We start from the raw sequence: 57,671 nt of genomic DNA, 5'->3' as shown, positions 1-57,671 counted from the left end.
AACGCTATCCGTCGCTCACGAGCCGGGCTTGCAGACCCAAATCGCCCAATTGGTTCGTTTTTGTTCTTAGGTCCAACAGGGGTCGGTAAAACGGAGCTGACCAAAGCGTTAGCCAACTTTATGTTTGATACAGAAGACGCTATGGTGCGCATTGATATGTCCGAGTTTATGGAAAAACACTCAGTTGCGCGCTTGGTTGGTGCACCTCCTGGCTATGTTGGCTACGAGGAAGGCGGTTATTTGACAGAAGCGGTAAGGCGTCGTCCTTATTCTGTGATTTTGCTTGATGAGGTCGAAAAAGCGCATCCAGATGTATTTAATATCTTATTGCAGGTCTTGGACGATGGTCGCTTGACCGATGGTCAAGGTCGCACGGTTGATTTTAAAAATGCGGTGATCATCATGACCTCGAACTTGGGGTCGGATGTCATTCAAGAGCAAGCAGGAAATAACGACTACGCGACACTCAAGGAGCGTGTTATGGGCGTGCTTGCTAGTCAGTTTAGGCCTGAATTTATTAATCGCATTGATGAAACTGTGGTGTTCCACCCGCTTATCAATGAGCATATTAAAGAAATTGCGAGTATCCAGTTAGACAGATTGAGTAAACGCTTAACTGAAAAAGGCTTTGCGCTTGAGCTCAGTGACGCCGCGCTTGATAAAATCGCTGCAAGCGGGTTTGATCCTGTATATGGTGCCCGTCCTCTAAAACGAGCAGTGCAACAATACATTGAAAACCCGTTGGCGCAGGACTTGTTACAAGGGAAGTTTGTGACTGGAGATACCATTAAAGTCGAGGTTGTCGACGACCAGATAGTGTTCAATCACTAATATGGCTAAACGCTCTTACAGCCATACTGTAAGAGCGTTTTTCTTTCCCATACTGTAAATTTCTTCAAACTCTTTACCCTTTCGCGTATTCTACAAAGATAACAAACTGTCTTCTAAGAAAGCCGCACATGATAAATAAGTCAACCACTTACGGTATCTACGAATTTGGTGATAGCAATCAGCTGTGTAGTACCACCATTTCTTTGCCAGCGCTTAGTTCAGGCCAAGTGCGCATAAAAGTAAACAGTACCAGCATAAATCCTATTGAAGTGAAAACCAGACAAGGCCTTGGTTATGTTGCAGCGCAAAAAAGCGCAGATGCCTTTTTGCCGCTCGGATATGATCTGCATGGTGAGGTGGTTGAGGTTTATGGCCCAGATAACCAATTTAAAGTCGGCGACCTTGTCATAGGTATGATTGGGTTTGCAAGTAACCCCGGAACCTATAGTGATTATGTAGTGGCGCTTGAGTCAGAGCTCATTAAGGTTTCTTTGCAAGAAAATCCAGATATTGCAGGTCTTTGTCTTGCGGGTCTTACGGCAAAACAAGCGCTAGATAAATTTTCGAATCATAATCGTCCACTATATGTATTGGCACCAACCGGTGGCGTGGGGCATTTTGCAGTTCAACTAGCACAGCTTGAAGGTCGAAAGGTAGTTGCTGTCTCGACCCGCCCTGAGCACGAATTGTTGTCAAAGCTCAAGGTAACGGCAATAAGTTATGACGAATTTTATCAGCACCAAGTTGAATGCGATTTACTGGACTTAATTGGTGGCGATATTGCATTACAGTGTGTCGACTCGATGAAGCCGGATTCGCACCTAGTGACTATTCCCAGCGTCACCAAAGAAATGGTCTGTGAGCGAGCTACGACAAGGGGTGTAAGGGCTGAGGGGATGTTGGTTGCGAGTAATTTAGACGATCTTAAATATTTGTATCAGGCGTACCAAGCTGGCAAAATCAGCATAAACGTAAGTCATTACTTTGCTATGGCGGATATTGCGCTGGCTCATCACTGTATGGAAAGTGGTAAGCATGTTGGCAAAGTTATTATTAAGGCCTAAGTGTACTAAAAGTAACCATATTTAAATTGATTGCTCGGTTTAAATCACTCATTTAATGAATACACTTGGTATAATTTGGTTTCGACCCCATAAACTTGAAATTGGCCTGTAGGTTCGAGGAAGAATTTTTGAAACAATTAGACTTAAACACTAAGCTGGACTTATTGTCTGACGGCGCGCATCGCGGCGTTTTCAAAGGTATCAAAAGAGGTATCGAACGTGAGGCATTGCGGATCCAAGGGTCGGGAAAAATAGCGAAAACACCGCATCCAGAAAAGACGGGCCATGCATTGACCAATGGTCATATCACCACTGATTTTTCTGAGTCGCTACTCGAATTTATCACTCCAGTGAGTGAGGACCCACAAGAGACATTAGCGCAACTTTCTGATCTACAGAAGTTTACTTTGGCTAACATGGGTGATGAGTTACTGTGGCCTTTGTCGATGCCGTGCTTTATTGAGGATGAAGAAGATATTGTCCTAGCACAGTTTGGTACTTCTAATATCGGCAAAATGAAAACGCTATATCGTGAAGGGCTGAAAAATCGCTATGGCAGTATGATGCAGGCCATTGCGGGTGTGCACTTCAATATTTCGTTTCCAGAGACCGTATGGCAAAGCCTGCAAGTGATGTCTGAAGATGATAACCCTCAACAATCATTTATCTCCCAGCAGTATTTAGGCCTCATTCGTAACTTCAAGCGTGAAATGTGGCTGATAAGCTACCTGTTTGGCGCATCTCCTGCGCTTTGTCCGTCATTTTTGCAAGGCAAAAAGAGCGACTTGCCATTTAGTAAGCTAGAAAATGGCTCCATATATCTTGAATATGGCACCGCACTTAGACTGGGTGATTTAGGTTATACCAATAGCGCACAAAGCTCGCTTAAGGTGATGTATAACGATCTGGATGAGTATATTGCAGGCTTGCGACAAGCCATTCGTTGCCGCTCCGACTTGTATCATGAAATTCCAGACTATCGAGCAGCAGAGCCAAAACAGCTGAATCGCAACATTTTACAAATTGAAAATGAGTTCTACTCACCAATTAGACCAAAGCGCAATGCCAAGTCTGGTGAAACGCCGACTCAGGCACTTGAACGTGGTGGTATCGAATATATCGAAATTCGTGCGCTGGATGTTAACCCATTCGAGCACACCGGTGTGAGTCTGGAGCAAATCCACTTCCTAGACGTGTTTTTAACCTATTGTTTGTTAAAGCCAAGCCCTGAACTTTCGTTTGAAGCGCAGAAGCTCGCTGGTAAGAATTTACATCAGGTGGTTAACCAAGGTCGCTGCACAGCACTCGAACTGAGTAAAGCGGGTGAGCCTGTGAGTGTGAAACAGTGGGGCACAGAGATTTTTACAGACTTACTCAAAGTCGCAAAAATGTTAGATGCGAGTACTGAACAATCAGTCTATGTGGCGACGGTGGAAAAATTAATGTTGTCAATTGAAACGCCTGCACTTACTTTTTCTGGGCAGTTGCTATCTCAACTGAAGAGTCGTACCTTAGAACAAGGCTCAATGGGCATTGAACTTGCGAAAAAATATAAGCAACTTCATCAAGATATCAAATATGGTTATTACGATGAAGATACGCTGAAGTCATTTGCACGTCAGTCTTTCGAAGATGAGGCTGCGGTTAGAGCTGCGGATACGGTAGACTTCACGGCTTTCCTTGACGATTATTTTTCAAGGGCATAATGCACAAGACAAAAAAAAGCGCAGCCATAAGGCTGCGCAAATAAATTTCAGGGATGAAACAATGCTAAACTGCTGCATTCATAAGTTCAGACCAATGCAAATTGTAAAAGTTCATTAGGTTTCGAAAAAATGCAAAAAAAATTAATTTTAATTAGCCTCGTCGCCGTTTTATCCGGATGTGCTACTGCACCACCTAAACAACCTCATGATATTTGTAAAATTTTTGAGGAAAAAGAAGATTGGTATTATGATGCTCGTGATGCTCAAGAAAAATGGGGCTCACCAAAGCATGTACTGATGAGCATGATGTACCAAGAAAGCTCTTTTCGTCACGATGCGGCTCCTCCTATGGAATATTTCCTGTGGTTTATTCCTGTTGGCAGAGTGAGCTCTGCTTATGGCTACTCTCAAGCCAAAACACCGACCTGGTCTGATTATATTCGTGAAACTGGAAACTCAGGTGCAGATCGCGATGACTTTGAAGACGCCATCGATTTTATGGCTTGGTTCGTATACAAAACTCACAAAGTAAACGGCGTGTCAAAATGGGACGCTTATGCACAATACCTCAATTATCATGAAGGCTGGGGCGGTTATCGTCGTGGCACTTATAAAAATAAGAAATGGTTAATGCAAGTCGCAAATAAGGTAAAGCATCGAGCTGCGCGCTATGCCGTTCAACTTAAACGCTGTGAAGATGATTTAGATAAGAACTGGTTCGAGCGAATTTTTTCTTGAGGAAATTGCGGTGTTATTTTCAACACCGCAATTGAGTTTACTTGCTTAAGAGTTATACCAATTAGTCTTAATACTTGCTCAATTTGAAGGATAAAATCTGACGCTAACTGCGTTAAAAATTTCTCATTTAGAACAACTAAATAACCTGAGCTGCGGATAATTAATGCCTTTCTAGCAGCCAGTTTTAGCGCTAACTGCGTTGAATTCACTTCCAATAGCCAGCTATTGGTGCGTAAATTCGCCTTGTTTTCCCTAAAACTCTCTGGCTAGACAAGGAGAAAACTAAGTTGTGCTTTAGCAACAATGAGTTGGAACATTCCTTATCCAAACCTCAGGTTAAATAGTAAAATTTTTGCCTTGCCTATATGGATGTAGGTACCTTGGCGATAGCAGGACGCGGTAGCGGTGTTATCTACAAAATTTTCTTGCCTCAAAATAGACCACTTAATTAAGCTAATTGGTATTAGAGGAAATTTTCACCATCTTGATCATGTTTTCTTTTATCTCAATGACTTCCATCTTATAACCAGAAATCGTTAAGCCAAGAGGCGCATCTGGAATATCTTCAAGGTGCTCTACAATCAGGCCACTCAGGGTTTTAGGACCTTCGGTAGGTAAGTCCCAACTCATTTCCTTATTTAAGTCACGCACGTTTACACTGCCGTCAACCATAACTGAGCCATCACGCTGCATGTTTACGTCTTCGCTCGGCGCACGCGTCTGCGTGGTGGTAAAGTCACCAACAACTTCTTCAAGAATATCTTCGAGTGTAACCAGACCTTGAATGTCACCATACTCATCAACAACAAGACCAATACGCTCTTTGGCTTCTTGGAATTTAATCAGCTGTGTATTGAGCGAGGTATTCTCTGGTACATAGTAAATCTCTCTTACCGCACGTAGTAGTGACGGCTTATCAAACTGCTCTTTTGTCAGTAGGCGTAGCGCATCACGAGCGTGAATAAAACCAACCGCATCATCAATTTGGTCACGGTAAAGTAGCACTCGGGTATGCTGCGCATTCGTGAGCTGGCGAGCAATATCTTTCCACTCGTCATTGATATCTATCGCATTGATTTCACTGCGTGGGATCATAATGTCTTCTACGGTCACGTGATCCAAGTCTAAGATAGAAGTGAGCATGTTTTGGTGGTTTGAGGGCAGCATAGCGCTCGACTCATTTACCACGGTTTTTAATTCTTCTTTACTTAGGCTGTGCTCTTCAATCTCTTGTGGTGTGATCCCGACCAATCGCAACATACCATTGGTGATCCAGTTGGTTGCCACAACCAAAGGGAACAAGACCTTCAACAATACTTTGAGGATAACAGAGCTTGGGAACGCGACTTTCTCAGGGTATAAAGCCGCGAGAGTCTTAGGTGTAACTTCAGCGAAGATAAGAACCACAAGTGTGAGACCAAAAGTAGCAACTGCGATACCCATATCGCCATACAGGCGTAATCCAATGATGGTAGCCACTTGCGCAGCGGCAATATTGACGAGGTTATTTCCAATCAGGATCAGACCAATCAGTCTGTCAGGACGGTTAAGGAGGTTACTTACACGCTTCGCACCACGGTGATTCTCTTTTTCAAGATGGCGTAGACGAATACGGTTGATTGACATGATACCGGTTTCTGAACTAGAAAAATAAGCCGACATCAAAATGAGCACGCCGAGTATGATAAACAAGGCGCTGGTCGATATGTCTTCCAACAGTGGATCCCTTTTTTACTTACGAAAGAGTATTAAGCGTTAGTGAGTTACGATAGTCAAGTTAAAGTTTAAAACCTGCCTAAAATCACTTCTTGTATAAAGCGACTACCAAAGTAACCTAAAGTTACGATGCCAGAAGCCGCTATGATTGAAATCACCACAGACTTACCGCGCCAGCCGAACTGCTTATGCCCAAATGCGACGACGACATAAATAAGCCATGCAACGATAGATAAAATGGTTTTGTGAATAGTCTCTTTAGCGAACATACCGTCTAAAAAGTAAAAACCGGATGCCAATGCCAGCGTTAATAAACCTGTGCCTACAAATAACAGTTGATAAAGCTGCCTTTCCACTTGCATAAGTGGCGGTAGATGGCTGGTCATAATCGCCAAATCCCGCTGTTTTAGACGTTTATCAATAAACATAAATTGAATGGCGTAGAGCGTGGCGATGATAAGTACGCAGTAAGCCAACAATGAAAGTGAAATATGCAAAACGAGACCAACATCTATGTTTATTGTATGCATAATAATATGGTGCGGAATAAACAGGCTTGCTAATAACAAAATGGCGGCAAAGCCATACACCACAGGTAGTAATAGTGTTGCAGGGAAGCGCAAAGATACGGTCGTTACAGAAACGACGATAACCCAACAGGTTAACAAGGCAACGTTGACGGTACTGAGATCTTGTCCTTGATGCGTAAACACTGAATTCACCAACACTAGCATATGAGTCAAAATGGCGACGGTGCTTAATATTAAGGTTTTCTTTTGATCTGGACCTTGTTTGTCAAATAAGCGCGATAAAACATGGCTAGTGGCCATGACGTAAAAGAGACAGGCGATTAATGACAAGCTAACAATCAACATAAAAATAAGTGCCTAATTTTTGCTTTCCTTTTTTAGCTATTGTATTTAAAGCCTCTGCGCTTGCATAGGGTTTTATTTCAATCCGTTAACTTATTCTTATTTTCGTTCAACGAAAGCGTAAAAAGCAGAACAATCGGCTTGAATACTGTATTAGTGGCTCGCATATCAGTATAATGCCCGACAATTTCGAGATTTTGGAACCGATACATGTTTGAAAACCTCCAAGAGCGTTTAGGAAAAACGCTTAAAAACATCAGTGGCCGTGGCCGACTAACTGAAGACAATATTAAAGAAACACTCCGTGAAGTACGCATGGCATTGCTTGAGGCTGACGTTGCCTTGCCGGTTGTGCGCGACTTTGTAAAACAAGTAAAAGAACGCGCGGTTGGTGTAGAAGTCACAAAGAGTCTGAGCCCAGGCCAGGTTTTCATCAAGATTGTTCGCGAAGAACTTGAAAAGTCGATGGGTGAGGCCAACGAGGAGCTGAACCTAAACGCGCAGCCGCCAGCTGTCGTCATGATGGCAGGTCTTCAAGGTGCGGGTAAAACCACCAGTGTTGGTAAGCTGGCTAAATTCCTTAAAGAGCGCAAAAAGAAATCTGTGTTGGTGGTGAGTGCTGACGTTTATCGTCCAGCGGCTATCAAACAGCTTGAAACGTTAGCAGCAGAGGTTGACGTCGAGTTCTTCCCCAGTGATATTTCACAAAAGCCGGTAGATATCGCAACGGGTGCTATTTCTCACGCGAAGAAAAAGTTCATTGATGTGGTACTTGTGGATACCGCAGGTCGTTTGCACGTAGATGCAGACATGATGGACGAAATCAAAGATTTACACGCGGCGATTGATCCGATTGAAACCTTATTTGTCGTTGACTCAATGACAGGTCAGGATGCCGCAAATACAGCAAAAGCGTTTGATGAAGCGCTGCCACTTAGCGGTGTTATCTTAACTAAGACGGATGGTGATGCGCGCGGCGGTGCGGCTCTGTCTATTCGTCATATTACCGGTAAACCCATTAAGTTTATCGGTGTGGGTGAAAGAACTGATGCTCTAGAGCCATTCCACCCTGACCGTGTTGCATCTCGAATTCTAGGTATGGGCGATGTACTGTCGCTTATTGAAGAAGTCGAAATGAAAGTCGATAAAGACAAAGCCCAAAAAGTGGCTGAGAAAGTCTTTAAAGGCGACGGTTTTACACTGGAAGATTTTGCTGAGCAGCTGCGCCAGATGAAAAACATGGGCGGTATGATGTCGATGATGGAAAAGCTGCCTGGTATGTCGAACTTGCCAGATGCAGTAAAAGGTCAAGTAAATGATAAGACCTTTAACCAAATGGAAGCCATCATAAGCTCAATGACGCCAAAAGAGCGTGCACGTCCTGAAATCATCAAAGGCTCGCGTAAAAAGCGTATCGCTGCGGGTTCTGGTACGCAAGTACAAGACATTAATAAGTTGCTGAAGCAATTTACCCAAATGCAGAAGATGATGAAGAAGATGAAAGGCAAAGGCGGCATGATGAAAATGATGAAGAACATGAAAGGCATGATGCCGCCGGGCATGTTCGGTGGCGGTGGGCCTAAGTTCTAACACCGTTTTATAGTTTTTATAACGTGAAGGCAAGCCATGGGGCTTGCCTTTTTGTTTACTTAGTTATTCTTAAAATTGGGCACTATTGGCCTAAAGTTTTCTGCTTTTTTAGGGTCGCCTGTACCAATGTACTGGGCTTCTTGTGGATAGGGGTAAACAGGGCGAGTGAAAAGAATATTACCCTGCGGATCTTCTTTTTGCGTCATAAGCGCATCCGGTGCTATGCCTGTATCAAGCCAATGCGCTAACGCTGCGATAGCATCAAAGGTTTCAGCGCCAGGTCCCTCGATACCACAATGCACCAATCCTGGTGGCAAGAATAGCCGAGCAAAGTCGTAGGTGTTGTCTTTACCCATATAGTTGATAACTGACTCATACCAATCAATAGTTGCATATGCGGGTATTGCAGCGTCTGACCATCCATGTAATACAATCATTTTGCCACCGCTATTTTTAAATCCAGTGAGATCAGGGTGATCGGCGTCCATAAAGCTTGAGATAGGTGAAAGCTCGCCAACCTCATTGTTATAAGAAAAGTCTCTCCAGTTGCCTTGATTGTATCTTTCTCGAGGAAAAGCCAAGTACTTTAAGTACTCGGTTGCAGCATAATAGTGATAAGGCTTGATAAACGGTGCTTCAGGAAACAACCAACCTGTCCATTCAGGTTCAGAGCCATAGGGGAGGCCGCCATAAATGACGTTGCCTTGTTGGTCGTAGGATGGTGCATATATTTCCTTAATTGCGTTGACTTGGCGAGGTGTCAGGCATTTACCCGTGGTGTTGTTGCTGCACAGGAGCGTTTGCGGGTCAAAATCGCAGCGTCTTGGGTCGCTTATTAATCCATCAACTAAGCCATCTTTATGGTCACATGCTTGCATGACGGCCTGTGAAATAAAGTCAGTGTAGCTTGCATCGAGCAGTGCGTTATCGTTTTCATCCAAAATAGCTTTTGCGTTATCCATGCAGTTAATTAGGTTGACTTTGGTGTAATTAATCGTCGGTCCTCTGGCAATCACGCCATCAAAATCATTTGGGTAACGCTTTGCGGCCATTATCCCTGCATGACCTCCCTTCGAACAACCCGATATAAATGAGTACGTAAGTTGTTTACTATAAAAGCGCTCAATAACCGCCCTTGCTGCAACAGCAACCACATGATTCGCTCGGTAGGCAAAGTCCTCCCTTAATGGCACATTGTTTTTAGCCCACAAACCATCGAATCCGGCAGCAGTATGGCCGCCATCATGAGACATGGTCGCGTAATTACGCATAACGCCAGCCATCGTTGGGTAGTTGGATACTTCGCCACAAAAGCCCATACAGGCATTGAGCAAGAAACGTTGGTTCCAAACTTGATTCATTGGCAACCTAAGCTGAAAACGTATCGTCGGTGCCGCATAGCCTTCAACCAAACAGTGCTCAGGTAAAGAGTTTATTCCTTTTGGTATAGGTGCACCCAATAGGCGACTATACTTATATGTCCAGAGTTCGGTGTCGGCATCTAGGGTTTGGCTTGGTACATATTCTGCGTTGGTGATACTCATTGCAGCATTACCTTGCTCTAGCTGCGAGAAGTCACCAAAACGTAACAGTTTACAAGCCGTTATTTCTTCATTGTTTGCTGCAAGTGTTGAAGTAGCAATGAGCGCAAAAGAAAAGAGTGGTATACCTAGAAGTAGATGTTTAATTGAACGTTTTGCTTTGCGCATTTGGTTCATATGTGTGCTTTCCTTATAAATGAAACAACAGGGATTTTCGACTTTCCAGCAGTGCTGAAAAAGCCAATTTTTTGTACCACTATTGGGACGAATGTGCCGTGCGAAACTTCAGCGGTAACTTTGTAGCAGGGTCTAATAAAGCATCAACTTTGGAATTAACTTGCATTGCGCGTGAAAATGCGTAAAATGCCCGAGCTTCCCGTAATGGGAAGTACAAACTTATTAATGAAAACAGTCAATCTATGTAGAGGACGGTATGGTAACTATTCGTTTGCAACGTGGCGGCGCTAAAAAGCGTCCATTCTATCAAATCGTGGTTGCGGATAGCCGTTTCTCGCGTGACGGTCGTTTCATCGAGAAGGTAGGTTTCTTTAACCCTATCGCTGCAGGTCAGGAAGAAAAAGTACGTTTAGATTTATCTCGTGTTGATCACTGGGTAGGTCAAGGTGCAGCTCTTTCAGATCGTGTTGCGAAGCTGGTTAAAGACGCTCGTAAAGCGGCTTAATAGGCGTAAGTGTAACCATGAGTCAAAGTAAAACCTCGACAATCGTTGTTGGTAAGCTTGGTGCTCCTTATGGCATCAAGGGTTGGCTTAAGGTGCATTCATTTACTGACGATCCCCAAGGGATCTTCGATTTCAGCCCATGGTTGATAGGGCAACAAGGTAAATGGCAAAACCTTGAAGTGAGCGACTGGCGTCGTCACAACAAGGGATATATCGCTAAATTTGCACAGGTAAACGACAGAGACGAAGCAGTGGCTTATACCAATGCTGAAATCGCTGTTTATGCTGAGCAGCTTCCTGAATTACCTGAAGGGGAGTTTTATTGGCGAGATCTCATCGGCATGTCAGTAGTAACCGATAAAGGCTACGACTTAGGCATAGTTGATGACTTGATGGAGACTGGTTCAAACGACGTTTTGGTTGTGAAAGCAAACAAAAAAGATGCATTTGGCCAATCGGAAAGATTAATTCCATTCTTAACAGACTCTGTTATTTTGGATATTAATCATGACGAGAGAAAAATTACGGTAGATTGGGATCCAGCGTTTTAATGAGCGATCAGCAAAAGCTATGGGTTGGAGTGGTTTCACTTTTTCCTGACATGTTTAATGCGATAACTCAGCAAGGCGTAACGGGTCGAGCTGTGAAAAACGGCTTGATTGAGTTTAATTGTTGGAATCCGAGAGACTACGCCACTGATAAACATAGAACCGTGGATGACCGCCCTTATGGTGGTGGCCCGGGAATGTTGATGATGGTTGAGCCTCTGAAAAAAGCTATTCTTGATGCCAAAACGGCAGCAGGAGCAGGCGCTAAAGTAATTTATATGTCCCCTCAAGGGCGAAAGCTAGATCAACAAGGTGCGACTGAATTGGCGCAATCTGAAAAGTTGATTTTAGTAGCGGGTCGTTATGAAGGTATTGATGAGCGGATCATCGAGTCTTATATAGACGAAGAGTGGTCCATCGGCGATTTTATACTGAGTGGTGGTGAGTTACCAGCCATGACATTAATCGATGCAGTCGCGCGATTAGTGCCAGGTGTGTTAGGTCATAACCAATCAGCAGAACAAGATTCATTTTCGGATGGCTTGTTGGATTGTCCTCATTATACTCGGCCGGAAACATTGGATGATAAACAGGTGCCTGCTGTATTACTCAGCGGAAACCACCAAGAAATAGCCAAATGGCGCTTAAAGCAGTCTTTGGGTAGAACTTGGCAACGTCGTCCTGACTTGTTGCGTAACCTAGCTCTGACTGAGGAGCAGGCGGCATTACTTGCTGAATTTCAGCAAGAGAATGGCCAAGCTTGTGGCTAGAAGACAGTTACACCTAGGAATGTGAGAAATAAAATGGCAAAAGTAAACCAAAATATTATTAAAGAGCTTGAAGCTGAACAGCTTAAGCAAGACGTACCTGCGTTCGGCGCTGGTGATACAGTAGTTGTACAGGTACGCGTAAAAGAAGGTAACAAAGAGCGTCTACAGGCCTTTGAAGGTGTTGTAATCGCTAAGCGTAACCGTGGTCTACACTCATCTTTCACTGTTCGTAAGATTTCAAGCGGTGAAGGTGTTGAGCGTGTATTCCAAACGCACAGCCCTCTTATCAGCAGCGTAGCAGTTAAGCGTCGTGGTGCGGTTCGTCGCGCTAAGCTTTACTACCTACGTGAGCGTTCTGGTAAATCTGCACGTATTAAAGAGAAACTTAACTAATACGTCGCATTTATCAAATGCAGATAAAACAGGCCGCTTTATGCGGCCTGTTTTGGTTTTATTTCCTCTCATTATTTCCATTCTGTGAATACTCACTGACATCTCAGGCGTCTTGTCACGATATTTTCATGGTTGCTTACTTTTAAAGCGGCGCACTTCTTGTTAGACTCGGTGTATTATTTAATTTACTACTGTATATATAAGTTTACATCATGAATGGGGCTAACGATTTAGAAGCAATACGCGTTGCAATAGATGATTGCGATAGTGAGCTTGTCGCACTACTTGCAAAGCGCAAAGCATTGACCGAACAGGTTGGAAAAATAAAACAGCAAAAGGGCGCACCGCTACATGTGCCAAAGCGCGAAGCTGAGCTGATCAAAGCCCGGCGCGCAGAAGCTGATGCTAAAGGGGTAAACCCTGATTTAGTCGAAGATATTCTGCGTCGTATGATGAGAGAAGCCTACGAAAACCAGCAAAGTGAACTCGCCTGTGCCGCACCAAAAATGTCTCCGGTTGTTATTGTCGGTGGCCAAGGCGCCATGGGTAAACTGTTTGCGAAACAGTTTAGGCGCTCAGGCTACGAAGTACGCATTTTAGACAAAGACAATCAATCACAGGCTACTGAGCTACTGAGTGATGCAAAATTGGTGCTGGTGAGCGTACCAATTAACGCGTTAGAGCAAGTCGTTAACGAGTTACCAGCGCTACCTGATGATTGTATTCTTGCAGATATTACCTCTGTGAAGCAAGCCCCGCTCAAAGTACTAATGAACAAGCACAACGGCCCTGTGGTCGGTCTACACCCTATGTTTGGTCCAGATATATCTCACTGGGTTAAGCAAACTGTCGTGGTGTGCGAAGGACGTATGCCAAAGCAATGCGAAGGATTAATCAAGCAACTAAAGATCTGGGGCAGCCAGTTGGTACCGATGGACGCTAAAAAACACGACCAATCCATGCAGATCATTCAGGTAATGCGCCACTTAACTACGTTTGTATACGGTCAGTTCTTATCTAAGCAGTGCCATTCATTAAAAGAGCTAAGAAGCTGCTCATCGCCTATCTACCAATTAGAGCTGATGATGGTGGGACGGCTGTTTGCGCAATCCCCTGAGCTTTATTCAGATATTATGCTCGCGCAATTTAATGATGTAGAAGGGTTATTGGCAAGCTATCAAGATACCTTTGAGCAGACATTGACCAAGCTACAACAAGGCGATAAAGAAGGCCTAATGCAATCTTTCTCACAAGCCAAACATTATTTCTCAGAAAGCGCGAAACACTTCCTATCACAAAGCCGAGGCCTGCTTAACAAAGCCAATGACGCAAAAGTGTTGGATTATGAGGAAAGTATTTAGCGCCAAGTTATGCCTCCTACATCACAGTGCAAATAGTGTTGTGGGAGTGGCTTTACGCCACGATTTTACGTAGGTCGCCATTTATGGCGACAAATAACTTCGATGCTGATACAAAAGAAATTTGTTCTTAGCCCTAGCCTAACGAAGCGAAGTATCAATAACAAGATTTCCAAATTTGAGGTGGGGGTCAGAGACTTCTTCGATTTTCACGCTTGTGCCCAAACTACGTGAAAGCATTCCCTCTTAGTACAGACAACCTACACTTACTGATTAAAATCTATCCCATTGTCAGTCATCACAAAATATCGTTTAATAAGGGCATTCAGCCCCAATCATGATGTTTACGGGGTTAAGCAGTTTAAAAGGAATATTGATGTTAGAACAGAACCCCGAATTAACCCCAGAGACTCAAGCACTGATTGAAAAAGCTCAGAGAGGAGATGCAGATGCTCAGTGCAACCTGGGTCTTATGTATATTAATGGTCAAGGCGTAGCGCAAAGTGATGAGAAAGCGGTTGAGTATTACCAGTTGGCCGCAAAGCAGGGTAATGCGCGCGGTCAGTGCAACCTAGGTGTTATGTATGCTCAAGGAAAAGGCGTAGCGCAAAGTGATGAGAAAGCGATTAAGTATTACCAGTTGGCGGCGGAGCAGGGTAATGCGCGCGCTCAGTGCAACCTAGGTGTTATGTATGAGCAAGGAAAAGGCGTAGCGCAAAGTGATGAGAAAGCGGTTGAATATTACCAGTTGGCTGCAGAGCAGGGAGATTCGCACGGTCAGTGCTACTTGGGTCTCATGTATGAATATGGTCAAGGCGTAGCGCAAAGTGATGAGAAAGCGGTTGAATATTACCAGTTAGCGGCGGAGCAGGAAGATGCGCGCGGTCAGTGCGACTTGGGTGTTATGTATGCTCAAGGAAAAGGCGTAACGCAAAGTGATGAGAAAGCGATTAAGTATTACCAGTTGGCGGCGGAGCAGGGTAATGCGCGCGCTCAGTGCAACCTAGGTGTTATGTATGAGCAAGGAAAAGGCGTAGCGCAAAGTGATGAGAAAGCGGTTAAGTATTACCAGTTGGCCGCAGAGCAGGGTAATGCGCGCGGTCAGTGCAACCTGGGTCTCATGTATGAGCAAGGAAAAGGCGTTGCGCAAAGTGATGAGAAAGCGGTTGAGTATTACCAGTTGGCTGCAGAGCAGGGAGATTCGCGCGGTCAGTGCTATTTGGGTCTCATGTATGAATATGGTCAAGGCGTAGCGCAAAGTGATGAGAAAGCGGTTAAGTATTACCAGTTAGCGGCGGAGCAGGGAGATGCGCGTGGTCAGTGCAACCTAGGTGTTATGTATGCTCAAGGAAAAGGCGTAGCGCAAAGTGATGAGAAAGCGGTTAAGTATTACCAGTTGGCCGCAAAGCAGGGAGCTGCGAGCGGTCAGTGCAACCTGGGTGTTATGTATATAAATGGTCAAGGCGTAGCACAAAGTGATGAGAAAGCAGTTGAATATTTCCAGTTAGCTGCTGAGCAAGAAAACGCTCGGGCTATATTTACTCTGGCCTATTGCTACTTTCGGGGAAAAGGTGTCACTCAAAGTTTTACAGAGACCAAAGCTCTGTGTGAACAAGTGTTCAAAGACCCTCTACTAAGCTTTGAAGCCTATGAGCTTCACGATAGAGCTGAGCGTTTTGAACAATCAAAATCAATTAGCGCTTTAAGAGAGGAGATACTCTCTCATTTGAAAGTCAGTAAAAATCTTACGATGACTCACTATACCGCTTTCGACGTTGGCCAAGCAATTTTGTTGGAAAAAAGCCCTTTTAGGCTGGGGCACATTAACGCAGTAAATGATCCTAATGAGGGAAAATTACTCTGGCAGGAATTAGGTTACGAGCCGGAAGAGGGTAACCCCGTGTTTATTGGTTGTTTTTTACCAGACAGCGACAGCCTAAATATGTGGCGCTTTTACAGTAAAAACCACTTAAATGACGATGCCTGCGGCTGCGCCATTACCTTTAATACAGAGCGCTTTTTTGACTATCGTTTAATGAAGGACCAGAGCAACCACACTGAGCAAGAGCTGCGAGTGCCGTCATTTGCCAATACCGGACAATCTCCTCAGGAAAGTGCTGCTTTTTACCGGGTTGTGTATCTAAAGGATAATTTTAAGATACTGGGCCAGGGTGCCAAAAAGCTGCAAGATGACTTTAAAAACCTCAAAAAAGAAGTTGATAAATTTGTTGGCAAGAAACCTACGCCTGAAAAATTACAAACACTTGCTTGGCTGCTCGGCCCGTTACCTTATCTGCTAAAAGATGCCAACTATAAGGATGAGCAGGAACACAGAGTGATAGTCACGCATCTGGACTATGGCGCAAAAGAAATAAAGAGTGAAGATCCCGACTTTGCAAATGGCAAAGCACCACGCTTATATCTGGAGCTGCACAGAGACGATCATCTGACTCCGATTGAGTACGTTACGCTTGGCCCAAAGCGCCGAACAAAGAGATGATGGCACCGTACTGGCGACACCAGTTGGCCAGCAAGTTTGAATCGCAGCTGGAAAGACGCAAGGGTAACCCTCTGAATATTAACCCCTCGCGCTGCGCTTATAAGTAGTGCGAGGGGGGCCTCTGTGCTTGTAGTCGGGCGTTTAGCGCGCTCGACCACCAGCTGGCCCGGTGGCGCGATTAAATAGTAAAATAAGTGACACCCCTCGCTATTTCCATCTTTGTGGATGGATAATTCCTCATTCTCTCTTACATCGAGCAATTTCAATCAAGTATCTTGCTTTTGATATGATTAAGCTTGTCTGCAGTTCTACTAACACATAGGCGCTTTATGCAAAGCAATCTTTTACAGCAGCGTATTGCGCTCGTTTGCGATTACATCAATCAACATTTAGATGATGAATTAACGGTGAGTTTGCTTAGTGATGTTGCTGCTTTATCTAAATTTCATTTTCATCGCGTATTTGTGGCTTTTATGGGCGTGAATGTGGGTAAGTATATTTTGCTGGCGCGATTAAAGCGGGCGTCTTTTCGCCTAGCATTTGAGCGCGATATTAGAATTATTGATATTGCACTTGAAGCAAAGTTTGATAGTGCTGAGGCCTTCTCTCGAGCTTTTAAACGTACTTTTGAACAAAGTCCTTCACAGTTTAGAAAAGCTGCAAATTGGCCTAGTTGGTATGACATTTTTAATTTTTCACCGCAAAATTTAGGAGTGCAGACAATGCAGGTCGATATTATTAACTTTGAACAGACTCAAATTGCTTTTTTAGAGCACAAAGGGTCAGCAAAACAGATATTTGAAAGTGCCGGCAAGTTTATCGCTTGGCGACAAAATAGCGGGCTTTCACCAATTAATACGAGTCGAACATTTGGCATGCCAAATGGCGACCCTGAAGCCATGGCTGAAGACGCATTTCGTTTTAAATTGTGTGGCTCAGTAAACACTGAAGTACCAGATAACGCGTTTGGCGTCGAAAATGGTGTTATTCCACAAATGCGTTGCGCCAAGGTAAGGCATTTAGGGAGTCACGACAATATGGAGCAAACTATACGCTGGTTGTATCAAAACTGGCTAGCAGACAGTGGCGAATTGCCAGATGCGCATTGCTGCTTTTTTGAATATCATAATTTTGTGCATCAAGTGGATGAGTGCGACTTGATCACCGATATTTACCTGCCATTGCAAAATTGATGATAACGTTACTTGGTTTGCATTTATGGCGACAAATAACCTTTCGGCGCTGATACTATTAAAATAACGAGAAGTAAAAAAGTCGCGGGTATATCACTTGCAACATTTAAAGTTGAGCGTTTTTAATGCGTTAACTAGACGCTATTTGTGCTTAGCGAGCTAGCAGAAGGCTCGGATAGGTTATTCCTTGCGTGTAGCAGGTGATTTGCGTGTTGAAATTATAATCTTTGACTGATAAGTTACTAAAATTACTAAATAAAGTTAGCTTGATAATTGTTGTTTTTTACTTGTGAATAAGTGAGATATTCAAGAAATTACGCTAATAGGCTGTTAGCACCACATGAACATGAAGTATCTTCTAATAATTACATTTTTATTTCCGCTGATGGCTTTGGCACAAAGCAGTACATGCTTTGGGACTACTTCCAATGGCAGCCTTACTAATGGAGTGAAACTTCCATCCGAAGGAAAAAACTATGTAAGCTACAGCATAATGGCAAGATTGGTTGGTCGTACCTACGTTCATTCAGAAGTAAGAAATATCATAGTATCTGCATATAAAGACTTGGAGAATGAACAGCCAACGAAAGTCTACAAATACGCAGAAACAGGATTTAAGGATGGAGGGCAATTCAAACCTCATAAAACTCATAGAAATGGACTTTCGGTTGATTTTATGACACCTGTAAAGGACAAGAATGGGAAATCTATTCATTTGCCCACAAATGCCTTAAATAAGTTGGGTTACAACATCGAGTTTGATGTTAACGACCATTATGATGGTATGTACATAGATTACGAAGCGATTGCAGCTCATGTTGTAGCTTTGCACAAACAAGCCAAGGCGCATGGGCATGATTTATGGCGAGTGATTTTTGACCCGAAATTACAGCCAAATTTATACAAAACTAAGTATGCGCAGTATTTGAAGGATAATATCCAATTTTCCAAAAAACGGTCTTGGGTCAGGCATGATGAACACTACCATGTTGACTTTGCTATACCGTGTAAATAACAGTGCTAGGGTCAGTAACGTACTATAAAACCAGTCACTTTTTGTGCGCTTCGCTGCACAAAAACCGTCAGCTTTGCCAGCCGCTGTGGTCGCCGTTACCATTTTCCACTCTCGCACCATTACAGCAGTCAGGTTTGATTAACCCTAAAGCTCAAACCTGACAGTGACTATTAGCTATTTCAGATAAACATATTCCCGCTTGTTACTCACTCAGTATCTTATCTAAATTCGCTTTTGAGCGGGCGACGCTTTCTAGGGGCGTTAGGCCGCTTGGGTATTCTTCTTGTTCGATTACCAGCCACTGTGTACCGCCGTGTTGCTGCATGGTTTGGATGAGCGCTTTCCAGGGGTAGTGGTTTTCGCCAATGATTGGGCTTTTGTCATCTCCTTGATGAGTACGTATTTTAATATGTGTCGATACGGTTCTTCCTGCATATCGCTTAACATAATCGCTGGGTGATTTACCTGCGTAAATCACCCAGCCGACATCGAGCTGCAGTGGGAAATCGCTAGGGGTATTGGTGGCGATATAATCCCAAAACGTGCTATTAGCGTATGGGTTAAATTCCTTCTCATGATTATGAAATCCGATCCTCATATCATAACGTTTGGCAATTTGGTGCACTTGGTTAAGCTGTTTTACAAATGCTTGCACTTGGTTTTTATCCCATGCTCTTTCATCCCAAGGAATAAAGAGCGTGGATACGCCTAAGGTTTTGTAAAAGAGTAGGGTGCTTGCTCGTTTTTCTTCAGCTAATGCGTCAAAGCCGATGTGGGCGCTGCTCGCAACTAGGCCGAGTTCGGCTAACCTTTGTTTTAATTTACTTGGGTTATTGGCATAGCTGCCAAAGTTTCCCGCAAACTCAACGCCATCAAATCCCATGCTAGCGAGTGCTTGCAAGGTGCCGTCGAAGTCTCTTGCCAATTCATCTTTTACCGACCACAGTTGAACGCTAACGGGCAAAGGTTGAAGGGAAGGCTGTGCATACAGTGGCGAGATAAAAATTAAAGCAATGAACAGCATTACTTGCTTTAATCGGTTGGTGTTTTCAACAAACATGATCTACTCCTAAAGAAAAAGCAGAGCTAGACTCTGCTTCGGTTAGTCATAACAAAATGACTCAAGGGTTAGTCGCGGTACGCATACTGGCTTAGCCCAAGCTCTGCGAGTACGCCATCTAGATGCGCCTTGGCTTCGGCAGTAGGCCCTGGATAATCACCTGCAATTGGCATATTGCCCAGATAACCTATGTCTTGACAGCCCTCAGGTGTGCAGAAGTAAGCGCCGAGAACGAGATCTTTAAAGCGCAAGAATGCTTTACCTATACGCTGAAATTGCTCTGGTGTTTGTGCATTAAAATAAGCAATATCATCCATAATCTTACTTTGCTGCGTTGCGCTAAGTTGTATAAATGGCTTTTTAAAGCGCAAAGTCGACTCATCGTCAATCCAAGCAAGCGCATGGAGTATTGTCACTCTGTCTTTTTGTTGTCCGTGATACGGTGCGCTTACCCATTCATCGATCACACTCGGTACTTGTACTTCAGAAGCCGATGGATGATTTCCTTCCTTTGGCACAATAAAATCAGCTAGTACTGCAACTAACGTGAGCTGCGCTTCGGTGAGGGTGAGCGGCCAAGGTGATTCTGGCGGCATGATCATGTTTGGATCGGTGCCATACCCTTGAGCGCTAACTGGCTTTATTTCAATATCTGGCCAGTGCCCAGCTGCAGCCGTTTCACCTTCAATGGCCTTACTGCAACCAGCGGTGAGTGTCACCGCAGATCCAGCAGCAAGCAAGCCTAACCACTTTAATGACTCGCGACGTGTCATGCCTGAAATATATTTATAAGAATCAACGCGGACAGGTGTATTCATCACAGCGCTCCTTTATCAATTTGTGCTGCTAACCAGGTGGAGTTTCGCATCGCTAAGGTCATAATGGTTAAGGTGCAATTTTTATGGGGGTTAGACGCAAAGACGCCGGCATCCATCACAAATAGATTGTCACAGTCCCATGTTTGCCCCCACTGATTCGTTACCGATTCTTTTGCTGAGCTGCCCATTCTCGTCGTGCCGACCTCATGAATGATCTCACCGCCTTTTGAAATGGCTTTTTCCGCAGGCGGTAGCTCGCCGACTTTGGCACCCATGTTCTCAAGGATCTGCTTAGCGGTTTTGAGACCATGCTCGATTTGCTTGAGCTCTCTGTCAGACCATTTGAAATGGAACTTAGCAACCGGGATCCCCCATTTATCTTTGACGTTTTCGTCAATTTCCATGTAAGAATTTTTGTTCGGTAGCATTTCTCCACGCAGTGCAAATCCAACATAGGAGCCATAAGCGTCACGCACTTGCTGCTTTAATTTGGGGCCATAACCTTGTTTATTGCCAGACACGCCAGAGCCCGGTTGATTAAAGCCGCTGCTAATTTCAAAGTGATAGCCGCGCGGAAAATTAAGCTCACCTTTCTCATGGGCTTTGTGTCCCCACCAAGGAATAAAAAGGTGGTTACCGGTATGGCCGTCTTCGTTATAACGCGGGCGGCCTTTTAACGCAGGGATTTGTGCACCAAGCCAAGCACCTGTAGAGTCCATTAGATTGCGACCTACCTGACCACTTGAGTTTGCAAGTCCCTTGGGATGTTTTGCATGTTTAGAATTAAGCAAAATACGTGCAGATTCACAGGCGCTGGCCGCCAAAATCACTACATCAGCATTGAGTGCATGTTCTTGTGCAGACTTTTTATCGACGTAAGTCACACCAGTTACTTTGCCATCTTCATTCATCGCCACTGACTTCACCATGGCATCGGTGATCACTTCAAGGTTTCCTGTCGCTTTGGCCATCGGAATAAGCGAGGTTGTGGTTTGGAATGCCGCACCAATCGAGCAACCGTGGCCACAAGGCGTGGCGTAAAAACACGCTAAGCGGTCGCCTTTGTTACGAGTCAGCACCGCTCTGTGCATGGGAACCGCTGGGATCCCCATTTTTTTCGCGGCAGCTGCAACCAATAATTCGGGTACTCTTGGCGTCGGTGGTGGCTGTAACACGCCAGGCGCAGAAGGGGGCATGTCATCCAAGCCGGTATTGGTACCGCAGATCCCGACTATTTCTTCTGTTTTGTCATACCAAGGCGCAATGTCTTGATATTCAAACGGCCAATCAGCGCCATGTCCATCGCGGCTTTTGCCCTTAAAGTCGTGTTCACTAAAACGTAGCGAGTAGCGACCCCAGTGATTGGTGCGGCCACCGAGCATACGTGCACGCCACCAATAAAAATCGGTGTTTTCTGCGCGTGTGTATGGTTCATCTGGCACTTGCCAACCGCCATCAATCGTCGCGTCGTAAAAACCAAAGTTCTTATCCTTATTACCAGCGCCCATGAGTGGGGCTTCGCTATTGCGACGGAACATCGGGCTTTCTGTTTTTGGGTCGTAATTTCTGCCAGCTTCTAGCAATAAAACTTTGTGGCCTAGCTTAGTGAGTGTATAAGCGGCCATTGCGCCACCGGCACCTGAGCCAACGACCAATACTTTATGATCAAATGTTGCCATGGTTACAGCTCCTTGATCTTAATGTTTTTAAACCAGACTTTGTCGCCGTGATCTTGCAAGCCGATGTGGCCTTTTTTACCTTCAGCAAACCCTTGCCATGTTGCAAATTTACTATTCTTAACCAAAGCATTCCAAGTGGTGCTGCCAATCACGATACTCGTCGTGCTTACACCATTTTGCCAAACTTGTAGGTGACTATCTTGTAGCTTAATGCGAACTTGGTTCCAAGCTTCGGCAGGTTTATGTGCCGTACTTGGCGCTGCAAACAGGTCATATATAGAACCTGCAAGGTGAGAGTCTATTTTATTGTCTGGGTGTTCTTTGTTATCTAGAATTTGGATTTCTGGGGCGTGGGAGTATATTGCACCGCCTCTTTCATCCGCCAATACAAAGATCCCACTGTTGCCTTTTTTAGAAATCTTCCAATCGAGCTGGAGCTCAAAATTGTGATACTGTTTTTTGGTCAGAATATCGCCGCCACCACCTTGGGTAAGTGTCATCGCGCCGTCCTCAACTTGCCATTGGCTATTTAGGCCGTCACTTTTAAAGTTGCGCCATTGCGACATATCTTTGCCATCGAAAAGCAGTTGCCATCCGGCTTGTTGTTCTTGCGGGCTCAATTGGTTGTCAGTTGTACTAGCGCAAGCCGCACAACTAACAGCCAATGCCAGCGTTAGTATTTTTATAGAGTTGAGCATATTGGAACCTCGTCTGTTCACTTTTTACTTGTTGCTACTTAATACAAAGGGTATTACGCGTATTTCTCAACGCGTTTATTTTTATTGATATAAAGGTAAAGGCCGATAAAAGCGGCAATGAGAATAGCTGGGAATAACAGGATATTTTCAAGCACCGCTTGACCTGCAACTAGTTCTGATTGCTGCGCAGTTAAGTTCGCCGCTTGGGCTTCGAGTCGCGCCGAATCAATCCAACTACCAATTACTGGATTCCACATGCTGACAGCGAACATCCCCGCACCGCCCATTAAAGACATACCAAGTGCGCCTGTTTTTGGGGTATATTCTGCAACACAGCCCAGCATGGTTGGCCAAAAATAAGTGACACCCAAGGCAAATAATATTGCAGCCAAGTAGATTGCTGACCCTTGTGCTTGGCTCATCATGAAAATCCCCGCGGTTGCCAATACCGCAGAGCCGAGTAACACGCCTGTTGGATTAAAACGGTGGACTATTGGGCCGGCAAAGAAGCGACCTAATGCCATCAAGCCTGTGATCAGTGCGAGGATCATCATAGGAGAGGCGCCTGACGCTCCCAGTATGCGTTCAATCCACTGTTGTGTACCAAGTTCAGTGGTTGCTGTTAATGTCATACAGCAAATTAAAAATAGGTAGAGCGGAGAAAACAGGTGCTTGAGATTGCTGGTGGTAGAATGATCTGTGCGGTCAAATTCAGGAAACCGTGACTTGACCATCATTGCTCCGTAAATCAGCGTTGGAATTAATATCAAAGCAACTTGCCATTGCCAATTAAAGCCCGATGCAGTCATGGCATTCGATGCCAGAGCACCAATCACAATGCCGCCTGGAAACCAGACATGGAATCGGTTGAGCATGGTCGTGGTGTTTTTCGGATACATTTCGGCAATCAGTGGATTACAGCCAGCTTCCACTGAACCATTCGCAAAGCCGATTAAAAACGTCGAGATCAGCAGTAACCAAAAACCGTCAGCGGTAATGGTTAAAACCAATCCTGCAAAGTGGCAAATAAAGGCGAGGGCAACTAACTTTTTAGCGCCAATGGCGTTGTAGATTGCGCCACCTAACATGGTTGCAACGGGAAAGCCCAGAAATGCCATAGCGTTAACCCAACCAAGTTCTGTATCTGAGAGTCCAAACTGCGCACCTAATTGCCCCAAAATGCCTGCGCGAATAGCGAACGTCATTGATGTGACGACCAGTGCAAGGCAACAGAGCTGAAACACGGTCCGATTATGATTATTATTATTCATGGTCGTAGTCCTGTTTATTTTATGCCGAGGATTTGATTATTGCGTTCGGTATCGGTGCTACTTCCTGCAAAATCATCGAAGGCTTTTTCGGTTGGTCTTATCAAGTGCTGTTTGATAAATTCGGCACCTTCTTTGGCCCCATCTTCAGGGTGCTTAATACAGCATTCCCATTCCAATACAGCCCAACCATCAAAACCGTACTGTGTTAACTTACTAAATATTTTCTTAAAGTCGACCTGTCCGTCACCTAATGAACGGAACCGACCTGGCCGTTGTTGCCATCCTTGGTATCCGCCGTAAACACCGCAGCGGCCATTGGGGATAAATTCGGCATCTTTTACATGGAACGCTTTGATACGTTCATGATAGATGTCGATAAACGCTAAGTAGTCCAATTGCTGTAAAACAAAGTGACTTGGATCGTAAAGAATATTGGCTCGCGGGTGATTATTCGTCGCCGCTAAAAAGCGCTCAAAAGTCACGCCATCGTGTAGATCTTCACCTGGATGAAGCTCGTAGCAGACATCCACACCAACCTCGTCAAAGCGGTTCAAAATAGGCAACCAGCGTTTTGCGAGCTCCTCAAACCCTTGTTCCACCAAGCCATTTGGACGTTGTGGCCAGGGGTAAAAGGTATGCCAGAGCAAGGCGCCAGAAAAGCTTGCGTGACTAGTTAGCCCAAGCTTAGCACTGGCACTGGCCGCTAACATTAGCTGCTCGGTTGCCCACTCCATACGAGCCTGAGGCGAGCCATGCACTTTTGCTGGTGCAAAGCCGTCAAACATTTGGTCATAAGCTGGGTGCACCGCCACTAATTGACCCTGCAAATGGGTTGATAGCTCTGAAATAGTAAGGCCATGCTCTGCAGCAATACCAGTGATCTCGTCGCAATAATCTTGGCTTTCAGCGGCTTTTTGCAGATCGAACAGTCGCTGTTCCCAACTTGGTAGCTGAATACCTTTATAACCTAGGTTACTTGCCCACTGGCAAATACTATTAAAATTGTTAAATGGCACCTCGTCCGAGACAAACTGCGCGAGAAAAATAGCGGGTCCTTTAATTTGCTTCATTCTTATTTTATCCAATGGTAAAGGGGTGCCACTTAGTGTCTTTTGCACTAGCTGCGACCGCGTTTTCAATAAATGCCATGCCACGGACTGCAGCGTTAATACTTGGCACGTCAAATTCTTCGTGCTGCACATCGGGTTGCAGCTGATGCGCACGAATAAGGCTGGCGAAGTTAAGGTAGATATTTGCAAATGCTTCCAGATATCCCTCAGGGTGACCGGCTGGCACACGAGTTGCGCTAATGGCTGCTTGGCTAAGTGAACCCACTCCTGTGCGGATCAACTGAGCTGGAGCATTTGCCGCACGTAACCACAAACTATTAGGCTCCATTTGCGACCATTCGATACTGGCTTTGTCACCATAGATTTTTAAGGTGAGATTATTTTCTTCGCCAAGGGCTATTTGGCTTGCCATCAACACGCCCTTTGCACCGTTGCCAAAGCGCAGTAACACGGTGCCGTCATCGTCGAGCTGTCGGCCGGACACAACCGTGTTTAAATCCGCACAAAGCGCCTCTATCTCCAAGCCACTCACATATTCGGCGAGGTTCGCTGCGTGCACACCGATATCGCCCATACAACAACTCACGCCAGACTTACTTGCATCTAGTCGCCAGCTGGCTTGCTTGCTGTTTTCGTCATCAGCACTTGCAAGCCATCCTTGACTATATTCAACGACGACTTTGCGTATTTTGCCAAGTTCGCCATTTGCGATGCGGTGGCGTGCTTCTTTCACCATTGGGTAGCCGGTATAGGTGTGTGTTAATCCGTACAAGCAATTGCTCTTCTGAAGCTGTGTTTGTAGACGCAGAGCCTCAGATAAATTGAGCGTTGCAGGTTTATCACTCAAGACGTGAAAGCCGTGTTCGATAGCGGCTGTGGCAATCGGAAAATGCAAATGGTTTGGGGTCACGATGGCAACAAAGTGGATGCGCTCCGACTCTGGTAGTTCCGCCTCTTGTTGTAAGAGTGCTTGGTAGCTGGTATAGCAACGTGCTGGGTTAAGCCCGAGTTGCTGGCCCATTGCTAGGCTTTTGTTTGGATCGGCGCTAAATGCGCCTGCAACAAGTTCAATTTGACCATCTAAACGCGCGGCTATGCGGTGCACAGCACCTATGAAAGCGCCTTCTCCACCACCGATCATGGCCATGCGGATTTTGTTATTATCCATCGTTTAGCTCCGTCTCCGTCGAGTTATCGAGGTAAGTTAATCTGATGTTATTGATAATAGGTAACAGAGGCGCCAAAGTGATAATAAAAATTCGGTTGACAATGCAACAAAATCGGCGTTTAAAATAAATTATTATAATTATAAAAAGGCGGTAAGTAGGGCAATGGAAGAGCAAACAATATTGAATAAAGCTGGCGTAAATCAATTGATTGCAGCATTTGATCTGATCCCAGACATCCTCTTTTGGGTCAAAGACACAAAAAGTAGAATAGTGCATGCGAACCAACACTTTGTTGAACATCAGGGCTATAAAACCCTAGATCAAATCTTACTGAAAACCGATTTTGACTTTTCACCGCAACACTTGGCATTCCAATACGTTAACGATGATAAACGAGTGATGGAAGGCTTTATCGTGACGGATAGATTAGAACTCAATCAAACCGCAAATGGGGAATTGGCATGGTTTTCCACGTCAAAAAAAGTGTTACTTGATGGCGAAAATGCGATTATGGGCACTTATGGTGTTACACGACATCTAGCGAAAACGTCAAAGGCGTTGTCTCACGTAAGAGCCATTGAAGCGCCCGTTGAATTTATTCGGGCACATTACCATCGTCATATTTGTATCGAAGAATTGGCGGAACTTGCTCACCTGTCGGTAAGCGCACTGGAGCGTAGATTTAAAAAGCATTTAGCCAAAACTCCCAATCAATTTATCAACGAAGTGAGATTGGAAAATGCCCGTAAATTATTGGTCGAAACACGTTTACCAGTATCACAAGTCGCTTATCAGTGCGGCTTTTCAGAGCCAAGTTATTTTAGCAAGCAGTTTCGTCGTTTATTTGGTGAAATCCCGTCGCAATTACGTAAGGAATTAACGTCGAGCGAGCGTTAACGCTGCGACTTCTGGTGGTAGTGCCGGTGTCACCAGCGTATCTGCGTACTCAGAAGCTAACCATGGACGAATGGGCGTGGCAATGCCTCCAACTAACGCGACTTTATGTGCCCCTAAGCTCTGCAGATGACGGACATAACGCTCAATAAACCGTGCCGCGCCATTTAAGATCTGCTCGGCATAGGGATCGTTTGGCGTAGCAAAAACATGTTGAGCAAACTGGGCAAAATACTGGGGAGTGGCGTTTAGCGTGAGTTTGACTAGCTGTTCGGTACTGTGGCAATTCATGGCAGCCAAAAACGACTCAATCATCAGACTGCTAGGGGATAGTGTATCAAGCACCTCGATGGCATGCTTCACTAAACTCAAACCGATCCAACTGCCACTTGCACCATCACTGAGTAATAATCCGTGGCCACCGAACTCCCTAAATTGTCCATGCGTCACCAGACCCGCGCAAAATCCGGTGCCAAGAATGATTACACCGCCATCTTCGTGTTGATGCGCACCAAGGCAAGCTATGTGTGCATCGGTTGAAAATTGAAAACGTGCAAAAGGGGAACGCCATTGCTGCATCGCCTCACAAGCCGTCGTGACATTCGCGCCGGCAAGTCCTGCAAAAGCACTGATGTTGGCAATATCGTGGTGGGGGATTTTTGCGTTTGTCAGCGCTGTCATTGTTGCGCTCAACATTGACTCTTGGGCCTGATGTATTGATGTTGCTATGTTTGCAGGGCCGCTGGTGGCCTCGGCAAGGAGCTGTCCATGTTGATCCTCGAGGCGGACTTTACATTTCGTACCGCCACCATCAATCCCTAAAAATAGCTTCGATGCTGTCATTGTATTGCCTTTTCTGATCCGGTGAGTATTGCATTAACTAGCCTTGGGCAAACTTCATCGCCATGATGCACGCCAGAGTGAGTATGTAGAGAGAGTGGACCAAATTCACTTAAAAGCCAAAGATCCGCGGCGTTTTTCGTGTTGACCCCTCCACCGATCACCACTTCGATTTCAGCATTGAGTTTTTTCAGTAAGGCAATGAGCTGACTGGTACCAAACGCTGCGCCTTTACCACTTTGCCATGTATTGCCGGCGCTTAAGACCCGCTCAACGCCTAACTCTAGCAGCGTCTCGGCTGCCTGCTGCCAGTTTGCAGCGGCATCAAAGGCGCGATGAAAGGTGACAGAAAGGCCTAAGGATTTTGCCGTGGCAATGAGTGCGCTACAGTGGTCAGCCGCTATCTCCTGATTGTCGTCGATAAAACCAAGCGCAATACCGGTTGCACCCGCGCAAGCAATGCCATCTATCTCTTTTTGTAACTGATAGAGCATGGTGTCATCAATAAAAAAATGCGGCGCTTGGCGTAACATCACAATACATTCGCCAAAGCTTGGTAAATACTGGGCAACTGCCGCTATCGCCGTCGGGTTTGGGGTCAAGCCACCGCAACTCAGAACACCACAGAGCTCTATCCTTGTTGCACCTGATGCAAAAGCAATTTGTGCATTTCGCTGCAACAAATGAGGATTATCGCTGCTGAGGCATATTTCCAAGTTTTTACCTGAATAGTTTGCCGAATTCATATTTCACTCTTGAAGTTGAATAATTTTAAAGTTTAAAATGCTTGGTTTTGAATATTTAATTAGTTCAATAAAAACATTTAGTTACACGTGTTTGGAACGTTTTTAAATTGCCTAATATAGAAACTAATAATGAGTTTTTATGTTAATCAGACTATAAACCAAGGAAATTGAAATTGGATCTTTTTTTGACCTAAACGCCGATTTTGTCTTAGTGCAAACCGAAATTCTATTATCACTTTTTGTAGAGCGCTCCTATTCTGAACGAGTGTTTCACAAACCATTAACCCCTATAGGGAAACAAAAAAGGGTCGTCACAAAGTCATGCGTCATGGAGCAGCAAGGGACGTCGTGGCTTTACAAATTATAAAAAACTTGGAGATAGGAATGGCCAATAATAATAACAGACGCCATGTGACAGGAAGGTCACGGCAATTTAGCAAGTCTGCACTGGTCCTCGCTATGTTATCAGCTACTAACTGGGCAATGGCTGAAGAAACCGAAAAAGAGGAAGCGCAGGAAATCGAAACGATTGAGGTGCGTGGGATCCGCGCATCTATGGCCGAAAACTTGGCGATTAAGCGTTTATCAAACGCGATTGTGGATGCCATTACAGCAGAAGACATTGGCAAGTTTCCCGATAAAAATGTGGCGGATTCACTGCAACGCGTACCCGGTGTGGTGATTTCTCGTAGTGGCGGGGAAGGGGAAAACGTCAGTATTCGTGGTCTTTCCTCTGATCTTACTTTTACGCAGTTAAACGGCAACTTTATCGCGTCTTCTCCGGGCTCGCCGTCGCGCTCTTTTAGTTACTCTTTGTTGCCTTCTACCATGGTGCAATCGGTTGAGGTGTTTAAGTCTTCTGAGGCGCGTTTAGATGAAGGTGGGGTTGGCGGCACGGTTATTCTACACAGCCGGAAACCGCTGGATATGGAGGCAAATTCTGGGGCGTTGAATGTTGAATATACCTACGCTGATGTGACTGAAGAGTACGAGCCTAATTTTAGCGGCGTTTATTCTTGGAAGAACGAAGAAGAAACCTTTGGCTTGCTAGTTGGTTATACTAAACAAGACCGTACCAACCGTTCTTTAGGCGGTGATATGTCGGGCGGTGGCGGTTGGCGTTGGGCAACGAGTTCAGACTTGCAAGCAACGGACACGGCGGGCAATGTGATTGCTGATAGTACACGTCGATTTGCAGCGTTAGAAGATGCTTATGGTAACGTTTATGATGGTGTTTGGGCACCGCAAGTTGCAGGTATTGGGGTAACCAAAGAAAAACGTGAACGTCAGGGGTTACAAGCCACCATTCAATGGCGTCCAATAGATGATTTATCTTTAACATTCAATCATTTTCATTTTGAGCTTGGGCAAAATCGCACCACGTCACAAATGTGGATCCCAGAATGGAAGTACAACCCAGATTATCTTACCGGTATTACTCTAGACGAAACCGGTACGATTGTGACTGGCATGGACTTTACCAGTGGCGCAGGTGGCACTGAAGGGAATCTTGAATTTCCTTGGATCATTGGTAGTTATACGGTAGAAAAAGATACCTCGGATACCTACGACTTCGCCTTTGAGTATGCCGGTGACTTATATGACTTACGCGGTAAATTTGGTCACACTGAAGCCAGCGGTGGCCCTTCAGAATCTTGGAGTGCGGCGTATAAAAGCGGCCAACCTGCGAGTCGCAGCGATTCCGGGCAGGTTGAAAACGCCGCTTCATTTGCAGGGTGGCGATTAGGTGACAGAGTGTCGCTGTACGCTGATCCCGCTTTGTTGTCTAACCTTCAGGCTGGTATTGCCGGCGATCCCGATCCGGGTTCGACAGGCTCAAGCTTTGTCGTCAGTGACTTAGAAGAGGACTATGCTCAGTTAGACCTTGATTATCGCGTCGGGTACGGCATCGTTGATACGCTGCGCGTCGGTGCTAAATATCGTAAAGCAACACTACACCGCGAAACCAACAACACCTTCTTTATTACTCAAGATGGGGCTGACAGAATTGCCAGTGGCGAGCTAGATCCATTTAGTCAAGGTGCCATTGATGAAGTGTCTTATCAGTGGATTGGGGGTATGCCAAAACTGGAGGATATTTTGAATGCAACGTCTGAACAAAATATCCCAGGCGGTTTTGAAGTGAATGCGATGCCCACGATCAATTGGGATCGATACCGCGAAATCGTGACTAGTGAATATGTTAAGCACACGCGCCGTGAGCCTGATTTTGTGTTCGACATAGAAGAAGAGATCATGGCCGCCTATCTACAGGCCGATTTTTCTTTTGGAGATTTTAGAGGAAACATCGGAGTACGCTATGTCGAGACTGAAACGCAGATTATGTCGTCGGATAAAATTAACTACTTTTTAGATGACATTGATGATGTCACCGAAGAGGATATTTTAGGTGATGAACGTCTCATTGATGTTGAAACCACCACCGTGCGTACCGTAACCGACTCACAATTTTTACCTAGTTTCAATATTGTCTGGGATGCCAGCGACAATCTTGTCATACGTGGTGCTATCGCCAAAACGATGTCTCGAGCTCCGTTCAACGACATGGGTGCGCCAGAGCAGCTGACCTTTATCTCTCAAGAATGGGCAGACGATAGACTAGAGTTTAGAGGTAACCCTGTGGAGCCTGGGTGGCGTGGTTCAGGTGGTAACAAAGCGCTAAAACCATTTGAATCGGTACAGATGGATTTATCTGCGGAGTATTATTATGGCGAAGGATCTGCGGTTGGCATTGCGGTATTCAACAAAGACGTAGATAACTTTATCGTGCCCTTGATTATTACCTCAGTAAGGCCGTTTGAGGGCTTTGATAACCCTTTTACCGGTGTTGAAATTGTACCGCCGGGTGATATTACCGTCACGCCGTTTACCACCACCGCCAATGGTACAAACGCAACCTCTCGGGGAATAGAGCTGTTTGCACAACATGCATTCGACAATGGCTTTGGTCTCAACGTTAACTACACCCTAAACGATACCAATCAGGCAGACATTAGCGTAGACGGTGAAAAGGTCGGTGAGTCTGCGCTTGTTGGCAGTGCCGATAATCAATTTAACTTCTCCGCCTATTACGAGAATGACACTTTTAGTGTCAGAGCATCATATAACCGCCGAGGAGAAACCGCTTTGGGGCTTGCCGACGGACTCACTGTATATCAGGAACCATACCAACAAGTTGATGTGAACGCTTCTTATAACTTGATGGAAAACCTGATCCTAACCGCGTCTGTGATCAACCTAACCAAAGAAGAACCGAGAACCTTTTATGGTGAAGATTCTAAAGCGAGATTGCGCAGCAGCAGCTACACCGGGCAGCGCTACTATGCCGGGATCACCTATCGATTTTAACTTTGGCGATAACCATAAAGTAATGCAAACAGGGTGAAGTCGTGTCAGAACAACGAGAAACAATATCACGGCTTATCACCTGCTTGTGGTGCGTTTATATCAACCTAGTCACACGAGTTGGTTGATATGTAAGAAGGGATAAATATGAAAACGTTAAATAAAATAAGAAATGCGATCCCGCTCATTGCCGTTAGCAGTTTATTGGCTGCATGTGGCGGCGGGAGCGATGACCCAAAAGTTGAAGAAGTGCCAGTAACCCCTGCTGTGACGACGGCAGAAGTATCTGGTTCAGTGATAAAAGGCGCGTTGAGCCAAGCCCGCATTTCGGTGACGGCGCTCAATGGCTCTAGCATGATGATGGATGAGAACTCGGCAACCAGTCAATCGGGGAGTTGTTTATTGAACTGACGGGTAAAGCCGGGTTTGGCATTAATTCCACCATTAAAGTGACCGCCACAACGAGTGAAGGCTCGCAGATGCGCTGCGACGCCAGTCGCTGTGGTTCTGCAGGAATTGGGGAGCAGGTAAGTGGCGATTACATTGCTGGTGTGACTTTGGCTACCTTAAGTCATGTCGCCGTGCCGTTTGGTTCAAATGCCGATGGCAGTGCTGATGCTACCATACAAATCAACGCCTTGACGACACTAGCAACCATGCTGGTAGAGCAGCAAATTGCTGAGGGGCGTAATGTCTCTACTCCCGAATTAATGGCATTGGCAAAAGTGGAGATGTCTGCGTTATTGCTTCGGGCCCTTGGCTGGCAAACCGGGAACATCAATGTTTTTGAGTTACCTGTGGTTAGCGCTGATCAATTAACGAATTTTGAATTAGGAGAAACTTGCACAACCTCTGACTCTGGTGAGCAAAGTTGTGAGATGACATATGTTTCCGAAAGTGTGCAAAAGCTTTCTCTATTCAATGCCGCGTTTGCACAGTTTGACGAGCAAGGCTCTTTGCAAGGCGTCTTAAGCGACTCAGCTAGCAATCTTAGCGCCGCACTTGGCGGTGATGAAGTTGCACTTGAAGCGCTTCGATTGCCAATTTACAACGCGCTTCAAGCTCACCCATTAACTGCGCAGCTAGATCTTAGTGCCGATAGTATTATGGACTTAGCGTTACCATTATTTGATGAGCCGGTCTCCACGGGGCCGATGCAGCAAGTCGTGACATCAGGTGCCACTATCACAGCAAGAAATGCTATTGGTGATGCCGAGAGTGCAGACAAAGCATTTGATGGCGATCCACAAACTAAATGGCTTGACCACAATGACTGGCAGGGGCCACCTACTGAGGAAGCGCCATCTTGGATCCAGGTGGATTTTCCTACTCAACAAGCAATTAGCGGTGTTTACATTACCAGTGCTAATGATGCCCCAGAGCGAGACCCTGAAAACTTCTCTTTACTAGCTTCTAATGATGAGGGTGCGAGTTGGGTTAATTTGGGTAATGTGGTTGGGGCGTCGTTTGAAGCGCGCTTTGAACGTCAAGGCTTTGTATTTGGTAATGCGCAAAAGTATACAAGCTACCGAATTGCAGTGACAAAGAACAAAAATAACGATGGCTTACTGCAAATTGGAGAAATTCAATTTGTTGGGCCGGTTTATCCGAGCGTTGACCATACTGATACTGAGACGTTTGCGGTCACGGCAAGCAACAGTATCGGTGAGGCGGAAAACCAAGATAAGGCATTTGATAACGACCCAACCACTAAGTGGCTAGATCATAATGATTGGCAAGGCCCACCTACCGTCGAAGTGCCTTCATGGATCCAAGTAGATTTTAATGAGGCGGTGGCGGTTAATCAGCTTGCGATAACGAGCGCCAATGATGCACCAGAGCGAAATCCTGAGAACTTTGCTTTGTTTGGCTCTAACGATAACGGGGTTACATGGCAGCATTTGAGTAATTGGGTTGGTGAGTCTTTTGAAGCGCGAGGGGAGCGTCAAAGCTTTGCGGTAGCGAATCAGTTGCCATACCAAAGTTATCGTCTTGAGATAACCAAGAACAAAAATAATGATGGTCTGATGCAGCTTGCTGAGATTGAATTAATCGGCCCAGAAATCTCTGGATTAGATCATGCGCAAGTACAAGGTGCGAGTTACTCGGCGCGTTTTAGTATTAGTGATTCAGAGGGCGCAGCGCAAGCATTTGATAAAAATGTTGAGACTAAATGGCTCGATCACAACGATTGGCAGGGGCCACCCACTGTTGAAAATCCGGCTTGGGTTCAAGTTAGCTTGCCGCAAGCGCAAGCGGTAAATACTTTGTACATTACCAGCGCCAATGATGCGCCGGAGCGTGACCCTGAAAACTTCCAACTTTTAGCATCTCACGATGGCGAAGTGTGGCAAGTATTAAATACTTGGGTAGGGGAGTCGTTTGAATCGCGTTTTGAACGTCGTGCCTTCGCGTTTGCTAATGGTTTGGCTTACTCACATTATCGCTTGTCTATCAGTAAAAATGCGAATAATGATGGATTAGTGCAAGTAGCTGAAATTGAACTCGCTGGACCTCAGTATGCACTTGAAGATTTATCTGATTTGGCTGGAACAAGCTTTACCGCGCGTAATCGTATTGGAGATGCAGAAAGTGAACAAAAGGCGTTTGATAATGATATCGAGACAAAATGGCTAGATCACAATGAGTGGCAAGGCCCGCCAACAGAGGAATCACCATCTTGGATCCAAGCTGATTTTACTACGCCACAGATTGTGAGTGGTTTGGCAATCACCAGTGCCAATGATGCACCAGAGCGCGATCCCGAAAACTTCCAGTTACTGGGTTCTAATGATGGCGGTGATACGTGGATAGAAGTCGCGGTTTGGGTGGGTGAGAGCTGGGATGAGCGCTTACAACGAAGAGCGTTTACTTTCTCCAATGCTTTTGCCTATAGCAGTTATCGTCTAAATATTAGCAAAAATGCGAATAACGATGGCTTAGTACAGATCTCAGAAATCGAGCTCCTAGGCCTTAGCGGCGAATAGCCTGAATATCCTAAGGTTAAACAAATCTCAACCAAAAAAAGCCAGAATGCAACTTGCGCTCTGGCTTTTTATTTTTCTCAATGAGAGTGACTTAATATGATTGATTATGCCAATTTACTTAATTAAGAGGTCTATTTTGAGGCAAGAAAATCTTGTCGATAGCCCCGCTACCGCGTCCTGCTATCGCCAAGGTACCTACCTCCGTGTAGGCAAGGCAAAAATTTTGCTATTTAGTTGCTCTAAATGAGAAATTTTTAACGCAGCTAGCGTCAGATTTAATCCCTCAAATTGAGCAAGTATTGAGTCAAATTGGGATTATAACACCTCTACTGCTTGCAAAGACTCGCTTTGGTAGCAGCCCAACAAGCGTACAAACTGGGTATGGTCTTTTAATTCTTCAAGTGCTACTTGGACTTGTGAGTCTGCAATATTGGCAAGCAAATCTACATAAAAGACTTCTTCCCAAGGGTTACCAGGTACTGGGCGTGACTCTAACTTAACCATATTGATATTGTGCTGTTTAAATACCATCAGCGCGTCAGCAAGTGAGCCTACTTGCTGTTTGGTGGCCATAATTAAACTGGTTTTCGTTGGGATTTGAGTAGACACTTGAAGTGCTTTTCTTGCTACCACAATAAAGCGGCTATGGTTTTCGGTCTGATTCGCAAGGCTAGATTTCACCACTTCTAGACCCATATTTTTACCAGCTTGTGCAGAGCCAATCGCGGCACTATTTGGGTGCTCTGCAGCTTGCTTTAATGCACTAGAGGTTGAGTCGCAAGTTTCATGCTGAATATCCCCAAGACCTTGAATAAAACGGCTGCACTGGGCAAAAGGTTGAGGGTGCGCATAAATTTTGTCGATCGCTTGTAATTCTGTGTCTGGCAAAGCCAGGAGGCAATGCTCTACGGTATGCGTTACTTCGCCCACAATAGATACTTGCGCATGTTGCAATAAATCGAATACTTCGTTGATACTGCCTGAACTGGTATTTTCAATAGGTAAGATACCAAAGTCAGCTTGGCCTTTCTCTACCTGCTCGGTGATTTGCTCAAAGCTTTGGCAACCCATTTCCACAAGCTTACCGGGACGACGACTGAAGTATTTATGACAAGCAAGCTGGCTATAAGAGCCTTGTCCACCCAAGTAGGCAACGCGGTGTGTATCACCTACGGCATCGGGGTTTAAGTTCTTTTGCAGCATGGCTTGCTGGTTTAATACAGAGTCTTCTAAGATAGTTTGGAAAACGCTGTTTATATAAAAGGCATCAAGACCCAGAGATTTACCATATCGGATCAGTTTCTCCAGCAATGCCTGCTCACGTGCTTCATCACGGATAGGTTTGTTGTTGGTAATCTTATATTCCAGCACGCCATGACTAATGCGACGTCGCTTTGCCAGTAAAATCAGTAATTCTGAATCTATCTCATTGATGTCATGCCTAAGGGCATCTAATGTATTTTGTGTCATAGGTCCTCACTCCCATTTAGCCAAAAAAAAGCCTCCCGAAGTTGGGAGGCTTAGCTATTCTTTTTCACTCGCGAACAGTCAAGCCTCTTCACCTAAAGAAGCTAAAAAAGAAATATGTGTTGCTGTTGCGTGTGATGAAATTCATTTATTCAAACCTTACTTTGAAACTGAATACATTATTAGCATAGAACTAAACGAGAAAACAAGTACTACTTTGGACGTATGCGCAAAAACCTAAGTTATTTGGTAGATAAGTGTCCAATCTCAGTGAGTTAAGTACGTTAATCAAACGTAACTTATTGGCGAGTCGAAAAATATTCTGGTATATTCAGGCAACACCACCACTGTAAATAAAAGAATAGGCTAACTTGTGGGCAATCGTCGTCCCCCATCAAGATATGGTGCAAGCTCTTTAAGTGTAAAGCTGTCGATGTTGATTTCGGCCGTGTGTTTGATCGCGGGGGTTTTTGCTGCGGCATTGATGCTAAAATCTGAAGAAAAGCAGTTAATCTATGAAGAGTATGATGAGCTCAAGCGTTTTAGTGCGCAGGTGAACAATCAGTTCTCAAATTACCTCGATCTTAAAGCCAACTTGGCCGAACAAGCCAACTCAGTGGTTTCCAAACACTTACTTTACGGTGTTCAAGATTTATCTGGCGCACAAGCGAGCGTTGACGTGCGTGGCGAAAACTTAGCGAGTACAGCTAAAAATGGCCTCTCTGCAGCTATGTATACTGGCAATTTAAAATTGCAGTCAGTGCAAAAGCTATTTTCTGAATCTGAATTGCTCTGGAACATTCTTGCGCCTCCACTGTTACAAGATTTCTTTAATTTTTACTTATCTACAAAAGACGGCTTTGTTCGTGTTGCACCTCCTAATGCCTTATTAGCGAAAGACCCAAGGCTGGTAAATAATCAGCTTCATAACTTGCCTGTTTTACACGCTGAACAAAACCCAACGAGGGAAGCGGTTTGGTCGGGCGTGTATTTTGATAGGGTTTGGAACAAGTGGGTGGTGAGTATTTTGGTGCCTTTATACTTACATGATAAATACCTTGGGTTAACGGGTAGCGATATAGAGTTGACCACCTTACTCGAAAAATTACCTAAATCTGACCATCAGCAAGGCTTCATCGTTTTTGATAAACAGGGTCGGTTATTGGCAGCTCCAGGTCTGTTTAAAACCACTGCTACGACCGGGCAGCTACTGGACCACAACAAACTACCTGAAGACTTGAGTAAAATAGTACAAACTGCACTTATTACTAAGCTACCAAATATCCAAGATGAATTTAGGTATAAAGACAACTGGCATATTATGCACGTGACCCATATTGCCAATTTAGATTGGTACATTGGGATCTACAAGAAGCGGGCGTCGGCTATCTCGGCCATTGAAGAGCTTAAAGTTAAGTTCTTTGGTTTGTTTATTCTGTATGCCATTTTTGTTGCGATATTACTGCATCAGGTTCTATATCAATTAGTACTCAAACGCATCAATGCGCTTGTTAAAGCAGTGAAGGGATTTGGCCGAGGGCAGTGGGATACGCCAACCTTACCCCATACCGATGACGAAATAGGTCAATTGAACGCCTCATTTAATGACATGAGTGTTGAGATAAAACAGCTTGTAAATGGCCTAAATCAACGTATTACAGAAAAGGAAATCGCAGAAAAGGCGGCAAACCGTTTGTCAAAAGCTGTGGCTTTTTCTGGTACTGGCGTTGTATTGACCAATGAGCATTTTCAAATTGAGTACGTCAATCCAAAAATGCAGGAAATGACGGGCTATGATGAACAGCATTTTATTGGCTCTCCGCTTTTGAGTATTATTTCAAAAGACATGGCAATTCTCATTGATGATATCGATATTGACTTACGCAGTCGCAATCATTGGCGCGGGGATACCATGTTGGCGGGTAACAGAGAGGCGCCTATTTGGGTCAGTTTGAGCGTGTCGCCGATCCGTGAAGAAGGCGGCGCAATTTCAAGTTATGTCGCCTCAGCCCAAGATATTTCGTTTGTAAAAGAAAGCCAGCGTAAAATGGAAGAATTGGCTTACTTTGATACCTTAACTGGCCTTGCCAACCGAACGTTTTTCAGGATGCAGTTACGTAAATCCATGGCGCTTGCCGAACGTGGCCATTACGCCTTTGCTCTATTTTACTTTGACTTAGATGAGTTTAAACGCATCAATGATACCTTGGGACATGACGCGGGTGACCGCTTATTGCTTGAAGTCGCGACGAGATTGAAAAAGCGGCTCCGTGCAGAAGATACCATTGCCAGATTGGGTGGGGATGAGTTTGCGGTGTTACTGAGTGGCATCAATGAGCGAGAAAATGCCATGGAAGTTGCCAATATCATTCAAAAGACACTGGCAGAACCAATAAAACTGGGGAATAACGAAGTGATCGTCAGTGCAAGTATTGGTATCACCATGGCTCCGTTTGACAGTAAAGAAGAGGAGCAGCTGCTTAAACATGCAGATTTGGCAATGTATCAGGCCAAAGCAAAAGGGCGGAACACTTACCATTTCTATAGCCAAGATTTAGACGAAGCTGCTAACGAGCGCCTATATATAGAAAACGAGCTGCGTATAGCAATTAAAGCGCAACAATTTACCTTGCATTATCAGCCACAAGTGAACAGTGAAAGTAGAGAGGTTGTAGGCTATGAAGCGCTTATTCGCTGGTTCCACCCGAGCGAGGGAACTATTCCGCCAAGTAAGTTTATTCCAATTGCTGAAGCGACAGGCCTAATCGTAGAGCTTGGTGCATGGGTGTTAGAAGAAGCGTGCCATTTTTCTCGTCGTTTAAAAGCCGCGGGGAAGATTGCCAACATATCCATCAACCTTTCTGCGAGGCAGTTTAAAGATGCACAATTGATCAGCACGCTGTCAGATATTATAGACAGAACTGAGATGGAGCCGACTCTACTGCACCTTGAGCTTACCGAGAGTATGCTGATGGGAGACGTGGAAGCGGCAATCATACAACTTAAAGATATCAAAGCGCTTGGTGTTTCACTGTCTATTGACGACTTTGGTACAGGCTATTCGTCTTTGAGTTACATTAAGCGTTTCCCAGTTGATATACTCAAAATAGACCGCTCCTTTGTAAAGGATATCCCTGAAGATCCGAACGATATGGAAATCACTGCAGCTATCATTGCGATGGCGCAAAAATTAAATTTGCAGGTTATTGCTGAAGGGGTGGAGACTGAGGCTCAGATGACGTTCTTGGCGAAAAATAACTGCTATATTGTACAAGGTTATTACTACAGCCCGCCGTTAAGTGAAGCCGAGATTTTGCGGTTTGCCCCAGCGGTATAGCGACTCAGCCCCAAAGCTTGGGGCTGAAAATAATAAGCGCTTAACCACCAGCGATTTTCACTTTGAAGCCTTGGCCTTCTAATAATTGCTTAAGCTTTTCTCTGTCATCGCCTTGAATTTCAATAACGCCTTCTTTAACTGCACCACCTTGACCCATTTTAGATTTAAGCGTTTTTGCCAATTTCTTGAGATCGTGCTGTTCACTATCGATGCCAACAACAAGCATAACACCTTTACCTTTGCGCCCTTTAGTTTGTCTTTCAATACGAACGGCGCCGTCCTTAAAAACTTTCCCTTGAACTTCTTGCTTTGGCTCTTTGGTGTCAATACGGCCTACATCTGTGGAGTACACAAGTCTTGATTCTGACATTGATTCTGGTCCTCTTACGGGTTCTTTGCAGAGATCATAGCAAAAAGCAGATTAGATGTTTTTTATTTTTTGCTAAATGATTTTTAAGCGTTATATTTAAATTGGTGAGGGGAAACAAATCAAAATAATTTAGGAGCTTAATGATGAGCTTGAGTAAAAACGCTTCTGCTGACGGTAAGACACTAACCATTCAAATTAGAGGCAAGTTCGACTTTAATTTGGTGCAATCGTTTCGTCAGGCGTATGCGGAGGTGAATGATCAAACCGAAAAGGTTGTTGTTGACCTGCGTGAAACCGACTATATGGATAGCTCCGCTTTGGGTATGCTGTTAAATATGAAAAAAACACTAGGAAGCTCAGTTTCTAGCATTCAAATTAGTAATTGTCGTCCACAACTTAAGAAAATCCTCCAGATCTCTCGTTTTGATAAGAAGTTTGATATTGACTGAACGCCGATAGATTAGCCCCTCATGAATATCTTGGTAGTCGACGATCAGGTATTAAACTGTAAGCTGCTCAAGGCGATGCTTGAGCAACAATTTTATACCGTTTTTTGTGCGCACAATGGTCGTGATGCATTAAAAATTCTCGAAAGTCAGGACATCGACATCGTGCTGCTAGACGTTGTCATGCCCGTAATGGATGGCTTTGAGACTGCCCCCAAAATAAAGCAATATGCGGGCGACGTATACCTCCCCATCATCTTTATCACTGCACTTGAAGATCAAAGCAGCTTTGAAAAGTGTCTCGCTGTAGGAGGCGATGACTTTATTCATAAGCCGTTTGATAAAGTTATTTTATCAGCCAAAATCAAAGCGCATGCGAGGACCCGTAGGCTCAGCCAACAAAGCAACGAACAACGCCGACAACTAGAATATCACTATAACCAAATAGAGCGAGAGCACGAGATTGTTGAGCACATCTTTAGTAATGCGCTTGCACAACAATCTGAATATCCTGAGATTTGTGAATATCACTTGTCACCCGCGTCAATGTTTAATGGCGATATGTTTTTAATGGCCAAGAGCCCGATGGGTGGCTTTTATTGTTTACTTGGTGATTTTACTGGCCATGGTTTAGCAGCTGCGGTCGGCGCGCTTCCTGCGTCGCGCATTTTCTATACTATGGTGCAAAAGGGGATGGCGGTGAGTGATATAGCCGTTGAGCTCAATACCGCCCTTAATGAGTTATTACCCGGTCATATGTTTTGTGCAGCAGCAATCATTGAATTGAGCAGCTCAGGGAAAAGTGTTTCTGCTTGGCTTGGTGGTTTGCCAGATTTATATCTGATTGACCAAAATGGTAGCCTTATTAAAACCATTGAGAGCCAACATATGGCACTCGGCATTTTAGAAGTTGATGAGTTTGAACGTAATCTGCTGCATTTTGAAGTTAGCCCCGACCAACGCCTCGTAATGGCGACAGACGGTATCATCGAGTCTGAGTCTGAGCGGGGGGAAATGTATGGCGAACGACGGTTAAAGCGCTTGCTGGCGAGTCGGCAGCATATTTCCACGGATCAAATTATCTCTGAAGTTCGCGAGTTTTCTGGCAATACAGAGCAACAAGATGACTTAAGTATCGCGATTGTTAATTGCGTTGCTAGCGATTCAATTGTTTCTGTGCCTAACCATTATTCAAGTTTGCCGTTTAATATTTCGTTATCTTTAGATGCCAAGCAGATGAAAACGACAGATCCGGTACTTGAGCTGGTGGATTTGCTTAGTGAGGTTGACGGTATTTCGGCGCATCGCTCTAACATCTTCTTATTACTCTCAGAGGCCTACAATAATTCTTTAGATCACGGTGTGCTGGGGTTAGATTCTGAGATTAAAAACAAAGAAGATGGGTTTTTTGAGTTCTATAGTCTGCGAGAGAGTGTTTTGAAGGAGCTAAAAGAAGCGCTAATTATTATTTCTGTGCGCTATAGCCCTGAAGAGCTAAAGCTATACTTCAACATTTGTGATTCAGGTAATGGTTTTGAATCAAGCGAGCGCAATAAAGCGCAGCAAGAGCATAGCCACGGTCGAGGTGTTAGCTTACTTAACGAGATTGCCCAAAGCGTTAGCTACAACAGTGCTGGAAATGAAGTAGAAATGATTTATTCACTCACCTCCAAATCGGTCTAAATTCCACTCAAGCGCATTTCACCTCTGCTTTAGTTTAATATCTATTCCTATTACTCTATGTACCTGTTTTTTAGTGTTGGCAAGGTATAAAGAGCGTGGTAAAGTTGCATTAACTTTAGATGTTTAGATGGCTAAAATGTCAGATTATATTTCATTGAGTGGATTATCTATCTCCCGCGAATTGCTTTTGCTGCAATTAGAAAAACTAGATGCTTATATTGAGCAAAACTCAAGCCTTGCTGTGTGGTCATATCAGATCCCTGAGCTTGGGGAAGGAGGCGCTTGTAGCTTGTTTGGGCACCTTCAGGAAGCGCCTTTTTTGTTGAGTGACTACGTTGAAAAGAACACGGTGAATGAGCAATCGCTTGCTAAGCTACAAACGATAGTGTCAGCGGTAGTTGAATTTACAGCTGTTGATTGGTTTGGCATATACCAAGCAAGAGCGACAAATGAAGGGAAACAACTTCTCAAATTAGCGTACTCTGGCGCGCCGAGTAGACCGCTATTCCCAATAACGGAGGCTTTTGCCGCTACGTCAAATAATATTCAAACGGTATTAAGTGCTAAAGCTCGAGTGATTAATGACATCCCTCAATATGTCGCCAGTGGTGGAGAGTACTACACTTGCGATCCAAAGGTGAAAGCAGAAACCTGTATGCCATTATTCGATGATGCTCAAAATTGTATTGGAATTATTGATGCAGAAGCGTTTTCTGAGTCATTTTTCAACGAAGAAATTTTAGCATTGCTTGCAGCAGCATGTACGAGAATCCCTGAATATTTACCCAAATAATTATCGGAATGTCCGGCTGTAAACTTGACGCCTTTGTGGTGCTGCCAAGTTTACAAAAATGAATAAAATTCTAGATAAATATGGTAACTGAGATGCAAGTCTCTATGTTACCATCAAGTCTACTGGAATCGGGCGTCAGCCGCTCGAGTTTGCATTAATTAAAATAAAAGAGATAAGCCATGTTCTCAGAGCTAAAACCACTTCCAACAGATCCTATTTTAGGCCTGATGGCCGCTTATAAACAGGACACTAACCCAAACAAAATTGACCTTGGTGTAGGTGTTTATAAGGACGAGCAGGGAAACACGCCGGTACTTAAAGCGGTTAAAAAAGCGGAAGCGTTTCGTTTAGAAAACGAAACGACAAAATCTTATATTGGTTTGGCTGGTAACTTAGACTTCTGTCAAAAGATGGAAACACTGTTACTTGGAGAGCATAGTACATTATTGGCAAATCGCGTACGTACGGCGCAAGCACCTGGTGGTACTGGCGCATTACGTGTTGCTGCCGAATTTATTAAACGTTGCAACACCAATGCAACTGTTTGGGTTACGACTCCAACTTGGGCAAACCACATCAGCCTATTTGAAGCAGCTGGTCTAACAGTTAAAGAGTATCCTTACTACGACTACGAAAACAAAGGGTTGTTGTTTGATGAGATGATCAATGCGCTGAAGCAAATACCTAAAGGTGATGTAGTACTACTTCATGCATGTTGTCATAACCCAAGTGGTATGGACTTAAATCAAGCGCAATGGAAAGTGGTTGCTGAACTTGCAAAAGAGCAAGGCTTTACGCCATTAATTGATATTGCATACCAAGGCTTTGGTACTAGCCTTGAAGAAGATGCACAAGGCCTTAGAACGGTTGCGGATACAGTTGATGAAATGATCATCTGTTCATCTTGCTCTAAAAACTTTGGTTTATACCGCGAGCGTATCGGTGCGTGTTCAATCATTGCAAAAGACAGTGCAACTGCTGATGTTTCAAACTCAGTATTACTTAGTGTGGTTCGTAGTATCTATTCAATGCCGCCAGCACACGGTGCTGATATTGTAAATACCATTCTAAGCAGTACTGAACTTACGCAAATGTGGTACGACGAACTTGACGAAATGCGCGGTCGTATCAATGGTCTACGTACGTTGATCAAAGAAAGCCTAGCTGCAAAAGGTGTTGAGCAAGACTTCTCGTTCATTGACCGTCAGCACGGTATGTTCTCTTTCTTGGGTATTAATAAAGAGCAAATTGACAGACTACGCACTGAATATGCTATCTATATGGTAGGCTCTAGCCGCGTTAACGTAGCTGGCGTAAGCAAAGACAATATTGACTACTTTGCTGACGCAGTGGCAAGCGTGATTAAATAATACCACGCTACACAGCACAAAATAAAAAACCGCAGAACATGCGGTTTTTTATTTTCAGCCTAAACCACCCACTGAAGTAAGTGGTTATTATCATTTAGGCTTGCTTAATTTTGGTCACTTTATCTGGATCTGACGCTTTTTCGTTTTCAGATTTGTTTTTGGTATTGGCCTTTGGTGCTACTTTGCCACCTTTTAACACAGACACAAAGTCATCTTTTTGTTTTGCAATTTCAAGCGCTAGGGATTCAACTTGTTGTTCACTTAGCGGCACGTCAACTTTCGTTAGCATGTCTTCCAATGCTTCAGCTACATCTAGCATCTTATCATAAGCATCAGCTTCTTTTTTAGACGTGAAAGTCATACGCTCGACTCCATTTCTTTCAACAACATATTTGATGATAACGGCCATGGTTATTCCCCTAGTCACTGTTTTTTTATACAGTAAATCGAATCGAGTGATTAAGCAAGTTATTTTGAAAATTTTTCAAGTGCTGTTGAGTGAAGTAGAATTAATTAAATTCATTAAAAACAAAAGCTTAATGTTTATTTTGATTTTTGAAAGAATGAATGTTTTTTGACAAAGTCAATATTCCAATCTTTATTTAAAAAGCTTCTGCAATCACTCACCGAGGTAAATGCAGTAAGCTTTGGATACTTTTTACGCACAAGGAGTGTATATATGTTCAATAAACCCACCATACTTTCTATTTTATTGGCGCTAGGTTTAAGCTGTTCAAGTGTGCTCGCAAAACCTACGGATCAAGCAAAATCTGTCTCTCAAACACAGCAGCAAAGTGCTGTACTCGATATTAATTCCGCTGACGCTTCGGCGCTTTCAAGTTTACCAGGGATTGGTATTCGTAAAGCTGAAGCCATCGTAGAGTACCGCAAGAAAATGGGGCGCTTTAAAACAACAACGGAGTTGCTGGAAGTAAAAGGAATTGGGAAAGGAATATTGGCAAAACTGGAGGGGAAAATTAGAGTCTAGTCGTAGTTATTGTGTGCGAGCTTAGCTGCTCGCACACAGGTAAATTAAAGATTAGGGCTTATTCGAGGCGTTAAACTCAGCGATTGCCTGAGCTAACTTGGGTTTGCCAAACTGTATTTCCAGTGGTGTGGTCAGTAGCGGATAAATTAATCCTGCCACGAGTAAGACAGGTAATAACAGCCAGCCTTCAAATACGACCAATGAGGCAAAAAATGGTGTGAGCAGTAGCAACTTGGCTATTCTTAACACGACCTTTGTTTTTGCATCAAGGTGGCTAAGTGCAAGACGTAAGATCATCTGCTTGTCACGTAATTTAAACGCTCTCAGTTGCTCAATTTGGCTTAACCTAAAATGCATGAATGTGATATCTCAAGTTCTTTTGGTAACGTGGAAAAATAAGAAAAGAATAAATGCAACACTATAAAATGCAAAGATAATTTCCATCCATCCAGGCATAGATAATCCTGCAAAAGACCAATCTATGTTGCCGCAGTCACCTGTTGCAGCAAAAAAGCTTGGTAGCCATTCATGCAGCGGCATAAACGCAGGAAAGTTTGGTACAAAGTCACAGGTAAAAGCAAATGGATCCGTTGTGGTTTGCATACTGATATGTTCACGGGCGATAAAATAACCCCAAATACTGCCTACACCCCACGAAACAAATGCCAGACTACGCAGCGCGAATGAGCGAGGAGAAGTCATACCGATTAAACCAGCTGCTAATAACCCCAACATAGCAAAACGCTGATAGATGCACATAATACAGGGCTCTAAACCCATACCGTATTGGAAATACAGTGCAGCGGCTTCAAAAATAGCAGCGGATAGTGCTAGCAATCCCCAAGATTGCCTAGAGAGATGAAAAGATGAAATCTTCATTATAGAGAAACCCTTTTTGTTTTATTATGCTTTATCTGGCCGCGTTAGAGCAACCTTACTTCGCAGTGTGCGCTATCTTTGCAACGATTTTTCGACTCTTGTTACCTGCAGAAGTTCGAAAATATCAAAACAGACCACTTGATTAAGTCAATTGAAGTGAGACCGACATTATCAGCATTTCTATTCTAACGTATTTACTCATTCACTTTTCTCGAGGGCATCGATATGAAAAGTCGCACGCTCAAAGGCGGAGCCATGTAAGATAACATATTCAATATCGTTATAAGCCGCGACTGACTGCAAAGGGTTACTATTTAAAAGTAATAGATTTGCCACTTTTCCAGCTGCGATACTGCCGTACTGGTTGTCTATTGCAAATGCTTTCGCATTATTAATGGTAGCAGCAGATAGCAAGCTAACGAGGCCTACTCCGGCTTGATCCATCATCGTTAATTCTTGATAAGTCGATAAGCCAGGTTGCGAGACATAAGTTGGTGCGGGTGGCGTATCTGAGCCAAGCAGCAAGGTTGCGCCATTTTTATATAGATAATTTAGTGCTCGTTGCCCTTGTGAGAAAACTTGCTCAAGTTTAGCGACCTTTTGTTGATTACTTATTTCACCCCAGCCTTGACCCATTTCTCGAGAAAACCAGCGACCAGGTTCACTTTGATACCAAGCAATTTGAAACGGAGGTAATACGGTACGATATTCAGAGGAGAAGGTAAAAGTGTTGTCAGTCACTTTCGCCAGAGCATTCATCACATTTAATGTGGCTTGATATGCGATGCCTTTTTCGATGATGGTATCCAGCACAGCTTTTACATTGGTTGGCAGTTCGCTTTCGCTAGGGGCTGTATTTGGCGATAACCAGTTCCAAAGTCCATGCGCCATAACGTTGATATTGGCATCTACAGCAAGTTGTTGCATATCAACGGCATTCGCATGTGCCATTACGGGTAACTTCAATGAGTTTGCGGACTCGACTAATTGTTTAGCAGTTTCTTGGTTAATAAGCGGTATAGCACTGTTTTCTCCAAAGCCATCTTCAAAGTACAGTTTGGCACAAGTTGCACCGTCAGATTTCATTCGCGTCAAGGGCTGAGCTCCTTGGTGAGCGTGTGCTTGAGATAGCGTCAGCTCATGAGCAGGATCGCCGTGTTGCGCAGCAAAGTAGGGTTTATGTTGATGTAGCTTTGAGTAACTAAGGCCTTCTGCGTTGTACCCTTGGTAAACTGGCATTGCGCCACAAAAGTAGGCGTCGGGTGTGGGGCCATTTGCTGTAAATTCGGTCATGCCGATTGCAGTGTTTGACGGGTCAATAACTTGCGTGACGCCATAGTAAAGATAATTAGCGCCTTGCCGTTGTAAAAATGCTGCCTGCATTTGGCGAGCTCTAGGAGAAGTGTTAAGCAACCCCGGCATAGTTTTTAGGTGGACATGGCTATCGGTTAACCCTGGTATGAGGTATTGACCATGAGCATCAATGACCTGTGCTGCATCCGGTTTTTGACTTGAGTCAGAGACTTGTATAATTTTGCCATCTTGGATGGCGAGCCAATGATTGGAAATGATATTGACTTGGTGCTTATCAATAGGATTTAAAATGGTAGCATTGTCGATACGAAGGTCCACTGCTGCAAATAATGCATGAGAAGACAGGGCGCAACAGGCCGCAAATATTAATGTTTGTTTTTTCATAATGAAAACCAGTTAGTGCGTATTAGATGCCTTCGAGCATAACTGGCGAGGTACTTTGTGTTTTAATTTTCATATAAATTAACTCTGAAATTTTTCTTAATTTAATTAAAACTAAAATAATCAATAACATAAGGTGTTCGTGGGTTGAAAAATTTGCTTTTGGGAAATTGGCTTGTTGTGCCAAAATTGAACCAGATTGTGGAGTATCCGACTGGCCGTGAATATACCGTCACCCCAAAAGTGATGAAATTACTGTTGGTGCTGGTCGATGCGAAACCTGAGCCTCTGAGTATTGAAAACCTCGTCGAGTTAGTTTGGCACCCGAAGGTGGTGTCTGACAATTCGGTCTATCAAGCTGTTGCGCAGTTAAGAAAGATTTTAAACACAGATCCGCAATACGAAGAATACATAGAAAGAATATCAGCTCAAGGTTACCGCATTCATCCAAACATTGCGCTTAGAGAGCATAAAGCGGCTGTGATGCCTGTGAGCAAAAAGCGAATTTGGCTGCTTGGTGTCACCATTACGTTGCTCGCTCTCATCGCTTTTTTTGCTTTTTATATTCAAACTGATCAAAAGCACAAGACACAAAACAACCCGTACTTTGATGAGATCACTCTTGCCACACACCTATCCCAAAGTACAGCGGTGGAAGAGTTAGCGCGAGCGAAAACGATTTATCAACAAGTGTTATCTAAACAAAGTGATAATGTCGAGGCACTTAGTGGCTTGTGCAATGTCTTTATGGGGCTAAGCGTATATGGCGCGGTGTCAGAGTATGAATCGCTTGCTTTATGTCGGCCATTGTTAGAAAAAGCACGGATCTTAGATGATACAAATATTGAAGTGATAACCTCTCTTGCACGCTTTGCGGTGATGGAGAATGAAATTGAGCAAGCACAGAATTATTTTAAGCGCGGATTTGAGCTCTCAACCAAGCATGCTCGCCTATGGCATTGGTACGGTCGATTTCTTCGGGACCAACACAAAATATCCGATGCAATTGCTGCGCATAAACAAGCGTATCAGTTAGCACCAAACGATGCGGTTATTATCCGAGGGTTAGCCTATGCCTATTTGAATTTTAGAGAGTTAGTACTCGCTCGAAAATATTTTGATCGTAGCGTTGCCGTAGCCCCTCACACCAAGAACAATCCGCTCTATGCGCTAGACTTTTATCCGCTTAACCAGAATAGAGCAAGCCAATATTTGCTGTGGTACCGCAACAATCACATCAGTCATAGTAAATTGTACCCCGCGCAGCAGTTGAGCCACATATTGGTGTTATTGAGTTTAGGGCGAGCAGAAGAAGCTGAGGAAAAATATCAGCAAGCCGCAAATTTAGGTTCAATTTCTACAGCATTTAGACTCTATGTTGAATCTGGGATCGCATGGCGACAAGGCGATTTCGAAAAGGCCGAAGAACTCTTAAAACAGCGATACGAGCTCGACTCAAAGGGTAATCATTATGTGATGCCTTATATTCTTGCTTTACTTGCACAGCAGAGAATACAACCTGCGCTAACACTTTTTGAACAGCATTTTGCTGATATCGCGGCGCTTAAATTGCCAGAGGCAGGTAATGTAGGGCAATACCTTACTTATGCCCTGATGCTGAAACGTACAGGTGAACAAAGCAAGCTTAAGCGAGTAACACAGTTGTTGGCACAATACCTTAACCAAGGAAATCAGCTAGATGCAGCGTTATCTCCTTACTGGTTTGCACTTAACAATGACGTAGCAGAAACGAAACAAGCGCTAACGCAGCTGCTCAACACAGGTTGGTTACCCGACTACAATGATAGTTTTTTTGCTACGGATCTTTATCTCGCTTTGACATCAGACCACGAATTTAAACAAGCATGGCTGAATAAGCTTGAAAGCAGACAAAACGAGCTCTAATACGTTTGGTTACTCAGGTATAAAGTTCGCTATGTGATTTAAAAATAGGGAGCGAATTTTTTTGGTGCTTTCAATATGTGCAATACTGCTATTGATTATGCTTTTCACACATTAAAACTTCATCGCATAATGGCAAACTACATGGCTTATAATTTGGGGTCAGAAAAATTACTAAACCGTTTGGGTTTTTGTAAAAGAAGGGTTGGCGCATGAGTACCTTAAAATTGCCGGTAAATGGGAAGATCATATACTTACCTCTCTCACGAGCAATCAGTGTGCATCACATTGCAATTAGCGGGCAAAGCGCTGTTACGCATTTTTGTGTTAGCTCCGCCTTTCTATACAAAAATACTTCACTATAATTTACCGCTGTTGCGGCGTAATAAACATAAAACAATATGAGCAATCAACAACATTGGCAAAGGAAGTGGAGAGAAGTATTAGGAGAGTCGACTGACTCAATGCCTGATATCAGGGAGGATTATGCTCTTCATTTCGACATATGGAAACTAGATGATGAAAAGCTCGAAGCCTGCTTTTCAATATTTCCAAATGGCAAGCGAATACTTAAAAGAGTGAAAGAAGTCAGAAAAGTGTGTCCGCAATCTACAGATACTGATGATGAAACACTCTTAAGCAAGCTAAATCAACTCAATGAAAATATAGAGATTGTGCTTCAAGCATTCGGCGATCAAGCACTTATTGAGTTAAATAGAGAAAAGTCTTCCACTGAGAAATGTCGTGTTTATCGAGGCAGTGAAACGCTAAGGTGTGAAGTGTTTAAAAATGCGGATCCACCCACCATACATTTAGATGATGCACTGTCTGAAATTATCAAGAAACACTGTGGTGGAGAAGGTTACGAAGCACTTTTCTTTTTAAGTGAGCCGCTATACCAATTGGCAGGTTGCGATTATACCGTTTCGCATTGGATAGCATGGGCGATGGTAGAAACCGAATACGATACCGATCCGTACTACGAAGCATTTGAGTTATACAAAATGAAAGCAGAGGCAGGATGGTCTGATGAGGAGCAATTTGTTTACATTAACAGCTCAGTGTTGAGCGAAGATGAGCCTGTTATGGCCAAGTCTATATCGCCTTAAGTGAGTTCTAAGTCTCACACCGCGTAACAATCTCATCTGCATTAAACATGGCTATTTTCAGCTAGGGTGATTTGTAGCTTGTTAGTTGAGCTTCATCTGGTACAATCAGTGGATTAACAAGCACAACCTGCCAATCAAGGCATTGATGTAATAATAAAGTGGTGTGAGATGAGAATTTTCAAAGCCAAGAGCCCAGCTGGATTTGCTGAAGAATATATTGTTGAGTCAATTTGGAACGGCGAATTCCCTCCGGGATCCATTCTACCTGCTGAGCGTGAGCTTTCTGAACTCATTGGTGTAACAAGAACAACACTGCGCGAAGTATTACAAAGGCTAGCTCGTGATGGCTGGTTGACTATCCAACATGGTAAGCCAACCCGGGTGAATAACTTTTGGGAAACGTCAGGGCTTAATATATTAGAAACTTTAGCGCGTCTTGATGAAGATAAGATGCCTGAGTTGACCGATCAGCTGCTGTCTGCGCGTACCAATATTAGTGCTATCTATACGCGTGCGGCGATAAAATTCAATCCGCAGCGTGTTATCGATATTTTGTCTAAGCATGAAGAGCTAGAAGACACCGCAGAAGCGTTTGCCGATTATGACTACCAAGTTCACCATGAGCTGGCAGGTGCTGGGCAAAACAAAATTTATGTGCTTATTTTAAATGGCTTCAGAGGTTTATACTCAAAAATTGGTTGCCATTACTTTTCTGATTCAAGAACACGAGGACTGGCGAGACAGTTCTATGCAGATTTAACCAAACTGGCAGAAAATCAAGAACACGATGGTGCTATTTCATTGATGCGTAAGTATGGTCACCAATCGGGTGAAATTTGGCAGCAGATCCGCGGTGATATGCCTGAAAATATCATGGACTAATGTCCACTGAGTGATAGACATCTTAAAAAGGCTTCTTCGTGAAGCCTTTTTTGATCTCCGACTGGCATTTTGAGCGGAGGCATTTTTGTCTCATCGAATTTATAGATTGGTGCTATCGGTAAATTCGATTGTTAATTATGGCGCTTGCCAAATACACTAGGCGCAGTTTTTGGCGGTGAGAATGACAAAGAGACTTTGGTTATGAATTTAGCTAGGGTTGTTTTTTCATAAGCACGCCACAATATTATGAACAAGATATTTTGGTCTCGACACGAGATACCAAATAAGATTGGAAATAAACCTAACTATTGGAGATAAAAATGGGTGTATTAGTAGGCCGCAAGGCACCAGACTTTACAGCAGCAGCAGTACTAGGTAACGGTGAGATCGTAGATAGCTACAACCTGCACGAGCGTATTAAAGGTAAAAAAGCGGTTGTTTTCTTTTACCCACTAGACTTCACGTTTGTTTGTCCTTCAGAGCTAATCGCGTTCGACAAGCGTTACGAAGAGTTCCAAAAGCGTGGTGTTGAAGTGATCGGTGTTTCTATCGATTCTCAATTCTCACACAACGCATGGCGTAACACTCCAGTAAACGAAGGCGGTATCGGTCAAGTTAAATACGATCTAATCGCTGATGTTAAGCACGAAATCTGTCAAGCATACGACGTTGAGCACCCAGAAGCTGGTGTTGCTTTCCGTGGTTCTTTCCTAATCGATGCTGAAGGTAATGTACGTCACCAAGTAGTTAACGACCTACCACTAGGCCGTAACATCGACGAAATGCTTCGCATGGTTGATGCACTAGCATTCCACGAAGAGCACGGTGAAGTATGTCCAGCTGGTTGGACTGAAGGTAAAGCAGGTATGGATGCAAGCCCTGAAGGTGTTGCTAAGTTCCTATCTGAAAACGAAGGCGCACTATAATTTAGTGTCGACTTTGTGATATCTCGCTGATATCAAAAAGAAACCCGCCAATTGGCGGGTTTTTTAATGGCTACTGATACCTCAATAGCTTTCTCAGGGTAAAACTTTGACTACTCGGCTACCTTGCCTACTTTAGCAAGTGCCATGCTAGTTAAAGTTGATAAACTGACCCAGTGATTTTATCAGTTGAATGCTTAGGTAAGCGGCAAATAAACTGATCACGGGAGTTGCGAGCAGACTCAGAAATTCGAGTTCATTAATCATTAGTCTCTTCCTTTTTTTCTTGCTCGTTGTTATTGGTTGTTTGAAACGCTTTCTCTAAAGACTGTTTGGTCTCAATTTTTATTTCTTCTAGATTCGCTTTGATTGACTCAGTGATAGCTTGCGTTACTTTGGTTTTTACTTCTTGAAGTAATGAAGCATCAATTTCTGCAGCTGTTGTTGTCATGCTTGCTGTAAACAATAAAGTTGTCATGGTGATTTTCGCTAAAGTAGTCATAATAAGTTTCCTTGTAATTTGTTAGTCGCAATAACTATTACAAAGGTTGTGCCAAAATGAATTTAATTTTTATCTTATTGATTTTTATGTGTTTTAAGTTTTTCTTGGCACAGAGGAATTAATGGGGTGGTGAATTTGACCAGTGCGAGATGGGTGTAATGGCTAAGATTTAGTTAAATTTATTAAGGCTGGATTAAGCGAAGCAAGAAAGGATAAAAAACAAGGTTTGGGCCGAATTAACGGCCAAAGTTAGGGTCATCAGGTAAATCAACCAAGATTAATACAGCCCCTTTACCGCCATATTCTAAAGGTGCTTGGTGCATCGCCAGTATATCTGGATGCTGGACAAGATACTGCGGTACTTTATGTTTAAGCACACGCTCACCAATTCCATGCACCACGCACGCACAAGCAATATGCTGTTTCTTACAAGCATGAATTAATGCTGCCAGTTCTTGTTTTACCGTTTCTTTATTTAGTCCGTGTAAATCTAAGATGAGTTCGGGCGCGTAGTCACCACGCCTTAGCTGCTTTGCTAAATAGCGATCAGCTCCGGGCTTTACGAAATTAATGGTTCCCGAGGTATCAATATCAGGAATATACTCGTCAGAAAAGTAAAACTCAGATTGCTGCTGCTTGACTTGTTGCTTCAGCTCAACGCTCTGAATTTTTTTCTTTTGTTTGAGCTGCACCTGATCTTGTTTGAGGGGTTTTACACCATTCAAAGACTCACGAAACATCGCGAAATCGTCATTTAGGTCAGCATTAGTTTTAGATTCTCTGTTCATGATGGCATTTTAAATAAAAAAAGCATAAAAACCTAGCTTAAAAACCGCTACAATAGCGCCATATAGTTTGATCTTTAGAGAGTCATCATGACGGAAATGTTGCAACCACTTATTACCGAAGAAATGGCCGTTGAAGCCTTTCAAGACTTACATACCATTCAGGACTGGGTACGCTGGACAGCGAGCCAGTTTGTGAGTAACGAGGTATTTTTTGGTCATGGTACGGATAATCCTTGGGACGAAGCGGTCAGTTTAGTGCTTCCGGTGCTGCATATGCCAATTGATGCCCCCAAAGAAATCATGCATGCGCGTATGACGCAAAGTGAAAAAGCGCATCTGATGGAGTTTATCAAAGCACGTATCGAGCAGCGTATTCCCGTCGCCTACTTAACTAATCAAGCTTGGTTTGCTGGTATGCCGTTTTATGTTGATGAGCGCGTATTAGTACCACGCTCACCATTTGCAGAGTTAATCGCAAAACATTTTGCCCCCTGGGTAGCTGCACCGAATAAAGTAACGCGTATTTTAGATATGTGTACGGGTTCTGGTTGTATTGCGATTGCATTGGCCAAAGCATTTGAGCGCGCACAAGTAGACGCAGTAGATATTTCTTTTGAAGCCTTAGAAGTGGCTGATCACAATATTAATCAGCATATGATGCAAGACAGAGTCTTTGCTATCCAGTCTGATGTATTTAGTGGTGTACCGGGTCAAAAGTACGATTTAATCGTAGCAAACCCTCCTTATGTCGATGCAGAAGATATGTCAGATCTGCCAGAGGAGTTCCATCATGAGCCAGAGCTTGGCTTGGCGTCAGGAGAAGATGGCCTTGATGTGACCCGCACACTACTTGCAGAAGCGGCCGATCATCTAAATGATGATGGTTTGTTATTTGTCGAAGTTGGCAATTCTATGGTACATATGGAGCAGCAATTTCCTGAAGCGCCATTTACTTGGTTAGACTTTGAGCATGGTGGTTTAGGGGTCTTTGTCGTATCCAAACAACAACTATTTGAATACTTTAAAAACTGATAGGGAGCCAATGCTCTCTATCGTCTATTTAGGAATGAGGAAAAACGATGGCAGGCAATAGCATTGGCCAATTATTTAAGGTGTCGACCTTTGGTGAAAGCCATGGCGCCGCGCTTGGTGGCGTGGTGGATGGTGTACCACCAGGGCTTGAGATCACCGAAGCTGATTTACAAATCGATTTAGATAGACGCAAACCAGGCCAAAGCCGCTACACAACACAGCGCCGAGAAGGCGATGAGATAAAAATTCTCTCGGGTGTGTTTGAAGGCAAGACCACAGGTACGAGCATTGGATTGTTGATTGAAAATACCGATCAACGTTCAAAAGATTACTCAAACATCAAAGACTTGTTTCGCCCAGGTCATGGCGACTATACCTATTGGCACAAATACGGGCATAGAGATTATCGCGGTGGTGGTAGGTCGTCGGCACGTGAAACTGCCATTCGAGTTGCAGCAGGTGCAATTGCGAAAAAGTATCTCAAGCAAGTCCACGGCATCGAAATCAAAGCCTGTCTTTCTCAATTAGGTCCGATTAAAGCCGAGCATTATGATTGGTCAGCGGTTGAAACCAATCCATTTTTCTTTCCCGATGAATCTAAGCTAGAAGCGCTAGATGAATATATGCGTACGCTGAAAAAAGAAGGTGATTCAGTCGGCGCAAAGGTAAAAGTCGTGGCGAAAAATGTGCCTGTTGGTTTAGGTGAGCCAGTGTTTGACCGTTTGGATGCTGAGATAGCGCACTCCTTGATGAGCATTAATGCCGTAAAAGGCGTAGAGATTGGTGATGGCTTTGATGTGGTTGAGCAAAAGGGCTCGGAGCATAGAGATGAGCTAACGCCACAGGGTTTTACCTCTAATCATGCAGGCGGCGTTTTAGCGGGTATTTCTACAGGGCAAGATATTATCGCATCAATTGCGCTAAAACCGACATCAAGTATCTCGGTACCAGGACAGAGTATTGATACCCACAACCAACCGCAAGAAGTTGTGACGAAGGGTCGCCATGATCCTTGTGTTGGTATTCGTGCCATTCCAATCGCAGAAGCTATGTTGGCTATTACGCTCATGGATCACTTATTACGTCACCGTGGTCAAAACCAAGACGTCAATTTGCCGCATAAGCCAATTCCTGGTCATATCTAGCCAGTAAGCTAATTCTGGCACAGTGATTGCTTTTCTTGGACAAATCAAGGAGAGCAATCATGATCACTTACCAAACCCACTCCGCAATTCGTACCACTGAGTCCGTTTCAGAGCAGCAAAGCCTTGCCCAAACTAAACGAGCTAATACCGCTGCGCAGGAGCAAGACTATGTCGCGGCTGCTAACATCGCAACCCAATCATCCCCTGTACTGGATAATAAAGCCGACGAGCCATATAAATATGAAGTGGTGGAGCGTAATCAGTCATTTCTAGAAAAAATGAGAGAAGCGGTAATGTTTAGCCGCTTAGGGGCAAATAAAGAGAAAATAGACGAATTAAAAGAGAAAATGGCAGAACTTGAAAAGCTTGCGGCTGAGGGAAAAATTTCACCTGAAGAATTAGAAGAGCGGATGGCTGCCTTACAAGAAGCGATGAGAGAAGCGGTAACTCAGGAAGAAAACAAAGCGAACAAGGACACGCTAATGAGTTAGTGAGGCTTAAAATAATAAAAGCCTCAACTGAGGCTTTTATTACAGCTATAAACTAACAGCGTTTAGCTGTGATATTTTTCACACGCTTCTAGCGTATTTTCGATTAAGCTTGCGACGGTCATTGGGCCCACACCACCTGGCACTGGGGTAATAAAGCTCGCGTTTTGTTCTGCGATGTCGTATTGCACGTCACCTACCAGTTTGCCAGATTCTAAGCGATTAATGCCTACATCGATGACAATCGCGCCTTCTTTAACCCAGTCGCCTGGAATAAACTCAGGTTTACCAACCGCCACAACTAATAGATCGGCGCGACGAACGTGAGCCTCCAAGTCTTGCGTAAATTTATGGCAAACGGTTGTAGTACAACCGGCAAGTAATAGTTCTAGCGACATAGGACGACCAACGATGTTTGAAGCACCAACCACAACAGCATGCATGCCTTTATAACGCACACCGGTAGAGTCGAGTAGGGTGATGATCCCTTTTGGCGTACAAGGTCTCAGTGCTGGCATTCTTTGGGCAAGACGACCTACGTTATATGGGTGAAAGCCGTCGACGTCTTTATGAGGATCAATACGCTCTAACACTTTTTCTGCGTCTAGGCCTTCAGGTAGCGGCAATTGTACTAAGATCCCATCAACTTCAGGATCTGCATTAAGCTCATCAACAAGCGCAAGTAATTGCTCTTCGCTTGTGTCACCTGGTAAGTCGAAAGATTTAGAAACAAATCCGACTTCTTCACAGGCTTTAC

Annotated in this window: 52 protein-coding genes (2 of these 52 cut by a window edge); 31 read left to right on the top strand and 21 right to left on the bottom strand. The window is 44.1% G+C overall.

Going from position 1 to position 57,671, the window contains the following annotated elements:
* The 4 genes from clpB to GSF13_RS18165 form a co-directional block, all read left to right on the top strand.
* Positions 1-831, top strand: partial view of an ATP-dependent chaperone ClpB gene (gene clpB / locus GSF13_RS18180; protein ID WP_211866605.1) — the end only. Its footprint begins 1,743 nt before the window's first position; only the last 831 of its 2,574 coding nucleotides appear in the window; the start codon falls outside the window, past its left edge; it ends in the stop codon at positions 829-831.
* 128 nt (positions 832-959) lie between these two features.
* The gene (locus GSF13_RS18175) at positions 960-1,895 is read left to right on the top strand and encodes an NADP-dependent oxidoreductase (protein WP_211866603.1); all 936 of its coding nucleotides are present in this window, start codon (positions 960-962) and stop codon (positions 1,893-1,895) included.
* A 128-nt stretch (positions 1,896-2,023) separates the two neighbouring features.
* The gene (gshA, locus tag GSF13_RS18170) at positions 2,024-3,601 is read left to right on the top strand and encodes a glutamate--cysteine ligase (RefSeq protein ID WP_174169987.1); all 1,578 of its coding nucleotides are present in this window, start codon (positions 2,024-2,026) and stop codon (positions 3,599-3,601) included.
* A 129-nt stretch (positions 3,602-3,730) separates the two neighbouring features.
* Positions 3,731-4,339, top strand: a complete 609-nt coding sequence (locus GSF13_RS18165; RefSeq protein WP_010606683.1) for a transglycosylase SLT domain-containing protein — start codon at positions 3,731-3,733, stop codon at positions 4,337-4,339.
* Between the two features lie 453 nt (positions 4,340-4,792).
* Here GSF13_RS18165 and GSF13_RS18160 read toward each other — a convergent pair whose 3' ends face one another.
* Both GSF13_RS18160 and ccsA read right to left on the bottom strand, forming a co-directional pair.
* On the bottom strand, positions 4,793-6,055 hold the full coding sequence (locus tag GSF13_RS18160) for an HlyC/CorC family transporter (RefSeq protein WP_010606684.1): 1,263 nt from the start codon (positions 6,053-6,055) through the stop codon (positions 4,793-4,795).
* A gap of 68 nt (positions 6,056-6,123) precedes the next feature.
* A complete protein-coding gene (gene ccsA, locus GSF13_RS18155; protein ID WP_174169988.1) occupies positions 6,124-6,930 on the bottom strand; it encodes a cytochrome c biogenesis protein CcsA in 807 nt (268 codons plus the stop codon).
* 207 nt (positions 6,931-7,137) lie between these two features.
* Here ccsA and ffh point away from each other — a divergent pair, with 207 nt between their 5' ends.
* Positions 7,138-8,517: a signal recognition particle protein gene (gene ffh, locus GSF13_RS18150; RefSeq protein WP_010606686.1), complete on the top strand. Its 1,380-nt coding sequence runs from the start codon at positions 7,138-7,140 to the stop codon at positions 8,515-8,517.
* A gap of 59 nt (positions 8,518-8,576) precedes the next feature.
* On the opposite strand, the gene GSF13_RS18145 is transcribed toward ffh, so the two are convergent.
* Positions 8,577-10,235: a tannase/feruloyl esterase family alpha/beta hydrolase gene (locus GSF13_RS18145; RefSeq protein ID WP_211866601.1), complete on the bottom strand. Its 1,659-nt coding sequence runs from the start codon at positions 10,233-10,235 to the stop codon at positions 8,577-8,579.
* 256 nt (positions 10,236-10,491) lie between these two features.
* Between GSF13_RS18145 and rpsP the strand changes: the two genes are divergently transcribed.
* The 8 genes from rpsP to GSF13_RS18095 all read left to right on the top strand — a co-directional run bounded on the left by rpsP (position 10,492) and on the right by GSF13_RS18095 (position 18,517).
* The gene (gene rpsP / locus GSF13_RS18140; RefSeq protein WP_010371051.1) at positions 10,492-10,740 is read left to right on the top strand and encodes a 30S ribosomal protein S16; all 249 of its coding nucleotides are present in this window, start codon (positions 10,492-10,494) and stop codon (positions 10,738-10,740) included.
* A gap of 17 nt (positions 10,741-10,757) precedes the next feature.
* Positions 10,758-11,291 carry a ribosome maturation factor RimM gene (gene rimM, locus GSF13_RS18135; protein WP_010606688.1) on the top strand — a complete coding sequence of 178 codons (534 nt, stop codon included), beginning with the start codon at positions 10,758-10,760 and terminating at the stop codon, positions 11,289-11,291.
* Complete coding sequence (trmD, locus tag GSF13_RS18130; RefSeq protein WP_174169990.1) at positions 11,291-12,058, top strand: tRNA (guanosine(37)-N1)-methyltransferase TrmD; 768 nt, start codon at positions 11,291-11,293, stop codon at positions 12,056-12,058. Before rimM ends, trmD begins: the two co-directional genes overlap by 1 nt.
* Before the next feature lie 33 nt (positions 12,059-12,091).
* Positions 12,092-12,451 carry a 50S ribosomal protein L19 gene (rplS, locus tag GSF13_RS18125; RefSeq protein ID WP_017216162.1) on the top strand — a complete coding sequence of 120 codons (360 nt, stop codon included), beginning with the start codon at positions 12,092-12,094 and terminating at the stop codon, positions 12,449-12,451.
* 212 nt (positions 12,452-12,663) lie between these two features.
* On the top strand, positions 12,664-13,812 hold the full coding sequence (gene tyrA, locus GSF13_RS18120) for a bifunctional chorismate mutase/prephenate dehydrogenase (protein ID WP_010606690.1): 1,149 nt from the start codon (positions 12,664-12,666) through the stop codon (positions 13,810-13,812).
* Positions 13,813-14,185: 373 nt separating this feature from the next.
* Complete coding sequence (locus tag GSF13_RS18105; protein WP_249122700.1) at positions 14,186-16,309, top strand: DUF2971 domain-containing protein; 2,124 nt, start codon at positions 14,186-14,188, stop codon at positions 16,307-16,309.
* A 329-nt stretch (positions 16,310-16,638) separates the two neighbouring features.
* The gene (locus tag GSF13_RS18100) at positions 16,639-17,502 is read left to right on the top strand and encodes an AraC family transcriptional regulator (RefSeq protein WP_211866599.1); all 864 of its coding nucleotides are present in this window, start codon (positions 16,639-16,641) and stop codon (positions 17,500-17,502) included.
* A gap of 340 nt (positions 17,503-17,842) precedes the next feature.
* Positions 17,843-18,517 carry a penicillin-insensitive murein endopeptidase gene (locus GSF13_RS18095; RefSeq protein ID WP_211866597.1) on the top strand — a complete coding sequence of 225 codons (675 nt, stop codon included), beginning with the start codon at positions 17,843-17,845 and terminating at the stop codon, positions 18,515-18,517.
* A gap of 202 nt (positions 18,518-18,719) precedes the next feature.
* Here GSF13_RS18095 and GSF13_RS18090 read toward each other — a convergent pair whose 3' ends face one another.
* The 7 genes from GSF13_RS18090 to GSF13_RS18060 all read right to left on the bottom strand — a co-directional run bounded on the left by GSF13_RS18090 (position 18,720) and on the right by GSF13_RS18060 (position 26,281).
* Positions 18,720-19,577, bottom strand: a complete 858-nt coding sequence (locus GSF13_RS18090; protein WP_206471083.1) for a TIM barrel protein — start codon at positions 19,575-19,577, stop codon at positions 18,720-18,722.
* A gap of 68 nt (positions 19,578-19,645) precedes the next feature.
* Positions 19,646-20,395, bottom strand: a complete 750-nt coding sequence (locus GSF13_RS18085; RefSeq protein WP_010606696.1) for a gluconate 2-dehydrogenase subunit 3 family protein — start codon at positions 20,393-20,395, stop codon at positions 19,646-19,648.
* Positions 20,395-22,074, bottom strand: coding sequence for a GMC family oxidoreductase (locus GSF13_RS18080; RefSeq protein WP_206471082.1), 1,680 nt, complete (start codon positions 22,072-22,074; stop codon positions 20,395-20,397). The genes GSF13_RS18085 and GSF13_RS18080 overlap by 1 nt, the downstream gene beginning before the upstream one ends.
* Before the next feature lie 2 nt (positions 22,075-22,076).
* A complete protein-coding gene (locus tag GSF13_RS18075) occupies positions 22,077-22,772 on the bottom strand; it encodes a DUF1080 domain-containing protein (protein WP_174169997.1) in 696 nt (231 codons plus the stop codon).
* A gap of 53 nt (positions 22,773-22,825) precedes the next feature.
* Positions 22,826-24,043, bottom strand: coding sequence for an MFS transporter (locus tag GSF13_RS18070; RefSeq protein WP_174169998.1), 1,218 nt, complete (start codon positions 24,041-24,043; stop codon positions 22,826-22,828).
* Between the two features lie 14 nt (positions 24,044-24,057).
* Positions 24,058-25,113, bottom strand: a complete 1,056-nt coding sequence (locus GSF13_RS18065) for a sugar phosphate isomerase/epimerase (protein WP_102057164.1) — start codon at positions 25,111-25,113, stop codon at positions 24,058-24,060.
* A gap of 7 nt (positions 25,114-25,120) precedes the next feature.
* On the bottom strand, positions 25,121-26,281 hold the full coding sequence (locus tag GSF13_RS18060; protein ID WP_174169999.1) for a Gfo/Idh/MocA family oxidoreductase: 1,161 nt from the start codon (positions 26,279-26,281) through the stop codon (positions 25,121-25,123).
* A gap of 163 nt (positions 26,282-26,444) precedes the next feature.
* On the opposite strand from GSF13_RS18060, the gene GSF13_RS18055 reads away from it, so the two are divergent.
* Complete coding sequence (locus GSF13_RS18055; RefSeq protein WP_010606702.1) at positions 26,445-27,179, top strand: AraC family transcriptional regulator; 735 nt, start codon at positions 26,445-26,447, stop codon at positions 27,177-27,179.
* Here GSF13_RS18055 and GSF13_RS18050 read toward each other — a convergent pair.
* A complete protein-coding gene (locus GSF13_RS18050) occupies positions 27,159-28,019 on the bottom strand; it encodes a BadF/BadG/BcrA/BcrD ATPase family protein (protein ID WP_174170000.1) in 861 nt (286 codons plus the stop codon). The genes GSF13_RS18055 and GSF13_RS18050 overlap by 21 nt on opposite strands.
* A complete protein-coding gene (locus tag GSF13_RS18045) occupies positions 28,016-28,762 on the bottom strand; it encodes a copper homeostasis protein CutC (protein ID WP_010606704.1) in 747 nt (248 codons plus the stop codon). Before GSF13_RS18045 ends, GSF13_RS18050 begins: the two co-directional genes overlap by 4 nt.
* 384 nt (positions 28,763-29,146) lie before the next feature.
* On the opposite strand from GSF13_RS18045, the gene GSF13_RS18040 reads away from it, so the two are divergent.
* The 3 genes from GSF13_RS18040 (at position 29,147) to GSF13_RS18035 (ending at position 35,115) form a co-directional block, all read left to right on the top strand.
* Positions 29,147-32,131, top strand: a complete 2,985-nt coding sequence (locus GSF13_RS18040; RefSeq protein WP_174170001.1) for a TonB-dependent receptor — start codon at positions 29,147-29,149, stop codon at positions 32,129-32,131.
* A 144-nt stretch (positions 32,132-32,275) separates the two neighbouring features.
* Positions 32,276-32,539, top strand: coding sequence for a hypothetical protein (locus GSF13_RS24810; RefSeq protein WP_249122699.1), 264 nt, complete (start codon positions 32,276-32,278; stop codon positions 32,537-32,539).
* On the top strand, positions 32,524-35,115 hold the full coding sequence (locus GSF13_RS18035) for a discoidin domain-containing protein (RefSeq protein ID WP_249122698.1): 2,592 nt from the start codon (positions 32,524-32,526) through the stop codon (positions 35,113-35,115). The genes GSF13_RS24810 and GSF13_RS18035 overlap by 16 nt, the downstream gene beginning before the upstream one ends.
* 315 nt (positions 35,116-35,430) lie before the next feature.
* Here the strand turns inward: GSF13_RS18035 and pheA are convergent, their stop codons facing one another.
* Entirely contained in the window at positions 35,431-36,585 is a 1,155-nt protein-coding gene (gene pheA, locus GSF13_RS18030) for a prephenate dehydratase (RefSeq protein WP_211866595.1), read from the bottom strand.
* A 370-nt stretch (positions 36,586-36,955) separates the two neighbouring features.
* Between pheA and GSF13_RS18025 the strand changes: the two genes are divergently transcribed.
* Complete coding sequence (locus GSF13_RS18025) at positions 36,956-39,919, top strand: EAL domain-containing protein (RefSeq protein ID WP_206471063.1); 2,964 nt, start codon at positions 36,956-36,958, stop codon at positions 39,917-39,919.
* A gap of 40 nt (positions 39,920-39,959) precedes the next feature.
* Here the strand turns inward: GSF13_RS18025 and GSF13_RS18020 are convergent, their stop codons facing one another.
* The gene (locus tag GSF13_RS18020) at positions 39,960-40,289 is read right to left on the bottom strand and encodes a translation initiation factor (RefSeq protein WP_017216143.1); all 330 of its coding nucleotides are present in this window, start codon (positions 40,287-40,289) and stop codon (positions 39,960-39,962) included.
* Positions 40,290-40,432: 143 nt separating this feature from the next.
* Here GSF13_RS18020 and GSF13_RS18015 point away from each other — a divergent pair, with 143 nt between their 5' ends.
* The 4 genes from GSF13_RS18015 to GSF13_RS18000 all read left to right on the top strand — a co-directional run bounded on the left by GSF13_RS18015 (position 40,433) and on the right by GSF13_RS18000 (position 44,581).
* Entirely contained in the window at positions 40,433-40,738 is a 306-nt protein-coding gene (locus tag GSF13_RS18015) for an STAS domain-containing protein (protein ID WP_010371095.1), read from the top strand.
* A 21-nt stretch (positions 40,739-40,759) separates the two neighbouring features.
* Complete coding sequence (locus tag GSF13_RS18010; protein ID WP_010606710.1) at positions 40,760-42,418, top strand: fused response regulator/phosphatase; 1,659 nt, start codon at positions 40,760-40,762, stop codon at positions 42,416-42,418.
* Between the two features lie 127 nt (positions 42,419-42,545).
* On the top strand, positions 42,546-43,211 hold the full coding sequence (locus GSF13_RS18005; protein WP_174170004.1) for a GAF domain-containing protein: 666 nt from the start codon (positions 42,546-42,548) through the stop codon (positions 43,209-43,211).
* Between the two features lie 179 nt (positions 43,212-43,390).
* Positions 43,391-44,581 (top strand): amino acid aminotransferase, encoded by a 1,191-nt coding sequence (locus tag GSF13_RS18000; RefSeq protein WP_211866593.1) that lies wholly within the window; start codon positions 43,391-43,393, stop codon positions 44,579-44,581.
* A gap of 94 nt (positions 44,582-44,675) precedes the next feature.
* On the opposite strand, the gene GSF13_RS17995 is transcribed toward GSF13_RS18000, so the two are convergent.
* Positions 44,676-44,990 (bottom strand): YebG family protein, encoded by a 315-nt coding sequence (locus tag GSF13_RS17995; protein WP_010606713.1) that lies wholly within the window; start codon positions 44,988-44,990, stop codon positions 44,676-44,678.
* A 270-nt stretch (positions 44,991-45,260) separates the two neighbouring features.
* Here GSF13_RS17995 and GSF13_RS17990 point away from each other — a divergent pair, with 270 nt between their 5' ends.
* A complete protein-coding gene (locus GSF13_RS17990; RefSeq protein ID WP_174170006.1) occupies positions 45,261-45,569 on the top strand; it encodes a helix-hairpin-helix domain-containing protein in 309 nt (102 codons plus the stop codon).
* A gap of 51 nt (positions 45,570-45,620) precedes the next feature.
* Here the strand turns inward: GSF13_RS17990 and GSF13_RS17985 are convergent, their stop codons facing one another.
* From GSF13_RS17985 to GSF13_RS17975, 3 genes are all read right to left on the bottom strand, one after another.
* Entirely contained in the window at positions 45,621-45,926 is a 306-nt protein-coding gene (locus tag GSF13_RS17985; RefSeq protein ID WP_017216140.1) for a hypothetical protein, read from the bottom strand.
* Positions 45,927-45,938: 12 nt separating this feature from the next.
* Entirely contained in the window at positions 45,939-46,448 is a 510-nt protein-coding gene (gene dsbB, locus GSF13_RS17980; protein WP_211866591.1) for a disulfide bond formation protein DsbB, read from the bottom strand.
* A 198-nt stretch (positions 46,449-46,646) separates the two neighbouring features.
* Positions 46,647-48,146 (bottom strand): amidohydrolase family protein, encoded by a 1,500-nt coding sequence (locus GSF13_RS17975; RefSeq protein WP_211866589.1) that lies wholly within the window; start codon positions 48,144-48,146, stop codon positions 46,647-46,649.
* Between the two features lie 144 nt (positions 48,147-48,290).
* Here GSF13_RS17975 and GSF13_RS17970 point away from each other — a divergent pair, with 144 nt between their 5' ends.
* The 5 genes from GSF13_RS17970 (at position 48,291) to GSF13_RS17955 (ending at position 52,962) form a co-directional block, all read left to right on the top strand.
* A complete protein-coding gene (locus tag GSF13_RS17970; protein WP_211866587.1) occupies positions 48,291-50,048 on the top strand; it encodes a winged helix-turn-helix domain-containing protein in 1,758 nt (585 codons plus the stop codon).
* A 75-nt stretch (positions 50,049-50,123) separates the two neighbouring features.
* A complete protein-coding gene (locus GSF13_RS25005) occupies positions 50,124-50,261 on the top strand; it encodes a GNAT family N-acetyltransferase (protein ID WP_349237909.1) in 138 nt (45 codons plus the stop codon).
* Positions 50,262-50,446: 185 nt separating this feature from the next.
* On the top strand, positions 50,447-51,154 hold the full coding sequence (locus GSF13_RS17965; protein ID WP_249122697.1) for a hypothetical protein: 708 nt from the start codon (positions 50,447-50,449) through the stop codon (positions 51,152-51,154).
* Between the two features lie 168 nt (positions 51,155-51,322).
* Positions 51,323-52,036, top strand: a complete 714-nt coding sequence (gene fadR / locus GSF13_RS17960; protein ID WP_010371123.1) for a fatty acid metabolism transcriptional regulator FadR — start codon at positions 51,323-51,325, stop codon at positions 52,034-52,036.
* Positions 52,037-52,356: 320 nt separating this feature from the next.
* Positions 52,357-52,962: a peroxiredoxin C gene (locus GSF13_RS17955; protein ID WP_010371125.1), complete on the top strand. Its 606-nt coding sequence runs from the start codon at positions 52,357-52,359 to the stop codon at positions 52,960-52,962.
* Between the two features lie 256 nt (positions 52,963-53,218).
* Here the strand turns inward: GSF13_RS17955 and GSF13_RS17950 are convergent, their stop codons facing one another.
* A complete protein-coding gene (locus tag GSF13_RS17950; protein ID WP_045990797.1) occupies positions 53,219-53,461 on the bottom strand; it encodes a hypothetical protein in 243 nt (80 codons plus the stop codon).
* A gap of 236 nt (positions 53,462-53,697) precedes the next feature.
* Positions 53,698-54,249: an endonuclease SmrB gene (smrB, locus tag GSF13_RS17945; protein WP_010606719.1), complete on the bottom strand. Its 552-nt coding sequence runs from the start codon at positions 54,247-54,249 to the stop codon at positions 53,698-53,700.
* A gap of 96 nt (positions 54,250-54,345) precedes the next feature.
* On the opposite strand from smrB, the gene prmB reads away from it, so the two are divergent.
* The 3 genes from prmB to GSF13_RS17930 are packed head-to-tail and all read left to right on the top strand — an operon-like array spanning position 54,346 to position 56,917.
* Positions 54,346-55,281 carry a 50S ribosomal protein L3 N(5)-glutamine methyltransferase gene (gene prmB / locus GSF13_RS17940; RefSeq protein ID WP_211869046.1) on the top strand — a complete coding sequence of 312 codons (936 nt, stop codon included), beginning with the start codon at positions 54,346-54,348 and terminating at the stop codon, positions 55,279-55,281.
* Between the two features lie 47 nt (positions 55,282-55,328).
* Complete coding sequence (gene aroC / locus GSF13_RS17935) at positions 55,329-56,426, top strand: chorismate synthase (protein WP_211866585.1); 1,098 nt, start codon at positions 55,329-55,331, stop codon at positions 56,424-56,426.
* Positions 56,427-56,485: 59 nt separating this feature from the next.
* Complete coding sequence (locus tag GSF13_RS17930) at positions 56,486-56,917, top strand: hypothetical protein (protein ID WP_010606721.1); 432 nt, start codon at positions 56,486-56,488, stop codon at positions 56,915-56,917.
* 62 nt (positions 56,918-56,979) lie between these two features.
* On the opposite strand, the gene folD is transcribed toward GSF13_RS17930, so the two are convergent.
* On the bottom strand, positions 56,980-57,671 hold the 3' portion of the coding sequence (gene folD / locus GSF13_RS17925; protein WP_102057141.1) for a bifunctional methylenetetrahydrofolate dehydrogenase/methenyltetrahydrofolate cyclohydrolase FolD. Its footprint extends 163 nt past the window's final position; the window shows 692 of its 855 coding nt (coding positions 164-855); its start codon lies beyond the right edge, outside the window — the gene reads right to left on this strand; the stop codon is at positions 56,980-56,982.

The organism is Pseudoalteromonas sp. M8, from assembly GCF_018141365.1.
In the GTDB taxonomy this organism is placed as follows: Bacteria; Pseudomonadota; Gammaproteobacteria; order Enterobacterales; family Alteromonadaceae; genus Pseudoalteromonas.
Note: the sequence above shows the minus strand (reverse complement) of the source record. Positions and strands in the feature narration are given on the sequence as shown.

Excerpts from the sequence above, each read along its gene's own strand:
- GSF13_RS18065 (WP_102057164.1), bottom strand. The coding sequence starts at position 25,113 with ATGAAGCAAATTAAAGGACCCGCTATTTTTCTCGCGCAGTTTGTCTCG.
- GSF13_RS18075 (WP_174169997.1), bottom strand. The coding sequence starts at position 22,772 with ATGCTCAACTCTATAAAAATACTAACGCTGGCATTGGCTGTTAGTTGT.
- GSF13_RS24810 (WP_249122699.1), top strand. The coding sequence starts at position 32,276 with ATGAAAACGTTAAATAAAATAAGAAATGCGATCCCGCTCATTGCCGTT.
- prmB (WP_211869046.1), top strand. The coding sequence starts at position 54,346 with ATGTTGCAACCACTTATTACCGAAGAAATGGCCGTTGAAGCCTTTCAA.
- GSF13_RS18045 (WP_010606704.1), bottom strand. The coding sequence starts at position 28,762 with ATGAATTCGGCAAACTATTCAGGTAAAAACTTGGAAATATGCCTCAGC.
- GSF13_RS18175 (WP_211866603.1), top strand. The coding sequence starts at position 960 with ATGATAAATAAGTCAACCACTTACGGTATCTACGAATTTGGTGATAGC.
- GSF13_RS18105 (WP_249122700.1), top strand. The coding sequence starts at position 14,186 with ATGTTAGAACAGAACCCCGAATTAACCCCAGAGACTCAAGCACTGATT.
- GSF13_RS17930 (WP_010606721.1), top strand. The coding sequence starts at position 56,486 with ATGATCACTTACCAAACCCACTCCGCAATTCGTACCACTGAGTCCGTT.
- GSF13_RS17985 (WP_017216140.1), bottom strand. The coding sequence starts at position 45,926 with ATGCATTTTAGGTTAAGCCAAATTGAGCAACTGAGAGCGTTTAAATTA.
- GSF13_RS18165 (WP_010606683.1), top strand. The coding sequence starts at position 3,731 with ATGCAAAAAAAATTAATTTTAATTAGCCTCGTCGCCGTTTTATCCGGA.
- tyrA (WP_010606690.1), top strand. The coding sequence starts at position 12,664 with ATGAATGGGGCTAACGATTTAGAAGCAATACGCGTTGCAATAGATGAT.
- GSF13_RS18090 (WP_206471083.1), bottom strand. The coding sequence starts at position 19,577 with ATGTTTGTTGAAAACACCAACCGATTAAAGCAAGTAATGCTGTTCATT.
- GSF13_RS18000 (WP_211866593.1), top strand. The coding sequence starts at position 43,391 with ATGTTCTCAGAGCTAAAACCACTTCCAACAGATCCTATTTTAGGCCTG.
- rpsP (WP_010371051.1), top strand. The coding sequence starts at position 10,492 with ATGGTAACTATTCGTTTGCAACGTGGCGGCGCTAAAAAGCGTCCATTC.
- GSF13_RS17950 (WP_045990797.1), bottom strand. The coding sequence starts at position 53,461 with ATGACTACTTTAGCGAAAATCACCATGACAACTTTATTGTTTACAGCA.
- GSF13_RS25005 (WP_349237909.1), top strand. The coding sequence starts at position 50,124 with ATGTGCAATACTGCTATTGATTATGCTTTTCACACATTAAAACTTCAT.
- GSF13_RS18050 (WP_174170000.1), bottom strand. The coding sequence starts at position 28,019 with ATGACAGCATCGAAGCTATTTTTAGGGATTGATGGTGGCGGTACGAAA.
- GSF13_RS17955 (WP_010371125.1), top strand. The coding sequence starts at position 52,357 with ATGGGTGTATTAGTAGGCCGCAAGGCACCAGACTTTACAGCAGCAGCA.
- GSF13_RS18080 (WP_206471082.1), bottom strand. The coding sequence starts at position 22,074 with ATGGCAACATTTGATCATAAAGTATTGGTCGTTGGCTCAGGTGCCGGT.
- GSF13_RS18145 (WP_211866601.1), bottom strand. The coding sequence starts at position 10,235 with ATGAACCAAATGCGCAAAGCAAAACGTTCAATTAAACATCTACTTCTA.
- dsbB (WP_211866591.1), bottom strand. The coding sequence starts at position 46,448 with ATGAAGATTTCATCTTTTCATCTCTCTAGGCAATCTTGGGGATTGCTA.
- GSF13_RS18005 (WP_174170004.1), top strand. The coding sequence starts at position 42,546 with ATGGCTAAAATGTCAGATTATATTTCATTGAGTGGATTATCTATCTCC.
- aroC (WP_211866585.1), top strand. The coding sequence starts at position 55,329 with ATGGCAGGCAATAGCATTGGCCAATTATTTAAGGTGTCGACCTTTGGT.
- fadR (WP_010371123.1), top strand. The coding sequence starts at position 51,323 with ATGAGAATTTTCAAAGCCAAGAGCCCAGCTGGATTTGCTGAAGAATAT.
- GSF13_RS18100 (WP_211866599.1), top strand. The coding sequence starts at position 16,639 with ATGCAAAGCAATCTTTTACAGCAGCGTATTGCGCTCGTTTGCGATTAC.
- smrB (WP_010606719.1), bottom strand. The coding sequence starts at position 54,249 with ATGAACAGAGAATCTAAAACTAATGCTGACCTAAATGACGATTTCGCG.
- GSF13_RS18020 (WP_017216143.1), bottom strand. The coding sequence starts at position 40,289 with ATGTCAGAATCAAGACTTGTGTACTCCACAGATGTAGGCCGTATTGAC.
- GSF13_RS18055 (WP_010606702.1), top strand. The coding sequence starts at position 26,445 with ATGGAAGAGCAAACAATATTGAATAAAGCTGGCGTAAATCAATTGATT.
- GSF13_RS17995 (WP_010606713.1), bottom strand. The coding sequence starts at position 44,990 with ATGGCCGTTATCATCAAATATGTTGTTGAAAGAAATGGAGTCGAGCGT.
- ccsA (WP_174169988.1), bottom strand. The coding sequence starts at position 6,930 with ATGTTGATTGTTAGCTTGTCATTAATCGCCTGTCTCTTTTACGTCATG.
- GSF13_RS17965 (WP_249122697.1), top strand. The coding sequence starts at position 50,447 with ATGAGCAATCAACAACATTGGCAAAGGAAGTGGAGAGAAGTATTAGGA.
- GSF13_RS18095 (WP_211866597.1), top strand. The coding sequence starts at position 17,843 with ATGAACATGAAGTATCTTCTAATAATTACATTTTTATTTCCGCTGATG.
- GSF13_RS17975 (WP_211866589.1), bottom strand. The coding sequence starts at position 48,146 with ATGAAAAAACAAACATTAATATTTGCGGCCTGTTGCGCCCTGTCTTCT.
- rimM (WP_010606688.1), top strand. The coding sequence starts at position 10,758 with ATGAGTCAAAGTAAAACCTCGACAATCGTTGTTGGTAAGCTTGGTGCT.
- rplS (WP_017216162.1), top strand. The coding sequence starts at position 12,092 with ATGGCAAAAGTAAACCAAAATATTATTAAAGAGCTTGAAGCTGAACAG.
- GSF13_RS18060 (WP_174169999.1), bottom strand. The coding sequence starts at position 26,281 with ATGGATAATAACAAAATCCGCATGGCCATGATCGGTGGTGGAGAAGGC.
- pheA (WP_211866595.1), bottom strand. The coding sequence starts at position 36,585 with ATGACACAAAATACATTAGATGCCCTTAGGCATGACATCAATGAGATA.
- GSF13_RS18085 (WP_010606696.1), bottom strand. The coding sequence starts at position 20,395 with ATGAATACACCTGTCCGCGTTGATTCTTATAAATATATTTCAGGCATG.
- trmD (WP_174169990.1), top strand. The coding sequence starts at position 11,291 with ATGAGCGATCAGCAAAAGCTATGGGTTGGAGTGGTTTCACTTTTTCCT.
- GSF13_RS18070 (WP_174169998.1), bottom strand. The coding sequence starts at position 24,043 with ATGAATAATAATAATCATAATCGGACCGTGTTTCAGCTCTGTTGCCTT.
- ffh (WP_010606686.1), top strand. The coding sequence starts at position 7,138 with ATGTTTGAAAACCTCCAAGAGCGTTTAGGAAAAACGCTTAAAAACATC.
- GSF13_RS17990 (WP_174170006.1), top strand. The coding sequence starts at position 45,261 with ATGTTCAATAAACCCACCATACTTTCTATTTTATTGGCGCTAGGTTTA.
- GSF13_RS18010 (WP_010606710.1), top strand. The coding sequence starts at position 40,760 with ATGAATATCTTGGTAGTCGACGATCAGGTATTAAACTGTAAGCTGCTC.
- GSF13_RS18015 (WP_010371095.1), top strand. The coding sequence starts at position 40,433 with ATGAGCTTGAGTAAAAACGCTTCTGCTGACGGTAAGACACTAACCATT.
- GSF13_RS18040 (WP_174170001.1), top strand. The coding sequence starts at position 29,147 with ATGGCCAATAATAATAACAGACGCCATGTGACAGGAAGGTCACGGCAA.